The following is a 50031-nucleotide window of genomic DNA, read 5'->3' on the forward strand; positions in this document are numbered from 1 at the left end:
CGCGGGTGCGCCTTGAAGTACTTCGCCGAGGCGGCGGACAACTCGGGGCTCAGCGACTCGTGGCCGTCCGCGGAGACCTCGGCGTGGGTGTGCACGTCGATCGCGACCAGATCGGCGACGTTCATGACCGTCATGTCAGGCCCCCTGGGCCTCCGGGGCGGGGACCTTGGGGGCGGGTATTCCGTAGGTCTCCGGCTCGGCGCCGACGCCCGGCTGCCAGGAGGCGGCGATCGCCTCGGCCGTCCAGCCTCCGTCGGCGAACGCGACGGCCTTCTCCGCCGGATGCGACCACAGCGCGAGGCGGTCGCCGCCGATCCCGATCGCCTGGCCGGTGACACCGGCGGAGGCGTCCGAGGCGAGGAACACGACGAGGCCCGCCACGTCCCCGGCCGTGCCCAGCCCTTCGTCCTTGCGCAGCCACTCGGGGAACGGTGCTCCGGTCCGCTCCGCCTCCTCGATGATCGGCGCGAACACGGGGATGCTCTTGGTCATCTCCGTGGCCGCCACCGGGACGACCGCGTTCACGGTGATGTCCGCCCTGGCCAGCTCCATCGCCCAGGTCCTGGCCATCGCCACGATGCCGGCCTTGGCCGCCGCGTAGTTGGTCTGGCCGAAGTTCCCGCGCTGGCCCGCCGGCGAGGAGATCAGGATCAGCCGGCCGCCGGTTCCCTGTTCGCGCATCCGCACCGCCGCGGCCCGCGCACAGGTGAACGTGCCGCGCAGGTGCACGTCGATCACCGCGTCGAAGTCGTCGTCCGACATCTTCCACAGGACCCGGTCGCGCAGGATGCCCGCGTTGGTGACCATCACGTCCAACCGGCCGTACTCCTCGACCGCGGTGGCGACGAGCAGGTCGGCCACCTCGGCGGATCCGACCGGGGCGACGGCGCTCCGTGCCCTGCCGCCCTCAGCGGTGATGGCGCCGACGACCTGCGCGGCCGCTTCGCCGTCCACGTCGTTGACGACCACCGCCGCCCCGGCCGCGGCCAGCGCTCCGGCGTACGCGCGGCCGAGCCCGCGACCCGCGCCTGTGACGACGGCGACCTTGCCGGAAAGATCCATGGGACTCCCCTGAGTTGTACGGCGAATGGTGCGAATATAAGTCACTTTTGCGACGACCGTCAAAAATGTGTCCAGTGTCGCCCGGCCTGGTCGGCTCCGCGGACGCGGTCGGCGACGCCGAGCCGGGGGAGGCCCGGATCAGGCCAGGACGACCTGCTCCAGCCACCGGCCGACGCGCTCGGCCACCTCGTCGTCGAAGGTGCGCGCGTCGACGTTGTCGGCGTGGATCTCGATCACCGGGAACCCGGCCGCCTTCAGCGCGGCGGCGGTGAAGTAGCCGCCTCGCGGATCGTCGGACACCAGGTGCACCACGCCGTCGATGCCGTGCGAACGGGCCTCCTTCACGTACCACTCGCTGGACCACGGCGGGGTGTAGAGCTGGTCGGTGAAGGCGGCGAAGCGCGCCGCCAGCGCCCTCATGGGGTCGTCGCCGTAGCGGATGTAACCGTCGGCGGCGATGGCGAGGTACATCGACCAGACGAACACCGCACCGTGCTCCTCCTGGAAGCGCTGGTAGAAGCCCATGTCGTACCAGAGGCCGCGGCCGATCCACATCAGCCGGGCCCGCTCGCCCGGGCACGCGGCATGACCGGCGTCGACCCGGTCGCGCACCTCCCGGTAGAAGCGTTCGGCGATGTCCCGGGCCCACTCGGTGCCGCGGTGCCACTGGGGGAGCATGACACTGGGGATGCTGTCGACGACGCTGAGCGGGGCGGGGCGGGCGCGGGCGATGAGGGCGCGCGTCTTCCTGTTCCACTCCTCCTGCTCGTTGGCCAGTGCCATCACCTCCCGGAAGCGGGACTCGCGGAATCGCCTGCCGGTGGTGGTCTCCAGGAACCTCACGAGGTTCGCGAGCTCCGCGGTGAGCAGGTCCAGTCTCGCCGGGCCGACGGCCTGCTCCCATCTGTGCGGCATGAGCTCCCACCAGTTGGCGGGGACCTCGTTCTCGGCGGCGCTCTCCAGCGGATAGAAGGTGACCCCCGGCTCGTGACCCCAGATGTCGAAGATCTTGCGGGTGACGTCGCCGGAGGCGTCGCCGACGATGATGTCCGGCCTGGGCAGGCCGCCCCACGGGCCGGTCTCCGGTTCGGGGTCGAAGGCGGAGCCGAGGGTGACGGAGTTGTACTGCTCGGAGTAGTCGGGGTACCCGCGCTGCCGCACCAGCTCCAGGTAGTGCCCCGAGCGCTGCTTGGCGGTCACCAGGGACGCCCACCACTGGCTAACCGCGTACGGGATGTCCATCGTGCGGAAGATCTCGTGCGGGACGTCCGCGTTCAGCAGGGCGAACGGCTCGCCGGCGGCGGCCCGCCGGCGCACGTCGGCGAACCATTCGCGCTGGTGCCTGCCCGCCTCGGCCGCCGTGGCGAGGGATTTCACACCGCGCATGGATCTTCCTTCCGCGGGACGGCCAGGGCGGCCAGGTCGGCACGCCCGTATTCCTGGCGCTCCAGCGAGACGGCGGGGATGTCGATCGCCGCGCGCTGCGCGGGGAAGTCCCACGCCGGCGCCTCGTCGCCGGCTCGGGAATAGGCGACGAAGAGCTCGGCACGGCAGCGCCGCACGGCCGTCGCCGCGTGCGCGGCGCGCTCGCTCGCCGTGGCCCTGTGGGCGGTCGGACCGCCGTGGTGGTAGTGCTCGGCCAGGGCGTCGAGGCCGCCCGCGCCGACCGGCTCCCGGAGGAGGAGGTCGCCGAAGGAGTGGTCCTCGCCGACGATCACATGGCCCTCGGACTCGATGGCCTCGTACACGTGCGGCGTGTCGTGGTCGCTGCCGCTCAGGAAGACCCGCCGCCCGGTGTGCTCCCCGAGCCGTCCCGCCTCGGCCAGCAGCCGCTCGAGCAGCGCGATGTGCTCGTCCACGGGCAGGGCCGCGTTGGCCACCGCGAGGAACTGCCGTCCCGTCAGGCGGGCGGGCACCGCCCTGCGCAACTCGGCGACGGCGGCCAGCAGACGGCGCCGCTCGTCGTGCGCCGCCACCGCGCCGGCCAGGTCGAGGGGGCGGCCGGTCCAGGCTTCGAGCCTGGCGGCGAACTCGCCGATCCTGCGACGGTTGTAACGGGCGGTCGTGCGGTGCGGCAGGTGCAGGATGTCCACCAGGTACACCTCGGGCGGCCGCATGCCCGGCTCCACGCGACCCAGCTCGCGCAGCGCGTAGAACAGCCGCAATGACGCCTCGCAGTCGTGCGAGACCACCACGCGGTCCAGCTCGCCGAAGGACCCGGCGAGCAGCCGGGCGAGCACCGAGCGGGCCATCGGGTCCACCCCGCGGCCCAGGTACCGGTCTCCGAGCGCGGAGTCGGACGCGGGGTCGCCGGTGAGGCGGAACGCGCGGACCCCCGCGGCGGTCAGCAGTTCGACCGGCATGTCCGCCCCGACGTAGCCGACGACCGGCGTCCGGTCGCCGGCCCGGCCGGCGGCGGCGGACGGAGGCGCGCCGCGCCGGGCGTAGGCCTCCTCCAGCGCGGCCATCGCGGCGAGCACGTCAGATCACCCCTTCCGCGGCCAGCGCCTTGAGTTCGCCGTCGGAGTAGCCGAGCAGGCCGCCGTAGATCTCGGCGTTGTTCTCGCCGAGGGCGGGCGCCGGCCGGTCGAGCGCCGCCTCCGAGGCGGAGAAGCGAATGGGGACGCCGGCCCCGTACAGGTCCGCGCGGTGACCGTGGCGCGGATGCTCCAGCGGCACGACCTCCTCGCGTTCGAGCACGAGCGGGTCGCGCACGGCGACGCCGGGCTCACGCACCTCGGCGGCGGGCACGCCGTGCCGGGTGAGCAGGTCGAGGATCGCGGTGAGCGGGCGGTCCGCCGCCCACGCGGCCACCAGCTCGTGCAGCTCGCCGGCGTTGGCCACGCGCGCGTCCCGGGAGGCGAACCGCGGGTCCGCGGCGAGATCGTCGCGCCCCATCGCCGCGAACAGGCCGCGGGCGAACGCGTCGGTGGGGCCGCACAGCGCGAACCAGCCGTCGGCGGCGGGGAACGTGCCGAACGGCGCCAGCCTGGGCACGGTCATCCCCGTGCGCATGGGCAGGCCCAGCTTCTCGTAGGCGTCGAACGGCTCGCACGCGACCATCGAGGTGAGCGCTCCCAGCATGGACACGTCCACGTGCTGGCCCTGGCCGGTCGCGTCGGCGCGCAGAACCGCGGCGAGCGTGCCGATCACCGCGTACAGCGGCGCGACCAGGTCGCCCACCGGCAGCCCGAAGCGGACGGGCGGCTCGCCGGGCGCGCCCGCGGTCATCATCACCCCGCTGAGCGCCTGGACGATGGTGTCCATCGCCTTGCCCGAGCCGAGACCGCCCTGCGCGCCGAAACCGCTGATCGACGTGCACACGATGCGCGGGTTGATCGCGCTCGCCCAGTCGTGGCCGATGCCGAGCCGTTCCAGGACGCCGGCGCTGTAGTTGTCGATCATGATGTCGGCCGCCCTGACCAGACCGGCCAGGATCTCGCGAGCACCGGGATGCTTGAGATTGAGCGTGACGCTCCGCTTGTTGCGGCCGCGCAGGAGCATCGAGACGGACATGTCGTCGTCCCCGCGGCGGGCGAGCGTCAGCCCCTCGGCGCCGAGATAGGGGGCGTTGTTGCGGGAGCTGTCGCCGCCGGTCAGCGGATTCTCCACCTTGATCACGCGGGCGCCCAGACCGGCCAGCAGCAGGGTCGCGTACGGTCCGGACAGCGCGGTGGTCAGATCGATCACCGTACGGCCGGCGAGCGGGCGGTCAGCCACGCAGCACCACCTCCTCACCCTCCCAGCGGAACTCCGTCGCGAGGCCCGCCTGCCGCGTGATGCGCTCGATGTACGACACGACCCGCCGCCCTTCCTCGTCGTCGCCGAGCGGGACCGGCCGGCCCGCGCCGTCGATCCAGCAGGGCACGAGGCCGGCCGAGACCAGGCCGTCGCGATCGAACCGGCAGACCGCGATCGCTGTGTTCCGGCTCTCGGGATGGAAGGGGTAGTACGGCATGCCCGGATCGGGGGCGAAGCCGTACAACTCGACTCTGCGGCGCGCCCACGCGGCCCGTTCGCCTCCGTCGCCCGGCGCGGGCGTCAGCGCGCGGGTGACGGTCACGAAGTTGCCGAGCCCGTGGTAGATCGGCCTGCCGCGGTACATCTCGACGCCCCGCATGATGTGGGCGTGGTGGGCGAACACGGCGTGCGCGCCGGCGTCGACGACGGCGTGGGCGACGGGCCGCTCGTACATGGCCAGTGCGGCGGGCGTGTGCCCGACGCCCTTGTGCAGGGACACCAGCACGACGTCGACCTCGGCGGCCAGGGCCGCCACGTCCTCGGCCATCCGCGCGAGGCAGGCGGGATCGGCGAAGGTGTAGACGGCGGGCGGCCCGCCGGGGCTGGCGTGGTCGAGTTCGTAGTGCGTCAGCACCTTGATGTACGCGCAGCCGGGCTTGCGGCTGGTCGCCCAGGACTCGCGCGGGCCGACGCAGTTGTAGCCGAGCACGCCGATGCGCAGCCCGTCGCGCTCCACGACGGCGGGACGACGGGCCTCGTCGAGGGTCATGCCGGCGCCCGCGGTGGTCAGTCCGGCCTCGGTCGCGTACGTGATCGTGTCGGCCACCCCCTGGCCGCCGACGTCGTAGACGTGGTTGCCCGCGAGCGTCACCACGTGGAAACCGGCGCCGGAGATCGCGGAGAGCGCGGCGGGATCGGCGGGCGGGGCGGGGACATCGGTGCTGACCTGGGCGGTGGAGGTGCTGTGGGGCACCTCGACGTGGCCGATCACCACGCCGCCCCGGCCCAGCGTCGCCCGGGCCGGGGCGAAGAAGGACGCGGGGTCGGGCTCGTCGACGATGAGGTCGCCGACGGCCATCACCGTGAGGCTCACGAGGTGGTCTCCTCTTCCAGCGTGCGTTCGCCCGAGTGCCGCGCCGCGCGCCCGGAGAAGCGCGACAAGAAGGCCCGCAGGCGGGGCGAGACGGGTTCGTCGAAGAACTCCTCGGGAGCGCCGGTCTCGATCACCCGGCCCTCCTCCATGAAGACGCATCGATCGGCCACCTCGCGGGCGAAGCTCATCTCGTGCGTCACGATGATCATGGTCATGCCGCCATGGGCGAGGTCGTGCATGACGCTCAGCACCTCGCCCACCAACTCGGGATCCAGGGCACTGGTGGGCTCGTCGAACAGCATGATCCGCGGGTGGGTGGCCAGGGCCCTGGCGATGGCGACGCGCTGCTGCTGGCCCCCGGAGAGCATCCGGGGGTAGGCGTCCGCCTTGCCGGCGAGCCCCACGCGCGCGAGCAGTCTCAGCGCCTCCTCGCGCGCCTCCTGGGGGGCGCGGCGGTGGACCAGTACCTGGGCCTCGGTCACGTTGCGCAGCACATTCCAGTGCGGGAACAGGTTGAACTGCTGGAAGACCATGCCCATGCGGCCGCGCTGGGCGGCCACGCGCCGGTCCGGCAAGGGGCGCAGGTGGCCCCGCTGGATCTCGTAGCCGAGCAGCTCTCCGTCGAGGTACATGGCGCCGCCGTCGATGCCCTCCAGTTGGTGGACGCAGCGGACCAGGGTGGACTTGCCCGACCCGGACGGACCGATCACCGTGACGACCTCGCCCTCGTGCACGTCGAGGCTGAACCCGTCGAGCACCACGTGGCCGCCGAACCGCTTGCGCACGTCACTGACGCGCAGGACCGGTGTGTCGCTCACCGCTACCCCTTCCCGAAGTGGCGCTCCAGGCGCTGCTGGCCGAGCGACAGGACGGTGACCACCGCCAGGTACCACGCGCAGGCGACGATCAACAGCGGCACGATCTCGTACGTCCTGTTGTAGACCACCTGCACCGAGTACAGCAGGTCGGCCATCGCGATCACGCTGACCAGGGAGGTGCCCTTGAGCAGGCTGATGAACTGGCTGCCGGTGGGCGGGACGATCACTCGCATCGCCTGCGGGAGCACGACCTTGGCGAAGCCCTGCCCGGCCGTGAATCCCATCGCGCGGGCCGCGTCACGCTGGCCGCGGTCCACGGCGATGACGCCGGCCCTGACGATCTCGGCCATGTAGGCGGCCTCGTGCAGGGTGAGCCCGATGACGGCCGCGGTCAGCGAGCTGATCACGGAGTTGGTCGGCCACGAGACGAAGGTCGGGCCGAAAGGGACGCCCAGCGAGATCCGCGGCAGCAGGTAGCCGAGGTTGAACCAGAAGATCAGCTGGACCAGGGGCGGTATGCCGCGGAAGACCGCGACGTAGACGGTGCAGGCCCAGACCACCGGCGTGAAGCCGCTCAGCCTGCCCGCTGCGAGGAGCACGCCGAGCACGCTGCCCAGCACCATCCCGATGACGGTGAGCAGCAGCGACATGCCGAGGCCCCGCAGGATGTTCGGGTCGAACAGATACCTGCCGGCCACCGCCCACTCGAACCGCGGGTTGGTGAGCAGGAACCAGGCGAACTGCGCGACGAGCACGAGCAGCACGGCTCCGGCCACCCAGCGCAGGGGGCGGACGCGAGGACGGGCGGCGGCGACGTCCACGACCTGCTGCGCCACGCTCATCGCGTCGCCGCCGCGTTCAGCTTGGGCTCCTCCACCGCCACCTTCTGGAGCCCGTACTTGTCCATGATCTTCTTGTACTCGCCGTTCTTGAAGATCTCCTTGAACGCGTCGAACATGACCGGGCCGAGGCCGCTGGACTTGGGCACCAGCATCGCCAGCTGGTCGACGCCGGCGCCCTGCTCGTCGGACTGCGTGACGTACGTGAAGGCGTCCTTCTCCTTGCCGACCACGTCGAGGGCCGCGCTCTCGGTCATGCCCGCCGCGTCGGCGCGGCCGGACTTGGCGGCGAGGATGGTGCCGTTCGTGTCGGCGAAGCCGATGAAGTCGATACCCGGCCTGCCCTGCTTGGCGCACCATTCGGTCAGGCGCTTGGCCTGGTCCTCGGTGATGCTGCCGGCGGTGCCGGCGACGCGCTTGCCGCACAGGTCACCCGAGCTCTTGATGGAGGAAGACCCGGCCTTGGGGATCAGATAGGAGGTACGGGTGACCATCCACACGAGCGCGTCGAACTGCTTCTCGCGTTCGGCGGTGTCCTTGACCGGGCCGTTGAAGGCGTCGTACCGGGAGGCGAGCATGCCGGAGAGCGCCGCGGGCAGGCCGTTGACGATCGAGATCTCGGTGCGGACCCCCAGCACCTTGCCGAGGGCGTCCTGCAGCTCCTTGTCGATGCCCGTGACGGTCTTGCCGTCGTCGGCGACGATCCGGTAGGGCGGGTGGGAATCCCCGGCGAACCGGATGACGCCCGCTTCCTTCACGCCGTCGGGCAGGGCGTCGTACAGCGCCGTCGCGCCGGCCGGCCGCTGTGTCTCACCGCCGCCTCCGCCGCAGGCCGCGGCGCCGGCGAGGGTGAGAACCGCCGCACTCGCAAGGATGGTCCTGGGCAATCTCATGGTGGTCCTTCCCGCGACCAAGTCATGCTGCAGTTGTTCTTACGGTCGTGGGGATAAATGTCACACCTACGGGCGCACGGCTGTCAAGGGGTGGCTGTGCGGGGTGGAGACGCGCGGGGGCGGGCCGAAACGCCGCCCCGTCGCCGGGAGCGATCAGGTGAGCGAGAGGATGGAACTGGTCCGGTGGTGGGCGACCAGCTCGGCCAGTCCGGGCTCGAACTCCGCGACGATCTGCTTGACGCGGAATTCGGCGAGCGGCCCGAGGGTGTCGTAGATCTCCACGAAGAGGTCCCTGGCCGCGGCGCGCGGCCAGGCGGCGGGCAGCAGCTCCGTCGGCAGGTCAGGGTCGTGGTTGGGGAACCTCCGCCAGGTGTCCATGATCCCCGTGCGCGCCACCAGCGCCTCGGACGCGCCGACCACGCCCTTGCGGACGCGTTCCAGGAGAGGCGAGTGCTGCGCCACGAAGTCCTCGTAGGCGCGCCGGAGCCGATCGAAGTCCCATGCCTCCTGCGGGGCGCGCGTGCCCGAGGAGTCCAGGGCCTCGGCGTGGAAGATCGTCGACATGGGGATCTCCAGCTCGGCGAGCACCGCCGCCGCGCTGTCGGCGTTCGCCGTCGGCGAGACCCACAGTCCGTCGTAGAGCGGGGCGAAGCCGAGCCAGCGCAGCCTCGCGCGCAGCGCGTGGCGCAGGTCGCGCTGTTCCTCGGAGATGGAGAACGCCGCCATCACCCATCGTCCGTCCCACGCGCCCTGCTCGAGGCCGAAGGACATGATGCGCTGCCGCCCCTCCGACATCACCGCGGCGGCCCGATCCGTGAGCCGATAGTAGGTGCGCCGCCCCACCTTGGACGACTCCAGCAGGTCCCTCTTGGTCAGGCGGCTGAGCGCCGCCCGGGCGGCCACGGCGGAGACGCCGAACTCCTCGGCCAGCCGCACGAGGGCCGCGGACGGCAGTTGCTCGGGCCGGCTGATCCAGTAGTCCCCGAGAAGCGTCGTGATCACGTGCTGCGGGGGCGCGCCCACCTGGAAGCGCGGAAAATCGACGTCCTCTGCCTCGGATCTCTCGCGATCGTTCACAACGAAAGTATATTGACAACGTTTAGGCTTGCGTCCGTTGTAGGAATGTCATGCTTTTTCGGCGACTTCACGCGGCGCCGGAACGGATCTCCGCCGTCCTTCCGTCACGCGCCGGCCACGGCGCCCTTCGAGCCGCCGGCGCCGGGATCCGGCCGGCGTGCCGCGGTCACCGCTGTTCGCGCCGGCCGCCGGCGAGCAGGTCCAGCCGATCGCGGTCGGTCGTCTCGTCGAAACGCGTGTGACGGCGCGTCGCGGGCGACTCCAGGGCGGACACCTGCGCGAAGGTGTGGTGCGCCGCCAGCCCGGCCAGATGCGGATCGAACTCCGCGAGAATCTCGCGGAAGCGTCGCTCCGCGGGCTCCCCGAGCGAGTCGTAGATCCGCATGCACAGCCGCCTGGCCTCGTCGCGCGGCCAGTCCGCGGGGAGCAGTTCGGCGGGAAGGTCGGGGTCGAGCGTGGGGAACACCCGCCAGTCGGTCATGATCGCGGTACGCAGCCGCAGCGCCTCGGCGGGGCAGGGGCCGGAGGCCGCCAGCCGTTCGGCGACCGGCCGGTGGGCGTCGATGAAGCGCAGGTAGCGTTCGCGCAGCGCGGCGATGTCGAAGGCGTGGTCGAGCACCGGGTCGAGGTCGTCGTCGGCGACCTTGCGGGCCCGGAACACCACCGCGCCGCGCACGCCCAGCCTTCGCACGAGTTCGACGACGTCGCCCGTCTTGTCGTGCGGTGACACCCACACCGCGTCGAAGATCATGCCGAAGTGCAGCAGGCGCAGCCCGTCGCGCAGCGCCCGGCGGGTGTCCCGCTGGTCCTCGGGCACCGAGAACGTGACGACCGTCCATTGCCCGTCCCAGCACGGGGTGGTGGCGCCGAACGTCAGCAGCCGGCGCATGTGCGCCACGATCACGTCGTAGGCCCGGGGCGGCAGCCCGTACGCGGTGGTGCGGCCGTTGCGCGAGCTGTCCAGCAACCCTCGCGCGGCGACCCGCCGCAGGGCGGCGCGGGCGCTGGTCGCGCTGATGCCGAACTCCTCCAGCAGCCGGACCAGCGCCGCCGAGGGGATGTGCTCCTGCCGCCAGAACCAGTAGTCGCCCAGCAGCGTGGTCAGCAGCCGCTGCGGCTCGGCCCCTTGCCGGGCCCTGGGCAGGGAGCCGGGTTCCGGCGACGCGGTCACCCGGCGTGCCTCCATCGTCAGACTCCTCAGCCGGTGTAGGTGCCCCAGTCGGCCACGTCCGGGGACGGACGGGCTTACCGGATTCGACCTGCGTGAATTTTACGTCACCCGGCTCCGCGTCCGGGCCCTTCCCGGCGATCTCGGCCGCAATCCGCGTCAGGACGACGGCCACGGGGGATGTCGCCTCATTCCCCGGATCATCTGGATCGTCCGGAGCGGGGGACGTGGGGGCGGAGGAACCGGCCGGGCGTGTACCGGACGAACTCCGCGGTGCCCAGATTCGGGTCCTCCGCGGCCAGGCGCGCGGCCAGCCCGTTGAGCCGGTGGGCGTCGGCGTCCGTCCAGTGGCCGGTGGTGACCCGGTTCCTCAGAGTCTCCACCGCGACGACCAACTCGGCTGCGGTGTAGCGGCAGTGGCCGGGCCGGTCGACGAACGCCTGCCGCAGCATCGCGCGGTCGCCCGCGCGCCCCACCACGTCGGAGTAGGCGCGGGCCTGGGTGACGGTGGGGTAGTTGTCGCCGCGCTCGTGCATCGTCAGGACGGGGACGCCGAGCTCGCCGCGCGGGGTGAAGTAGTCCTCCATGTAGGCGACGGCGCGGGGTGCGGCGGAGACGCGCGGCGCCGCCGCCAGGGCCGCGAGGTCGTCGTCCAGGTCCAGCCCGGCGCTGCCGTAGAGGGCGCGCACCTGCTTCATCCGCCCGGATTCGTGCAGCTCCCGGCGGTAGTCGACGCCGGTGTTCCAGGAGAAGTTGCCACCGGCCCGCTGTTCCAGCGGATGGCGAGGCGAGAACACGGTCGGCATGAACGCCGCGTACTCCTGGGCCTGCTGCGCCGCCCAGTCGTGCGCCGCGGGTTCGGTGGTCCCGATCACCGACCAGGTGGAGACCTGGGCGAAGGACGCGGCCAGCGCGATGCGGGCCCGGCCGGCCGCGGTCCGCTGAGCGGCGTCCAGGACGGCGCGGGCGGCCGCGTTGCTCAGCGCCTCCTCCTCGGCCGAGGCCGGCCCGACGAGCTTCACCGCGTCGTCGCCGGGAGCGAGCAGCGTCTTGAACGCGAAAGCCGCGTCCAGCGACTGGTTGAGCATCGCCACCGGCCCGGCGACCGAGGCACAGTACGGCAGCGCGCCGTCGACCAGGTCGGGCCGGCGTTCGGCCAGGCCGGCCGCGATGGCGCCGCCCATCGAAGCGCCCCAGGCCAGGGTGGCCGAGGGTTTCCCCGCGACCTCGGCGAACTCGGCGAGCGTGTCGCCGGAGTCCCGCAGGGTCTCCTCGACGGCCCAGCCGTCTCCATAGGGCCGGGTGCCCGCCAGGGCGTACCCGTGGGTCAGCAGCCAGCCCTGCGCGGCGGGGTTGCCGCCGAGGTCGGCCGGCAGGTGCTGCGGGCCGGCGCCCTGGCCGTAGCCCGGGCTGAACGCCAGCACGGTGCCGTTCCAGTTCCGCGGGACCTCGATCGCGTAGGTGGCGCCGCTCGGGTGGACGCCCGAGACGCTGATGGGACCGGCCCGCCCGGAGGCCGCCGAGGCGCGCGGCAGGCCGCCGGCCGGCGGGAGGGCGAGCGCGAGGGCCGTCGCCATGAACACCGCTACGGCACGGGTCGGCCTTTCAGTCATGAAACGGGGATTGATGTCCGCCTCCATAGGGGGGAAGCCGCTGCGACGCGAGATGTACAACAGTTCAGTGAACGGTCATCTGGATTCCATCGTCAATTATGTTTGACAGTAATCGTACGGTCGTCACAGAACTGTTGACAATGAACGTGGACCTGCTTACTTTGGCTCGACCACCCGCATAGGAGGAGCCTCGATGGTGAGAAAGCCGGCTCTGGGCGTCGTCGCGGCGGGTGCCGCGATCGCACTCCTGTCCGCCTGCGGCCCCGGCCCCGGCGCCACCCGCGGCGCGTCCGCCGGCGGTGGCCGGACCGACGAGCTGGTCTTCGCCGCCATCCCCTCGGAGCAGAGCGACGACCTCGAGGCGTCGTTCGCCCCCATCGTCGCCGCGCTGCGGAAGGACCTCGGCGTCCCGGTGCGGTTCCAGGCCGTCACCAGCAACGCCGCCGTCGTCGAGGCGCAGGTCGCCAAGCGGGTGGACGTCGCCGTCTACGGGGCCTTCAGCTACTACCTGGCCCGCAGCCGGGCCGACGTCGAGCCCGTCGCCGTCCCGCTGTCCGCCCCGGGCGGCGACCCCGGCGCCTACGCCTACGGGGTGACCCGCGGCGACGACAAGAGCATCGCCTCGCTCAAGGACGTCGCCGGCAAGGACGTCTGCTTCACCGACCCCGGCTCCACCACCGGCTACCTGCAGCCCCTCGCCTCCCTGCGGGAGGCGGGCGTCGACGTGGACAAGGACGTCAAGACGGTCTTCACCCACGGGCACGACACGGCGGTCGCCTCGCTGCTGGCCGGCGACTGCGACATCGCCTTCGTCGGCGACGTCTTCATCGACCAGCTGCTGCCCGCCCGCGGCCAGCTCAAGCCGGGGCAGGTGAACAAGGTGTGGACCTCGCCGCTCATCCCCGGGCCGCCGATCGTCGTCGGAAGGTGGCTGCCGCAGGACGTCCGCGGCAAGATCACCAAGACGGTGACCGGCCTGACCGCCACCGGCGCCGCCTCCGCCGGGCTGTGCGAGGGCAAAGAGATCAAGGGCCCGAAGAACTGGGGCCGGTACGCCGGCGCCGCGGCCTGCACCCTCGGCGCCTCCACGGCCTGGACGTTCGTCAAGGCCACCGACGCCACCTACCAGCCGATCGCGCGCGTCTGCGAGATCACCGAATCCGAGGTCTGCACCTCCGGTGGCTGAGGACCCCGCCATGGCCGGCGACCCCGTGCTGCGGCTGTCGGAGGCCGGCAAGGGCTTCAACGGCGTCACCGTGCTGGACGGCGTCTCACTGGAGGTCCCGCAGGGGCAGTTCGTCGCCTTGGTCGGCCCCTCCGGAGCCGGCAAGTCCACGCTGCTGCGACTGGTCAACGGCATGCACGTGCCGGACAGCGGCACCGTGCGCACCCTGGGGGAGAACCCGGCCGCCTGCTCCCGGCGCCGGCTGCGCGCCCTGCGCGCCAGAGTGGGGTTCGTCTTCCAGCAGTTCGGCCTCGTCGGGCGGCTGTCGGCGCTGGAGAACGTGCTGATGGGGGCGCTGGCCACCCTGCGGCTGCCCAGATACGGGGTGATGAGCTACCCCCACGCGCTGCGGGTCCGCGCCGTGGAGCACCTGGACCGGGTCGGGATGGCCGACCGGCGGTTCCAGCGCTGCGACACGCTCTCGGGCGGGCAGCAGCAGCGGGTCGCGGTGGCCAGGACCCTGCTGCAGAGCCCCGAGCTGATCCTCGCCGATGAGCCCGTCGCCTCGCTCGATCCCGCGGCGAGCATGGTGGTGCTCGAGACCCTCGAACGGATCAGCGCCGAGGACGGCATCTCCGTGGTGTGCAGCCTGCACCAGATCGAGTTCGCGCTCGCCGTCGCCGACCGGGTCGTGGCGCTGCGCGGCGGCCGGCTGGTGCTGGACGAGCCGGCGGCCGGCCTGTCCGCCGAGCGGCTCCGGGGAATCTACGGCACGGCGGGCGCGCGCGATGATTAGCACCACTCCGACCTCGCGGGCCCCGGTCCACCCGGGTCCGCTGAGGCCGCCGTGGAGTGCCCGCGCTCTCATCGCGGTGGGGCTGCTCGTCGCGTCGGTGGCCGTCGTCTGGCTGACGTTCTGGTGGATCGGCCTGTCCCCGGCCTCGCTGGCCTCCGGACTTGACGACACCGGGCGGCTGCTGCGCCGGATGTGGCCGCCGGACCTGCCCGGCGCCGGCGTCGTCGCCTCGATGATCGCCGAGACGCTGCTCATCGCGGTCGCGGGCACCGGCCTGGCGGCGCTGGCCTCGGTGCCGCTGGCCTTCATCGCCGCGCGCACCCACCTCGGCCCCCGCCTGCTGCGATCGCCGGCCCGGGCGGTCGTCGTGCTGACCCGGGCCGTGCCGACGCTGGTCTTCGCGATCGTGTTCGTGCGGATCTTCGGCCTGGGCCCGCCGGCCGGCGCGCTCGCCGTCGCCGTGCACTCGATCGGCATGATCGCCAAGCTGCTGGCCGACGTCATCGAGGAGGCCGACCCCGTCCCCGCCGAGGCGGTCCGCGCGTGCGGGGCCGGCGAGGCGCAGGTGGCGGTCTCCAGCGTGCTGCCCCGCGTGTTCCCGGCCCTGACCGCCATCGTGCTGTACCGCCTCGACATCAACATCCGGGCGTCCGCCGTGCTCGGCGTCGTCGGGGCCGGCGGCATCGGCGTGGCGCTGCAGACCGCGCTGGGCAGCCTCAACTACCACCGGGCGGCGGGGATCATCTGCGTGATCGTCGCCCTGGTGCTGCTGCTGGAGCTGTTGTCGGTGACGGTCCGCCGCCGCACCAGGGCCGGCCGCTCCGCCGGCGACCCGGCGGGCACGGCCGCGCTGCCCGCCGGGCGCGCCCCGCACGACGTCGGCTGGGACCGCGGCCGGGTGCTGCGGGTGGCCGGCGCGGTCGCCGCCGGGGCGGTCTTCCTGGCGTCGTTGTGGTCCCTGACCCCCGACCCGGGCCGGCTGTCCGGCGCGTGGCCGAACCTGCGCGGCATGCTCACCGGCATGTGGCCGCCCGCGTTCTCCGGCGAACTGCTCATGGCGGTGCTGGAGAGCCTGCTCATGGCGTTGGGCGCAGCCGCGGCGGGCGCCGCCTGCGGGCTGCCGCTCGCCCTGCTCGCCGCCGTCGTCACCACCCCCTGGCGGCCGCTGTCCGCGGTGGTCCGGGTGCTGCTGGCGGTGGCGCGGGGCATCCCCGACCTGGTGTACGCGCTGCTGTTCGTGGCCGCGCTGGGGCTCGGCCCGTTCGCCGGCTTTCTGGCGCTGTGGATCTCCTCCACCGCGCTGGCGGCCAAGTTCTTCGCCGATTCCCTTGAGCATCTCGACCCGCTGCCGCACGAGGCGCTGACCTCGGTCGGCGCCCGGCGGTGGCAGGCCTTCGCCGCCGCGATCTGGCCGCAGTTCGTGCCGTCGTTCACCGGCAACGGCCTGTTCGTGGCCGACCTGGCGCTGCGCGAGTCGGTCGTGCTCGGCTTCGTCGGCGCGGGCGGCGTCGGCTACCTGATGCAGGAGTCGATCGCCACTTTGCGTTACGACACCACCGCCGCGATCGTCATCGCGATCGCCGTCGTCGTGTACGCCATAGAGACGCTCGCCCGGGTCGCACGCAGGCACCTGCTGTGAGCGGGCGGGCTCATGACGGGAAGGGACTTCGCCATGACCACCACCCCCGACGGCCTCGGGCGCGCCTCCGACTGGGACCCCGCCGCGCCGGAGACCTTCGACAGCTCGCACGAGACCTACGCCGATCTGCGGCGACGCTGCCCGGTGCCGTGGAGCGACGCCTTCGGCGGCTTCTGGGCCGCCACCCGCTACGCGGACGTGGTGCGAGTGGCCCGGGACAGCGAGACCTTCAGCACCGCGGTGCAGAACGTCGTCCCGCACGTGCCCCGCGCCCAGCGCCGGCCGCCGCTGCACTTCGACCCGCCCGAGCATGAGATCTATCGCGCTCCGATGGACCGGGTGCTGCGCCGCAGCGCGGTACGGCGTCTCGAACCGGCCTTCGCGGAGGCGGCGCGCGAGCTGCTGGGCCCGCTGCTGGCCCGCGGAGGCGGCGACTACTCGAAGGAGTTCGCGCTGCCGTACGCGGCGCAGTGCTTCGCGCTCTTCCTCGGCCTGCCGGTCGAGCAGGTGCTGGAGATCCGCCGGATCGGCGTCGAGTACAGCTTCGCCATCCAGGAGATGGACCGGGCCCGTGTCATGGCGGCCAGCGACGAGCTGTACGCGATCGCCCGGGCCATCGTCGAGGACCGCCGGGCCGACGCCCGCGACCCGGACGAGGACCTGGTGACCAGTCTGCTGCGGGCGTCCGGCGACCCGGAGCGGCCGATCCCGTACGACCTGGTCGTGGCCACCGTCCGGCAGACCATCGTGGCCGGCATCGGGGCGCCGCACGCCGTGCTGGGCAGCGCCGCCGTCCACCTGTCCCGCGACCCTGACCTGCAGGACCGGCTGCGCGCCGACCCCGGGCTGCTGCCGGCGGCGATCGAAGAGCTGTTGCGGCTGTACGCCCCGTACCGGGTGTTCGCCCGCACCGCGACCCGGGACGTCGAGCTCGGCGGCCGCGCGGTGCGCGCCGGTGAGGCGATCACCATGATCTTTCCCTCGGCGAACCGGGACGAGGCGGTGTTCGACGACGCCGACCGGCTCGACCTGGGGCGGCGGCCCAACCGGCACCTCGCGTTCGGCCGGGGCGCGCATCGATGCCCCGGCGCGGCGATGGCCCGGCTGGAGATGACGGCCGCGCTCGGCGGGCTGCTCGACGGCACCAGCCGCGTCGAACCGGACGGCGAGGTGGAGATGTTCAACTGGCTGGAGTTCGGGCCCAGGTCGGCGCCGCTGCGCCTCGTCCCCCGCCACTGAGCCCGGCTCGGGGACCGCCGGACGCGGGCGCCGGCGGGCGCGTCCACCCGGCACGACCGCCGCCTCCGGCCGGGCGCACGTCCCGGCCGCTCTCCGCGTGGTCGCACCGGGGATTGACATCGATGACAGAAACCTGAACGATCGTCTCAATTATAGGTGGCAATATGCCGCGCGACAGCCGCCGGGCGCGCCGCCTGCGCACTGCGCGCACCGATGACGACCGGAAGACCGAATCGAAGGGACCGTCGTTGTGACCCGTCGTGGAGCGGCCGTGTGCCTGGCCATCGCGTTGGCGACCGTCGTGGGGAGCGGAACCGCCGCCTCCGCCTCCGCCTCCGCCGGGCCTCCCGGCGGCACGCCGTGCCTGGCCGAGTCCCCGGCCCACCCCACCTGCGTCAGCGGCACCCTCGATGACGGCACGCCCTACGAGTTCGTCGTCCCGGCCCGCTGGAACGGCACCGTGGTGGTCGCCCTCGACTTCGCCGGCCTGGGCCGCGACGAGCCCCTGACCGCGCGATTGCTGGCCCGCGGCGTGGCCCGCGGCGGGACGAGCCGGGCGATAACCGGCTGGGACCTCCGGTCCGCCATCGACAACCAGGCCGAAGCGCTGACCCGCTTCGAGCAGGCCTACGGCCGGGCACGCGAGGCGATCGCCTCAGGGACATCGATGGGCGGTTTCGTCGCTGCCGGCGCCGCCCAGCACCACCCCGGCGCCTTCGACGGCGCCGTCCCGATGTGCGGCGGCCTCGGCGGGTCCGTCGGCCAGTGGAACCAGAAGCTCGACACGATCTTCGTGCTCGAGCGCCTGGTCGCCCCCGGGCTGCCGGTCATCGACATCCCGCAGGACGTCGAGTCGGCCAGGAAGGCATGGATCGACGCCCTGGCCGCGGCGCAGCGGACCCCCGAGGGGCGAGCCCGCATCGCGCTGGCCGCCGCGATCGGTCAGCTGCCGGCCTGGGGCCGCAACCCCGACGGGTCGGCGCCGCCGCCTCCGGACAGCGGGGACGCCGGCGCGCTGGAGCAGGGCGCCTACCTCGCGCTCGCCGGTGGGCCCCTGCCCTACGTCGGGCAGGCCATGGGCAGCCGGCGGCAGCTCATGGTGGTGGCCGGCGGAAACCCGTCCTGGAACACCGGCGTCGACTACGCGAAGCAACTGCGCCTGGCCGATCCCGCGCTCGGGCGCGCGGTCCGGGCACTGTACAAGGCGGCAGGCCTGGAACTCGCGGCCGACTTGCGGAACCTCGCGGCCGCGCCTCGCGTCGCCGCGGACCCGGCCGCCGTCGAGCGGTTCGCCCGTGGCCTCGTCCTGGACGGTGACCTGCGGATCCCCGTGCTGACCTTGTCCGGCACCGGCGACCAGATCTCCACCGTCGCCCAGCAGCAGTCCTACGAGGAGAAGGCGCGCCGGGCGGGAGCGGGCTCCCTGCTGCGCCAGACGTACACCGGCACCGTCGGCCACTGCGACTTCTCACCGGCGGAGCAGGAAGCGGCACTGGTGACGATGTTCGGCCGGCTGCGGAGCGGTCACTGGCCGGCGACGTCCGCCCCGGCGATGAACGCCCGTGCGGCGGCGCTGGCGGCCGACCCCGCGCCTCGGTACGTCTCGTTCACCCCGCCCCGGTTCAACCGCCCTTATCCTGGCTGACCCACAGGGGCCGCTGCCCGGGCCGAGCGGCCCGGGCAGCGGGGTCGGTTCAGCACCTGGAGCCCGTCCAGGTTCCGCCGGGCGTGTTCGGTCATGGAGGGCTAGGAGAAGCGTTCGACCATGACGGGGATCAGTCCCTGGTAGCGCAGGGTCGTGGTGAGCCGCCGGAGCAGGGGACCGATGGTCGCGTCGCGGGGGGTCGACAGGTAAGCGGTCAGGTCGAGGGCGCAGGCGCCGCCGGCGCCGACGCGGCGCAGTTCCCAGGTGAAGACGTCGCCGGCCACGCGTACGCCGGCCGTGCCGAGGACCCGGGCGCCGGGGTCGTCGGCGGGGGTCATCCCCCAGGCGGCCTGGAGGGCGGGAAGACGGCCGGGGGTGAGGTCGCCGGCGAACAGCACACGATGGAGGCGCTTGTCGTGGAAGCCCTCGGGAACCTGCGCGTCCTCGAACCGCAGAGGAGCCGAGCCGGGCACGGGCAGGCGGTCGGTGAACAGCGTGCGCAGAGCCGTCTCGCCGGGCAGTTCGCCGCCGCGGAACAGCCGGTAGGCGTCCTCGGCGTCGCGCCGGGGGACCGGTACGACGCGGAGACGCAGGGACGGGTTCGCCCGTAGGTCGCGGCTGAGGGCCGCCGAACTCCGCCAGACGCCGTCGGAGGGGGTCCAGCAGGCGGTGTCCAGGCCGATCGAGGTGTGGTCGCCGTCGAAGACGAACTCCTCGACGACGATGCCGTCCACCGGCGCCGGGCCCGTCACCTGGTCGCGGCGGCCCGGGACGAGCAGGTAGTAGTCCAGCGGCGGCCGGGCGCCGGAGGCATCGACGGCCGCCTCCCGGCCGGGGCCCGTCATGTCAGGCGCCACGCCGGTCCGGTTCGCGGCGGCCGGGACCTCGGCAGGGTGGGTGCCGGGCGCGCCGTCCGGCCGGTCGGTGTCGGTGGGCATGGCTCATTGTCGCCGGACGACGGTGCCGGCGCGCCGCCGGGCCGGGCGTTTCGCGATCGGAGAGGACGGCTGCGCGCCGGCCGGGCCGGGGTGATGCCTTTCGGGGGAGGGCGCCGAGGAATGCGGGATGCCGGACTTCATGGGTTTGGAGGTGAGAAATCCGGCTGTTCTTGCGGGCCGCTTCGATGGCGGGCCGGCGAGGTCGTGGGCGGGCTGAGAAGGACCGGTGCGGGGCCGGTTCAACAATGTGCGCCGATGGCGTTGCAGTGCCGGTGTCTTCTTCTCGGGGCGGCTTGCGCCTCGGGACGGGCCGGTGGGAGCACAGGTGGGTCGGAGGTCCTCGTGTCACGACGTTTCCGGCATTCCACCTGGTCGACGGCGAGGCCGGCCAGGGATCATCGTCACCGAAAACGGGAAAGCCGACGAAGTCCTTGATAGCGAACAGAATCCCGTCTAATAGGTATTCGAGAATGGCGAGACCCTGGACGTCGGGTTTCTTTTCTTTATTGTGTTCGTCTGTTTTTCCTATCAGTGCGCCGCTGCGGCGTCGATGGTCCGGTGAACGGGTATTCCCTGGTCGCAGTGCTGCCATGGTGGCACGAAAAGTGCGATTCATCGGAATTCAAGCGATATGGGGGAACCGAGTGATTCCTCGGGAAACAAATCCTTTCATAGGTAAGTGTGCGTTCACTCTGGCGTTCGCGACGGCGATCGCCGGAGGAGTCGTCGCACTGTCGCTCCCGGCCGCGGCCCAGGCCGGTACGGAAGTGCGGAGCGTCCCGGGGCACCGGGAGCACCACGTCGCTCATGCTCCCGCCGCCGGGCCCGCCGCCGTCGCCAAGAAGATCCGCGCCCGCGACGGCGGCGAGGACGGCAAGAAGAAGTGCTGCAAGCACTGTCCCCCCGGTCCTCCCGGACGTCCGGGACGGTCGGAGGGCATCAGCACGGCCCTGGCCTCGCCGACCGGCGTCGTCGGCATCCCGGCGCCTCTGGAGTACATCGGGCTGGCCCAGGGCAACGGCGTCGCACTCGTGCGCGATCCCACGTCCATCGGCCCGGCGAACGCACGCTGGCACGATCTCTCCACGATCGCGAACTACCCCAGTCACGTGACGGACATCAGTCTGGCCGCGGTGCCGACGACGAACGTGCTGCACGTGACCGTGCGCAGTGCGACGGGGTTCGTCCGCCGGACGACGTGCACGCTCTCCGTGAACGTCGCCTGGCCGGGCAACTGCACGGCCTTCACCGACGTCACGCCGCCGCTGTAGGCCTGTCAGGTTCGTCGGAAGACGGGTGCCGCGCCCGGGACCTCCCGGGTGCGGCACCGCCATGACGGCTGGACATGGAGCGTCGTGGGCGCCGGCGAGGGACGGTCACCCGCCGGCGGTCCGCGAGATGTCAGGCGTTGATCACCATGCCCGGGGGCACCAGCAGGAAGACCTTGTGCGCGATGCGGTCCATGTCGCCGCGCCGCCCGAAGACCAGCCCGGCCGCGAAGTCGACCAGCGGCTTGGCGTCGGCGTCCGACATGCCGGTGAGGTCCATGACCACCGGCATGCCCTTCCGGAAGAAGTGCCCCACGTACAGGACCTCGTTGTAGTCCTGTGGACGCAACGTCCTCACGTACGACATGTCCGGTCGAGGGGCCGCGAAGGCCCTCGATCTCTCGTGCTGGTCGGGACCGCCGGTCCCCGCGTCTGCCACGTCGCCGACGCTAACACCCGAAGACCGCCCTTAGCGATCACATGGGTCAAAACCCCTCCACAGGGGGCGGGTGACTATGAACGGCGTCACTCCTCCGCACTAGCCCACGCCTGGAGGATGCGCGCCTCCTTGTCCGGCGCGATGCCATGCCGCCGCCAGGACGCGAAGCGGGCCTCCAGCGCGGCGTGGTCGCGGTCCTTGAGCCAGTCCCAGGTGTCGCGGACGGTCTCGGTCACCGGACGGCACCGCAACCCCGCGGCCTCGGCCTTGCCGCTCGACACGCTCCACACCGCCCGGTCGTCGGACTCCGCGGGCATCCACAGCGGCAGCTCGCTCCACGGCTGCACGTCCTGGTCGATGAGGAAGCGGTCGGCCACCCACACCAGCTCGGCCTGCGATCCGGTCACCTCGGCGCAGTCGGCCAGCCACCGGCCGAACGTGGTGTTCCCGGCGGGGCCCGTGACGAGGAACCGGTCGCCCACCCCCTTGGCCACCTGGTCGAGTGTGAACGTCGCGACGTCACGGGCGTCGATGAGCTGCATGGGCACCTCAGGGTCGCCCGGCGCGAGCACCCGGCCGCCGCGGGCGATGCGGCGCAGCCACGACGGCAGCCGGCCGACGTTCTCCCACGGGCCGAGGATCACCCCCGGCTGCAGGATCAGCGCGCCGCCGGTGAAGTAGCGTTCGACCGCCCGCTCGCACCCGGCTTTCAGCAGCCCGTAGTGGCCGTCGTCCGGACCGGCGTCCGGCGAGCATTCCCACAGAGGCGCCGACTCGTCGATCAGCTCCCCCTGCCAGTCGGAGATCGCCGAGACGCTGGAGATGAAAGCGTAGGCGCCCGCGTGGCCGGACAGGGCCTTGGCCGACTCGGCGACCACTTTGGGCGTGTACCCGCACACGTCCACGACCGCGTCCCACTCACGGCCCGCCGCGAGCGCCTCCAGATCATCGCGGGACTCCCTGTCGCCCCGGACGGCCGTCACGCCGGGCAGGTCCTCGCCCGAGCGACCCCTGTTGAACGTCGTGACGTCGTGACCCTGGCGCAGCGCCTCTTCCACGATGGCACGGCCGAGGAACGCCGAGCCACCGATCACAAGAATCCTCATGACGACCACTCTGACCCCGGACGGCCGCCGCACCGCCCGTTTTCACGATCAGCGGATCTTCCCCCTGGCCCCGGAGGGCGCCGTTCACCGAGAGCGCACCACCGTCGGCATCCACCGTCGGCGTGCCGTCGTCGCCGGGGGGATCCGCCTGACGACGCGCGGGCGCCGTCCGCCGTCGCAGGGTCCTTCCCGCGCCGCGGTGCCGGCGGCCTCAGCGCGAGCCGGCCGTCACCGGGGTGAAGCCCTGCCGGTCGAGGACGTGCACGCGGGCCGCGCCGATGTCGAAGTACAGGCCGACGAGCTGCAGCCGCCCGGAGTCCTCCAAGCGGGCGACCGACGGGTGGGTGCGCAGGTTGTCCAGCTGCTGGACGACGTTCACCCGGCACAGCCGGTCGAGCGGGTCGGCGTCTTCGGCGTCGGGGGCGGGGTCGGACAGGATGTGACGGGCGAGCGTGTGGTCGCCGTGCCGCAGCCAGTTCGTCAGGCCCGGCAGGCCCGCGATGTTCTCGCCCGCGCTGAGCAGCGCGGCCATCGCCCCGCACCCCGAGTGCCCGCACACCGTGATCGTCGAGACGTTCAGCGCCGCGGTCGCGTACTCGATGGCCGCCACCACCGAATCGTCGGGCGGGGCCGCGCCGTGCCTCGGCACCAGGTTGCCGATGTTGCGCACCGTGAACAGGTCGCCGGGCCCGCTCGCGGTGATCAGGTTGGGCACCACGCGGGAGTCGGCGCAGGTGATGAACAGGTGGGAGGGCTCCTGCGCGCGGGCCATGCGGTTCAGGAAGGGGCGCACCAGGGGAGCCGTCCGCCGCTGGAAGTCGGCGGTGCCGGCCAGCAGGTCGGGTACGGCGCCCTCCGAGTCCGTCTCGCCGTGGCCCGAGCGGGAGGGCGCCCACATCTTGCCGTGCAGCACCGGTATCCGCGACAGCGGACCGCCCCTCCGGTACGCCCGGGGCAGCCACCAGCGGTCCGGCGCGCGCGGCGGCGTCTTGGACGCCGACACGCGCGTCCCGCTCGCCGCCGTCGTGTACCACTGGTCGTGGATCTCGTCGATGGCGATGGTGCCGCCGGCGCGCTCGTACTCCAGGCGCCAGCCGTGCAGGGCCTCGAAGGCGGCGTTGTCCATGAAGTCGACGTTCAGGTCGAGGTCGACCGCCGCGCCCGCCGGGATGGCCCGCAGGCAGGACGTCAGGGACGGGACGCTCACGAACGTCAGCGACCCGGTCACCACCACGTGCCAGCGGTCGTCCGGCTCCAGCCGCACCTGGATCGACACCCGGGTCAGGCGCCGCAGGGCGAACAGCGCGGCCAGGCCGAGACCGATCAGCACCCCCTCGGCCAGGCCGATCACCACGACGGCGCCCATGGTGAGCACGTAGATCGGCAGCTCGCCGTGCCCGTGCAGGCCGCGCACGGTGCCCAGGTTGACCATGCGGACGCCGATGAAGACCAGCAGGGCCGCCAGCGCCTCGAGCGGGATGAGGGTGACGCTCCAGCCGAAGCACACCGCGAACAGCAGCACCCACCCGCCGTGCAGGGTCGCCGACCACCGGCTGCGCGCTCCGGCGCGCACGTTCGTGGTGGTGCGGACGATCACTCCGGCGACCGGCAGGCCGCCGAGCGCGCCCGACACCAGGTTCGCCAGGCCCTGCCCGGTCAGCTCGCGGTCGAGGTCGGCGCGCGGGCCGTCGTGCATGCGGTCGGCCGCCACCGAGCACAGGAGCGACTCGACCCCGGCGAGCAGGGCGACCAGCAGCACGGCGCCGGCGATGCCGTGCCAGTCGCCCGCCGGCAGCACCGGCGTCGCCCAGTCGGCGAAGCCCCGGGAAAGGTCGGCGCGCGCGACGTCCCAGCCCAGCACGCCGGCCGTCAGGGCGGCGATGGACAGCGCCGCCAGCGGGGCCGGGACCACGTTCGCGCGCGGCAGGCGCGGCCACAGCATGAGGATCGCGATGGTGAGCACGCCGACCGCCACCGCGTGGCTGTGGTTGTCGGCGATCTGCTTGGGCAACTCGAGCAGGTTCTCCACGGCCGACCTCTGCGGCTGCCCGCCGAGCACCACGTGGAGCTGCGAGAGGGCGATCACCACGCCCACCCCGGCCAGCATGCCGTGGACCACCGCGGGGGAGACCGCGAGCGCCGTGCGCGCCACCTTGAACGCGCCCAGCACGATCTGCAGCGCGCCCGCCATCAGGGTGATCATGCAGGTGGCGCGCCAGCCGTACCGGTGCACCAGCTCGGTCACCACCAGGGCGAGACCGGCCGCCGGCCCGCTGACCTGGACGACCGACCCGCCGAGCGGCCCGGCCACCAGGCCGCCGACGACGGCCGCGACCAGGCCCGCGACGAGCGGCGCACCGCTGGTGACGGCGATGCCGAGCGAGAGCGGCACGGCGACCAGGAAGACCACCAGCGAGGCCGGGAGGTCATGCCGGAGCACTGATCGAATACGCTGAGTCTTACCGCCGCCACGTTCCGTATCCCCGGTCATGATGTGACCCTACGACGCGGCGGCCCTGCGCCTGAGGCTTTGGCCGCCGCGTGTCACATCTTCCGGGGGAACTCTGGGTGATCAGCGGTAATAGTCGGGATAGTCGGTGTCGGCGGGGCGGCGGTGACCGCCGCGGGACGGCGTCGCGTTCGACGACTGGACGGTCGGATCGTCGGGGTTGTTCACCCCGTTGCCGTACAGCTCGCCGTACGACGGCCAGCTGCCACCGGTGTTCTGCCGGGGCGGCGCCCACGACGAGGAGGTGGCGCCGGAGGCGCGGTCGGGTTCGTGACCGCCTCCGCCGTAGCCCTGCCCCTGGCCGCCGGCCCCCGGGAGCGTGTCCTCGCTCCTGGACGGGCGCGCGGCCTGGGCGTCGTAGCCCTGCGGGCCGCGGGCGGAGCCGGCGGGCATGCCCGCCGGGGGAGTCGGCCCGTTGACGGTGTCGGAGTCGTCGATCACCGCCCAGCCCGGCCGCACCTCGTAGGAGGAGGTGCCGGGCGCCGACGGCGCCGGCGCGTACCCGTCGTAGGCGGGCAGCTGGTAGTCGGACGCCTTCCACGTCTCGTTGGACGACCCCGACGGCGGAGTGGGCTCGTCCAGGATGTCGTAGGAGCCGGTGGCGGGGTAGGCGGGGCGGGCCGGCCACGACTGCGCGGCGGGCGACTGCGCCGCCGCGGGCGGGGAAGCGGGGAACTCGCCGGTCGGGGAGTTCGCCGAGCCGGAGCCCGCCGAGCCCGCCGCCCCGAAGGAGCCGCCCGGGAACGAGCCCGTGCCCCGCGGGCCGCCCGCGGCGGGCGGCGTCTCATGCGAGCCGGTCGAGGAGCGGCCCGCGTCGAACGCGCCGCGAGGCGCGCGGGAGCCCTCCAGCGGGCCGGCAGGACGCGGACCGGACGAGGCCGGCCCTGCCTGGCGGGAGCCCGAGGAGGCGGGGCCGCCGGGCAGCGGGCCGCGAGAGGTGGCCGCGCCGGACACCGCGCCACCGGACGGCGCCCTGCCGGCGAGCGGGCTGCCCGAGGTCAGGGGATCACGGGACGAGAGCGGGTCGCGGGACGTCAGCGGGTCGCGGGAGGCGGCGCCGCCGGAGAGCGGACCGCTGGACAGCGGATCGTTCGCGAGCGCCCCGGTGGGGTGCGCGCCGGCGAGCGGGCCGGTGGCCAGCGGGTCGACGCGCGCCGGCTCAGGACGGCCGGAGGCGGCGCGCCCCGTGTCGGCGGGCCTGCCCGCACTTGTGCGCCTGCGCGGGTCGGCCGGCCGCCCGGGAGCGGCGGACCGGCCCGGATCGCCCGCGCCGGGCTCGGGACGCCGGCGGGGCTTCGCCCGGCCGGCGTCGGTGATGCCCAGCGGGTCCGCCGGGTCGGGGCGGGAACCGCGGCGGTTGCGCGAGGGCGCCTGCGAGGCGCCGATCGCCCCGAGCACGTCCGCGGCGGACGCGGCGGCGGGCGGCGGGGACGCCGGGGAGGACTGTCCGGGGACCGGAGCCGAGAAGGTGACCGTGCGGTCGGTGCTCCCCGCGGCCGCGGGGGAGGACGGCGCGCCGTTGCGGGCGGGCTCCACAAGCCCCGACAAGCCGGGCGACCTGGTGGGAAGGGGCGCCTGGACGGTGGCGGCGTTCGGGTCGGCCTCGTCCTTCTCCTTAGGCGCGGGAGGCTTGACGGCGGAGGAGCCCGGCGAGGCCAGGTCGGGGCGGCTCGCCCCGACACGGGCGGCGATCGTGCCGCCGAAGGCGCCGTCGTCCGCGCGGACGCGGGTCCAGTAGTCGTCGTCGTAGTCGTCGGCGTCGCCCCACTCGTCGACACCGCGCCGGCCGCGGGCGGCATGCTGCTTGCCACGCGGAGCCGGGCGCCCGCCGGGCCGTCCGGCCGGCCGGGCACCGGGCTTGCCGCCCCCGGGCCGCAGGCGCGCGGTGGCGCGCTCGGGCTCCTGGAAGGCGTCGAAGCCCTCAGGGAAGCTTTCGAAGAACGTTTCCTCGGCGGGGCGGCCGGGACGCTTGGCGGATGGGTCCTCCGCCTGCTTGGCCAGCTTCTCCAGGCGCTCGGGAGGGAGGTTGCTCTCGCGGCGGTTCATGGACCGCATGCCAAGTGCAACGACCACCAGCACGAGCAGCACGACGGCGACCAGGCCGAAAATGACCGCGATCATTGCACCACCTTCATGGCCATCGCCTTCCAGTGGCGCTGAGGAGACCGCGCGGCCATCGACGCGATCTGCCCTCGTTGACCACCTGCGCTCGAGGATTGCATCTGATTCTGTCCGACCACTATGAGCGTTGTCACACCCTACGAGAAGATCCGGTATCCATTACTACCTGCGGTGCTCAGCATGTCACTCGATGTGGGCCGCCGAGAGCCGTCCCCGCGCGATGGTGTGCTGGGCGATCTCTTCCAGCGTCGTGTGCAGCTCGGCGCCGTTCTTGAGTACGAGCTCGGCGTCCAGTGCGTACACGCTGAAACGGTAGGTGTCGTCAGGACGGCACGGGGGAGCGTAACCCACCTTGCCGGCCGAGGTGACCCCTTGCAGAGCGCCCCTGGGCACACTGCTCTGCGCGAGCTCGGTGGTGAGCGGGTTGATGTTGAACAGCACCCAGTGCACCTCCGCCGCTCCTTGCGCGTTGTTGGCGTCGACCACCAGGGCGATCGACTTGGTCTGCTTCGACGGCACGCCCGACCAGCGCAGCGGCGGATTGCCCGACTGCCCGGTGCAGGAGTACTCGGAGGGAAGGGGAGCCTCGTCGCGGAACCGCGGGCTCGAGACGCTGAGCCCGTCCAGTGAGTTGTCGGTGGGCGAGCCGCCGCCCACGATGCCGCAGCCCGTCGATGCCGCGGTCACCACCATCGCCGCGGCGACGGCGATGCGTCGGCGTCCCATGCGCCCAACCCGCACGGTGTTCATCGGCAGCCCCATGGTCGCTGATGCTACGCGGGTTCTGAGAGTGGCCTGACCCCATCGCCGGAATGGGCAGCGCCGGGAGGCCGTGGGATCGGCCACAATCGAAGCATGGATGCGGCGGCGCCCGAGACGCGCTTGAGCTTCGCGCTGCTCGGCCCGCTGGAGGTCGTTCACGACGGCGCGCCGCTCGCGATCGGCGGCCGCAGGCTGCGCGCGCTTCTCGCGTCGTTGCTGCTCAGCCCCGGTCGCACCGTGCCTGTCGACATGCTCGTCTCCGCGGTGTGGGAAGCCGACCCGCCGAGCGGCGTCGGCAACGCTCTGCAGGCGCTCGTCTCGCGTCTGCGTGCCGTGTTGGGACGCGATCTGGTGGCCGCCGAGGCGTCAGGTTACCGGTTGGTTATATCTCCGGATCAGGTGGACGTCCACCGGTTCGCCCGCCTTGCCGCCGAAGGTCGCGCCGCCCTGACCCGCGGGGACGCCGCCGGGGCCGCGCGCACCCTGAGGGAGGCCCTGGCGCTGTGGCGCGGCCCCGCGGTCGCCGACCTGGCGGGCGCCCAGGCGGCCGAGTCCGAGATCGCCCGTCTTGAGGCGTTGCGCCTGGCCGCCGCCGAGGACCGCGTCGAAGCCGACCTGCTGCTCGGCCGGCACGCCGACGTCCTGGCCGAGCTTCCCGCGCTGATCGCGGCGCACCCGTTGCGAGAACGGCCGCGCAGCCTGCTGATGCGTTCCCTGTACGCGGCGGGGCGGCGGGTCGAGGCCCTCGCCGCCTACCAGTCGGCCCGCGAGACCTTCGCCGACCGGCTCGGCGCCGACCCCTCGCCGGCGCTCGCCGACCTGCACCTGTCCATGCTCCGCGGCGAGCGCTCGCCCGCCCAGATGGTCGAACCCGACGCCCCCGCCGGCACGGCGAAGCCCGTCGCGTCCGCCGAAGCCCGAACCCCGGCCGGGGCCGGGGCGAGGCGGGGCAACCTGCGGGCCCGGCTGACGAGTTTCGTCGGCCGCGGCAAAGAGCTGCGACGCGTCGCCGAGCTGCTGGCCGACCACCGGCTCGTCACCATGCTCGGCCCCGGCGGCGCGGGGAAGACCCGCCTCGCCGTCGAGGCGGGAGAGACGCTCGCCGGCCGGATGCCCGCCGGCGTGTGGCTGGCCGAGCTCGGCTCGGTGCGCGATCCGGACGACGTGCCCCGGACGGTGCTCGCAGCGCTCGGCCTGCGCGACACCGGCCGCACCTCCGTGCTGCCGCATGGCCCCGCGCCCCTCGAGGCGGCGGATCCGACCGCGACGCTGGTGGCCGGTCTCGGCCCGGGACACCGGCTGATCATCCTGGACAACTGCGAGCACCTGGTCGACGCCGCCGCACGGCTGGCCGACCGCGTCCTCGCCGAGTGCCCCCAGGTACGCATCCTCGCCACCAGCCGCGAGCCCCTCGGCATCACCGGCGAGCTGCACTGGCACGTCCAGCCGCTCGACGACGAGCACGCGCGCAGCCTGTTCGCCGACCGTGCCGCCACCGCCCGCCCCGGCTACGTGCCGGACGGCGACGAGCGGGCGGTCGCGCGCATCTGCCGCGAACTGGACGGCATGCCGCTGGCCATCGAGCTGGCCGCCGCCCGGCTGCGCACCCTGTCCGCCGGGCAGATCGCCGACCGCCTCGACGACAGGTTCCGCCTGCTCACCGGCGGCAGCCGCACGGCGCTGCCGCGTCACCAGACTCTGCGCGCGGTCGTCGAATGGAGCTGGGACCTGCTGGACGAACGCGAACGGGTGCTCGCCCGGCGCTTCGCCGCGTTCGCCGGCGGCGCCGCCCTCGAGGCGGTCGAGACGGCGTGCTCGGACAACCTGCTGCCTCGCACGGAGGTGCTCGAGACGCTGGGCAGGCTGGTCGACAAGTCGCTCGTCGTCTATGAGGACCAGCGCTACCGGATGCTCGAGACCATCCGGGTGTACGCCGGCGAGCGGCTGGCCGAGTGCGGGGAGGAGCACATCGTCCGGCTCGCGCACGCGCGGTTCTTCACCGGCCTGGCCGAGACCGCCGAGCCGCGGCTGCGCCGGGCCGAGCAGGTCGAGTGGCTGGCCGCCCTGTCCGCCGAGAACGACAACCTCACGGCCGCGCTGCGCTGGGCGATCGGCGCGGACGACCGTGACCTCGCGCTGAGGCTCGTCGGCGCGCTCGGCTGGTACTGGTTCCTCATGGGGCGCCGCAGCGAGGGGGCGCGGCGGGCCGCCGAGGTGATGGCCCTGGTGGAGGACGCCGGCGACGCCGGCCCGCGCGAGCGCGCGGTGGCGCTGGCGGTCCAGGGCATCCTCATGGCCGGCGGCACCACCCAGTTGCTCGAGTCGAAGGACGTGCTCGAAAGGGCCCTGCGCCTCGCCAGGTCATCGGTGGCGCGCCCCTGGCCGGCGATCGTCTCGCTCGCCGGGCCGGTGCTGGGGCTGTTCGTCGACGACGCGCCCTCCCCAGGGCGGTTCCTGGCCGACATGTTCGACGACCCCGACCCGTGGGTGGTCGCCTCCGCCCATCTGCTGCGTGCGCACCACGGCTACAAGACCGGGCAGATCGCCGAAGGCGAGGCGGACGTCCGGGCGGCGCTGGAGGGCTTCCGCCGCGTGGGCGACCGGTGGGGCGTCAGCACGGCCATGGCCTCCCTCGCCGAGGCCAGCGCGCTGCGCGGCGACGACGCCGCCACCATCGCCACGATCAGCGAGGCGCTCACGCTGGTGGACGAGATCGGCGCCGTGGAGGACACCCCGTACATGCGCACCCGTCTGGCGCTGGCCCTGCACGCCTCCGGTGACCGGGGCGGCGCCCAGATGGTGCTGAACCGGGCACTGGACACCTGCCGCATCTCGGGCGACCGCATGGGGGAGGCCGGCGTGCAGAGCGTGCGCGGCGACTTCGCCCGAGAAGAGGGAGACCTGCGGCTCGCCAGGGTCTACTACGAGCAGGCGCTCGCCCTCGCCTCCGAAGAGATCGTGCCCGCGTCGTTCCGCGCCCTGCTGTACTCGTCGCTCGGGCTGCTCGCCGAGCAGTGGGACGACCTTGCGGGCGCCCGCGAGGCGCTCGCCGAGGCGCTGAGGCTCGCCCGGCAGACCCGCGACGGCGGCACGCTCGGCCTGGTGCTCATCGCCGTCGCCGGCCTGGCCGTCCGCGACGGCGACGCCGCGAGCGCCGCGGTGCTGCTCGGGGCCGCGGCGGGTGTGCGGGGCGTCGGCGACGTGGTCGGCTACGACCACGTGCGCATCACCGACGCCGCCGTCGCCGCGCTCGGACCCGAGGAGTACCGGCGCCGCCACGAAGACGGCGGCGCCGTGCCCCTCGCCCATCTCTTCGGCATCGCCGGACGGCACACCAGCCTGCCCTCTCCGCGCCCTCCCGCCGCCCTCACCCGCCTCCCCACCGCCGACTGACCCACCCCCCGCCCCACCGCCCCCGCAGGCCCGGCGCCGGGGTGGCCCTTTGGGGGTTTCAGCCGCGGGCGCGGAAGGCGCGCAGGGACAGCGGCGCGAAGACCAGGGCGATGCCCAGCCCCCAGACCAGCGAGATCGTCGCGTGGCCGGCCACCGGACCCCCGCTGAGCAGGCCGCGGACCGCGTCGGCCAGATGCGTGACCGGGTTGACCTCGACCCACCGCTGCAGCCACTCGGGCAGCGTGTCGGTCGGAACGAACGCGTTGGAGGTGAAGGTCAGCGGCATCATCACCGAGAACGCGATGATCTGCACCTTCTCGGGGTCGGCGGCCTTCAGGCCGATGAGGACCGACAACCAGGACATCGCCAGGGCGAACGCGAGCAGCAGCGCCAGCGCGCTCACCACCCCCGCGGCCCCGGTGTGGACGCGGAACCCGAGCACGGTGCCGAGACCGAGGAACAGGGCGAAGGCCCAGACCTGCTTGAGCGTGTCGGCGACGATGCGACCGGCCAGCGGCGCGGTGCGGGCGATCGGCAGGCTGCGGAGCCGGTCGAACACGCCCTTGCTGATGTCGGTGCTCAGCCCGATGGCGGTGGTCAGCGTGGCGAACAGCATGTTCTGCACCACCAGCCCCGGGAGGGAGAACTGCAGGTACTCGCCGGTGGACCCGGAGATGGCCCCGCCGAAGACGTAGGTGAACAGCAGCAGGAACATGATGGGCTGGACCGAAAGGTCGAGCAGTTCCATCGGGTTGTGCTTGATCTGCACCAGGCTGCGCCAGGCGAGCGTCATGGTGTGCCGGAGCGCGGCGGCGGGGCCGACGCGGCCAGGGATGGCGGGCATGGGCACGGCCTCGGTCAGCGTGGTCACGCGGACACCCCTTCCTTCTCCTTGGTCTCCGCCGCGGAGGGCTCGTCCTCGACGGCGCGATGGCCGGTCAGGGCCAGGAACACCTCATCGAGGCTGGACTTGCGCAGGCTCAGCTCGGAGGCGACCACCCCCAGGTCGTCGAGGCGGCGGACGATCGCCGGAACCACCTTTGGATCTTTGACGTTCACGGTCGCCAGGCCGCCGGTCACCTCGGGACGGACGCCGATCACGTCGGTGATCACGTCGGCCACCAGGTGGAGGTGCTCGCCGAGCAGCGGGCGCACCTGGAGGACCTGGGCGCCGGTGGTGGCCTTGAGCTCGTCGGAGGTGCCCGCCGCGATGACGCGGCCGTGGTCGAACACCACGATGTCGTCGGCCAGTTCGTCGGCCTCCTGGAGGTACTGCGTGGTGAGCAGCACGGTGACGCCCTCGGCCATGAGGCCGCGCACGACATCCCACAGTTCGGTGCGGCTGCGCGGGTCGAGACCGGTGGTCGGCTCGTCCAGGAACAGCACCTGCGGCCGCCCCACGAGACTGGCCGCCAGGTCGAGCCGGCGCCGCATGCCCCCGGAGTAGGTCTTGGCGGCGCGGCCGCCGGCGTCGGTCAGGTCGAACCGCGAAAGCAGCTCGGCGGCCCGCTGACGTGCCCCCGCACGCGACATGCCGAGCAGGCGGCCGATCATCATCAGGTTCTCCACACCGGTCAGCGTCTCGTCGACGGCGGCGTACTGACCCGTGAGGCCGATCAGGGAACGGACCTTGTGCGCCTCGCGGACGACGTCGTGACCCCCGACCGTCGCCCGCCCCGCGTCGGCTCTGAGCAGGGTCGCGAGGATGCGCACGGCCGTCGTCTTGCCCGCGCCGTTGGGACCGAGGACCCCGAGCAGCCGCCCTTCGGGGACCACCAGATCGACCCCGTCCAGCGCTCGGGTCTTGCCGTAGTGCTTCACCAGGCCTTCCGCCTGGACCGCATATCGCATCGCTTCGCTCCTTGGAGAAGGGGGAAAGGCGGTCACTCTCGGCTCGCGGGTCCGGGTGACTGGCCACAAGTCTGCTGCACGGCGCTGACATTTCTCTGAGGCCCGGTCGCCGCCCGCCGTCAGCGGCTGACAGATCGCTGACATGGCGCCCGGATCAGGCGCTCACCCACGGTCGCGGGGAACCCGCGCGGGCGCCGCGCCCGCGGCCTCCACCGTGGGGGTGATCTCGTTAGGCTGGGGGCGTGACTGCTCCCCTGCGTGATCCCGCCCACCGCGTGTCGCGCCGCGCGATCACGCTGTGGCTGCTGGAAGCGATCGTCGGGTACGCCATCCTCGTCGGGGGCACCGCATTGGGGGCGTCCCTGATCTCCGGCTCCGACTGGTCGTGGGTGCCGATCTGGATCCGTGAGCACATCTGGTGGCTGCCCGTGGCGCTCGGCGTCGTAGAGCTTCCGTTCGTGGTGATCGAGCCGTTGTGGCGGTTCGCCGTGCACCGCTGGGAGTTCGCCGACGACGTCGTCTACGCCCGTTCCGGGTGGTTCAGCCGGCAGTGGGTGTTCGTGCCGGTGAGCCGCATCCAGACGGTGGACAAAGAGCAGGGCTGGTTCGAGCGCCTTCTCGGCCTGGCGACGGTGGAGATCCGCACGGCGTCCTACGCCGGGTCGTCGTCCATCAAGGGCCTCGACTTCGCCGTGGCCGCCCGGCTCGCCGAGGACCTCGCCCACCGCGCCCACCAGCTGAGGGACGACGCCACATGACCGAGGACAGCACTCCCGGCGACGACGCCCGAGACCGCCTCCCTCCTCAGGCCCCCACGAAGCGCGACCGCCCCCCGGAAGCCCCCCTCGCCCCGGCACCCCCCTCCACTCCGGGGCACCCCTCCGCTCCGGGACACCCTTCCGGTTCGGGACACCCTTCCGGTTCGGGGCAGCCGTCCGATCCGGAGCAGCCTTCCGGTCCGGGACACTCCTCCGCTCCGGAGCAGCCGTCCGAGGCGGGGGCAGTGTCTGCGCCGACTTCTGGGACGGAGGCGGTGCCCGCACCTTCTGAGGCGGGGCGTGGTCCTGGACCTGGGCCGGACGTGAGACCTGGGCCGGAGGAAGGGCCTGGACCTGGGCCTGGGCCTGGGCGTGGGATGGGCGGGGGCGCGGGGTGGGACGTGCCGTCGCGGCTGAGCCCGCTGATCCTGCTGATCGATCCGGTTCGCCTGCTCCCGTCGCTGTTCCTGCCCCTCGCCGGAGTGCTGTTCGTCGGAGGCTTCTCCTCGTCGTCGTTCATCTGGGCCGCACTCGGCATCGTCGGCTCCGTCGGATACGCCGCTGTGCGCTGGGCCACCTTCACCTTCCAGATCGCCGGCGACCGGTTGGAGCTCACCCGGTCACTGGTGAGCCGTTCGGTCAGGACGATCCCCCTCGACCGGGTCCGGGGCGTCGACGTCACCACGCCGCTCATGCACCGCCTGCTCGGGCTCGCGGTCGTCCGCATCGACACCGGCGCGGGCGGGAGCGACAAGCAGGAGGGCGAGCTGAACGGGCTCCCGCTCGCCGATGCCGTACGCCTGCGCGAGGTGCTCCTGCGGCGGAGCCGGGCCGTGAGGCGAGGCGGCGCCACGGCCGAGGCGTCCACGGGCATCGCCGGAACCGGGGGAACCTGGGGAGGGACGGCGCGGCCGGACGCCGATCCGGCTTCCGTGCGGGCGTACCGGTCCGGCGCGGAGGCCGAGCACGTCTACGCGCAGGTCCCCTGGCGCTGGCTGCTGTACGGCCCGTTGTCCGGAGCGTTCCTGTTCACTCCTTTCGTCCTTCTGGGCGGCGCGATCGGCCTGGTGTTCCAGTGGGGCGGTGAGTTCGGCCTGAGCGAGCGCTCCGCGATCAGTGTGGGGGAGTGGCTGTGGCACCACCCGATCCTGCTGGTCCTCGTCGCCGCCGCGCTGGTGCTCATGATGCCGGTGGCGGGCGCGGTCATGTACACCGTCCTCAACTGGCACTTCACGTTGCGCCGGCGCGGGTCCTCGCTGGTGGCCGAGCGCGGGCTGATCACGCGGCGCAGCGTGGCGCTCGAGCACGACAGGATCAGGGGCTACGAGATCGCCGACGGCGTCCTCGAGCGGCCGGCGAAGGTCGCGCGGCTCTGGGCGATCGTCACCGGCCTCGGCGACTCGCGGACACGAGGCCAGCTGCTGCCCGTCGCGCCGCGTGACTTCGCCGTGCGTACAGCGGCCGAGGCGATCGGCCCGTTCGAGGCCCCGCTGCGCCCGCATCCTCCGAAGGCGCTGCAAAGGCGGCACTTCCGCGCCGTGGCCCCCGGCGTCGCCGTCGCCGTAGCCGCCTTCCTGCTCGGCTGGTCCGTGGTCTGCGTCCTCGGGCTCATCGTCGCCGCGCTCGGCGTCCCGCTCGCGTTCGATCGATACCGCTCGCTCGGCCACGCGTACGACGGTGCCCGGCTCTCCATGCGGTCGGGGTCGCTACCCCGCTCGCAGGCGGTGGTGGAGCGCCGGGCCGTGGTCGGCTGGACCCTGCGGCAGACCTGGTTCCAACGGCGCGCCGGCGTCCTGACGGTCATCGCCGGTGTCGGAGCCGGCAGCGGCGGCTATTCCGCGATCGACACAGGTGAGGAGCAAGGCGTCCGGTTCGCCGCCGAGGTCACCCCCGACTGGATCGCGCGGTTCACCACCGAGACCTGATGCCGGGGCCGATCGTCGCCGCGAGACCTGCCTGCCGGGAACCGGCGGGCGTTGGGTGAGGTGCCTTGTGCGCCGGGTGGTGGCGGGTGGGCGATGAGTCGTCCGCGCTTCGGGTGCGGCGCCGGCCGTGACGTTGAAGCGGGGGTGTCGCGCATGCGAGGGCGGACTTCAGGGGGTGCGCCGGTCGTCCTGCGGCAGGCTCGCCGGCTGCCAGGCCGGTGAACGTGCCGCAGGACGGGTGTCGCCGCGCGGGGCTGATCAGTCTTGGCGCCGGGCGCCGAACATGATCTCGTCCCAGGTCGGCACGGAGGCCCGGCGTCCACGGGACCCCTTGCGCGCGGGCCGAGGCTTGGGCGCCTGCGGGGGAACGGCGGGCTCGGCGGCCTTCGGCTCCTTCTCAGGCTGCTCGGCCTTCTCGGGCTCGGCGGCCGCCGCGGGCCGGTCGGGCATGTCGCCGCTGGTGCGCGCGGCTGGGACGGCGACCGCGGCTTCCTCGGCCTCGGCCTTCCTGGCGGCCGCGGCCTTCTTCGGGGAAGGGGCGGGCCGCGCGACGGGAGCGGCCGAGGGCGCGGGCCGTGCCACAGGGGCCGCGGGCCGCGCGGCGGGGGCGGGCCGTGCCACCGGCGCCGCCGAGGGCGCAGGACGCGCCGCCGGGGCTGCCGAGGGCGCGGGACGCGCGACGGGAGCGGCCGAGGGCGCGGGCCGTGCCACCGGAGGCGCGGGCCGTGCCACCGGAGGCGCGGGCCGTGCCACTGGAGGCGCGGGCCGGGCGACAGGAGGTGCCGGGGTGTCGTGACGCGCGGCCTCGGGCTGAGGCGGCTCGTCGCCGGCGGGAGCCTGCCCGGTGGTGGAACCCTCCGAAGCCGTCGCCTCCGTGACCTCTGTCTCCTCCGGCGCGTTCGGCGTTGTCGCGGTGCCCTGGGCGGCAGGCGCGGCGGGTTCCGGGCTCGGTTCGTCGACCGGGGCGGCGGGTGAGGCCGCAGCGGGTTCCGCGATGGTCGCGGGCTCCGCGGTGGCCGTCGTGCCCGCGGCGGCCGGCTCACGGAGAGAGGGCTCGGCCGGCTCGGTGGCCGCCGGGGCATGGACGTCGCCCGATGCCGTCCGCTGGGGGCCGTCGGACGCGGCGAGCGGCGCGAGGTACGGCTCGACCGGTTCGTCCGCGCGCGGCCCGGAAGGCTGGGCGTGACGGGCGGCGGGTTCGGAGGCGCGCTCCGCCGAACCCTCGAACGTCTGCCGAGCGCCCGGCTCGGCGTCCTGCGGGTGTTGCTCGGACGGGGCCTGCGCATGCTCGGGCCGGTCCTGGAAGTGCTGCTCCTGGGCGGGACGCGCGTGCTGGTCCGACGCGGGCGCAGGGGCATTGTGGCCGGTCGCCGCGGCGGCGTACCGACCGCCCGCGGACGAGTCCTCGCCCCTCGCCGGGGCGGGGTCGCGGACGGCGGCCGGCTCGGCGGGGCGCGGCGGGGCGGGCTCATGGAGGTAGGCCGCGGGCTCGGCGGGACGTGGCACGTCATGCGAGCCCTGGCCACCGGTTTCCGCTCGCAGGCCGGAGTGGCCACGGTCGGCGACCTCTCGCGGGGCGGAATGGCCGTGGTCGGCGTTCTCACGCGAGGTGAGGTGGTCGTGGCCGGCGTTCTCACGCGGGGTGAAGTGACCGGGGCCGGTGGCTTCCTGAGGGCCGGGGTGAACCTCGGCGGCCTCGCGGAGGCCGGAGTGACCGGGGTCGGCGGGCTCGTGGTGGCCGGGCCGGGCCGCCTGCCGTGCGGCCTCGCGCTGGTCGGTGTGGACCGGCTGGTGAGCTTCGCGCGGCTGCGGGTGCGCCGGCCGCGAGAGGTCGCGCTGGTCGCCGTAGGAGGGCTGAGGAGCCTCGCGCTGGTCGGCGTGCGCGGACTGGGAAAGGTCGCGGAAGTCCCGGAGATCGGCGCGGGCAGGCTGGGCGGGCTCGGCGTGCGCGGGCAATTCCGCGTAGCCGTGGTCCGGGTGGCTCCGCGCGGACTCGGGGTGGCTCCTCGGGGGCTCGGCGTGGCCTCGCGCGGGCTCGGGGTGGTTCCGCGGGGGTTCGGCGTGGCCGCGCGAGTGGTCCGGGAGGCCGCGGGAGTCGTGGCGCGCGGTGCCGGGCAGGGGAGCGGAGGCCTCGACCGTAATGGCCGGGACCGGCGCGAGCTTGGCGGCGAGCCTCGGCACGAAAGGCGTCACCGTGGCTTCGTCGGACGGCTCGACGTATTCGGCGGCCGACAGCCGCAACGCCTCGTCGTCGTAGGGGGTGACATGGCGGCGCCGCAGGTCGAACAGCCATTCGGCGCTGCGGGTGTGACCGTTCCACACGAAGCCCAGCCTGATGCGCCACAGGCCGTCGTCGCGCTTGCAGGAGTCCCAGTCGATCTCGTCGGCGGGCACGCCGCGGCGGCTCAGCCGCTCGGTCACCAGCTCGCCGAGGGTCGGTCCAGGGGTGGACTCTCCGGGCAGCCGCACGGCGACACGCTGGGCCTGCTGCGCGGTGTACTCGCGTTCTTGTAGAACCGGTCCCTCGAACCAGCGGACACGCTCCACCGGAATACCCGCGGTGGCGGCGATTTCCTCCGCGGTCTCCCCCGCACGGATGCGGGCTTGGATCTCCTTGGGGCGCAACGGACTCTCCACTTCGATCTCGTACTGGCCGAGACGGGAGAAGTTGCCGCGGACCGCCGCCCGGAGCCGTTCGTCGACGGGAAGCGTGAACCGCGTACCCCTGCCGGCCGTAGCCAGCACGAGGTATGTTCCGTCCTCGCTCACCGCGACGAGTCGGAGCTCCTGCATGCGAGTCCCTTCGTCGTCGTGCTCAATCTTCCCCCGGACCCTTGAGTCTCTCGCGTGAGCCGGTTGCCTGCCAGCACCGTACCCGGCATGTCCGAACATCGCCTTCCTCAAAGACGGGGGAAGCGATGAGAGGCGGTTCAAATGTCGCATTCACCCTATCCACCGGCTGCTCGATATGCAGCAAACGGGGTTAGGCGTCCTCCCCAGATTCTGGCGAATCACGCGCCTCGATACCCGCCACTTCACGCAACGGACATCGGAACGGCCTCAAATCGGTTGTAGAGGCGCACGTCAAGGTCGTGTTCCGCCCCTGGAGGGCGGCCCTGGCGCCTGGGAGGCCGGACGAGGACGGCGGCCGGCTGACGGTCCGCGTCGAGGACGCTGGGCGCGGCCGATCGGCGGTTGACCGGCCAAAACCGGAGGGAATGGTTGTTTCTCCGCAGCGCGGATAGAAGCGATGCGGCGGTGTTCCGATCTCCCGGGCAGGCGCCGTGAGGCGTCCAGCGTGACGCGCGGTCTCGCGGCGCCGGTGCCGCGAGGCCGGGCGATGCACGACCGCCGATGGAGGTCCGGCGGTGACAAGGCCGCCGGTGGACGCGGGTCGACGGATGGGCGGGCGAGTAGACCGATGGGCGACAAGGAAACGCTGGACCTCAGCGCTCCGCAGATCGTGGGCGGCGCGCTGGCGGCGGCGACGGCGGCCGTGGGGGCGTCCTTCCTCGGGGTTCATGGGACGGTCATCGGGGCGGCGCTCGCGAGCGCCGGCACCACGGTCGGCAACGCCATCTACACCCACTACATCCACCGCACCAAGGACCGGCTCAAGGAGGCGCACGAGCTGATCGTCGGACAGCGGGAACGCGACGAGATCGCCGAGCAGACCCAGGAGACGGTGATCGCGCGGGCCGGAGAGGAAGGGCTGGCCACGGCGGTGCACGCCACCGTCCGCGAGCACGGCCCCGCCGACCTGCCCACCGGCGCCGGCGACCCGGTGCCGCTGACCGGGCGGGCCGAGGACCTGCCGCCGTTGCGCAGGGAGGCCGGGCGCAGGCCGCTCTGGGTCACCATGATCGTCGCGGCGGTGGCCACCTTCGCGTTGAGCATGGGCGGGATCCTGGCCTTCGAGCTGGTCAGCGGCAGGCCGCTGAGCGCCACCGTGCACGGCACGCAAGGGTCGGGCACGAGCTTCGGCGGAACGGTGTCGGACCAGAGGGAGCCCTCCCCGGCGCCGTCCGCCACCGGCGGGTCCGGGACCGGTCCGGCGAACGGGCCCTCGGCGAAGCCCACCACGGACGAGTCCGGTCAGACCGGACAGCGCTCCGAGGAGCCGTCGATCGAGCCGTCGGCCGCCGCGTCGCCGGAGAGCACGGGCGGCACCGGCGAGGCGCCGACCGCCGACCCGGACACCGCCGACCCGGACACCGGCGGCCAGGGCCGCCAGGGCGGTTCGGACGGCGGGGCCGGCAGCGGGTCGGGAAACGGGGCGGGCGGCGGAACGGGCGGTCCGGTGTCACGGACGGCACGGGGCTGATGTCCCGGGGACGGGATGCTCGGTGGGCCGGACGCCTCCGGGCGGAGGGGGGCGGCGGTCAGCCCAGGACGGTGGTCAGGTAGTCGTTGGCGAACAGGCGGCCGGGGTCCAGTTCGTCGCGGAGGGCGGCGAAGTCGGCGAAGCGCGGGTAGACCGTCGCGAGATAGGCCGCGTCCTGGGTGTGCAGCTTCCCCCAGTGCGGGCGCCCGCCCAGCCGGGTCATGATCGATTCGACGCCCTCGAAGTACGCGGGGTTGGGCGTCGGCCGGTAGACATGGCAGGCGACGTAGGCGGACTCCCTGCCGTACGCCGTGGACAGCCAGGCGTCGCTGGCCGGGGTGACCCGCACCTCGATGGGGAAGGTGATCAGCCAGCCGCTGAGCTCGACGAGGTCGCGGGTCTCACGCAGGGCCTGGCCGAGGCGCTCGCGCGGGATGGCGTACTCCATCTCCAGGAACCGCACGTTCCGCACGCTGGTGAAGACCTTGTAGGCCTTGTCGGTGTGGCAGGAAGGGGAGAGCGCGCCGGCGGAGATGCCGTTCAGCGCCGGTATGGCGCCCGGGAAGCGTCCGCCGACCGCGCACAGGGCATGGAACAGCGTGTTCTCCAGGAAGACGCTGTCGAGCCAGTGACGGAAGGCGCCGGGCGGCGCGGCGGGGCCGGGCGATCGGTTGTTGCGCTTGGTCAGGCAGGTGTCGGTGTGCGGGAGCCAGAAGAAGTCCAGATGCTCGTTCTCGCGGGTGACCTGGTCCAGGGAGTCGAGCATCTCGCTGAGGCGCATCGGCCGCCGGTCGCTGCGCAGCAGGAACGACGGCTCGACCCGGAAGGTCACGGCGGTGAGGATGCCGAGCGCGCCGAGGCCGACGCGGGCCGCGTCGAACAGGTCGCCGCCGGAGACCGTGGTGATCGATCCGTCGGCGAGCACCATCTCCAGCTCGACGACCTGGTCGGCGAGGCCGCCGACGTCGCGGCCGGTGCCGTGGGTGCCGGTCTGGATGGCGCCCGCCACCGTCTGCTCGGTGATGTCCCCCATGTTGGCGAGCGCGAGCCCGCGGCGGTCGAGCTCCTCGTTCAGCACCCGCAGGGGTGTGCCGGCCGCGACCCGCACCCGGCCGTCTCCGGCCTCCTGGACGCCGGTCAGCGCGTCCGGCCGCAGCAGGATGCCGTCGGTGAGCGCCACCCCGGTGAAGGAGTGCCCGGTGCCGGTCATGCGGATCCGCAGGCCGCGCGCGGAGGCGTCTCGCACGGCTCGGGCCACCTCGGCGGCGGAGGCGGGGGTGCGGATCTCGGCGGGGGTGGCGGACTGGTTACCGGCCCAGTTGCGGAAGACGGCCTTCATGCACGAGCACGATAATCATGGGGCAGGCCGAAGACCAGATATGCGAGCACCTCTCATGTGCGGCCGTCAGGCGGCGGGGGAGGGGGCCTCGGAGTGGCCGGTCTCGGGCGTGCGCAGCCAGGTGTTCCCGCCGATGCCGATCACCACGGCCAGCAGGGCGCTCGCGATCGAGAACGCGTAGGCGTTGGACGCTCCGAAGGAGTCGGTCAGCCGTCCCCCCGCCCACGCGCCGATCGCCACGCCGAAGCCCACCGCCGTGGAGATCCACGACATGCCCTCCGTGAGCAGGTGCCCCGGCACCAGCCGCTCGATCAGCGCGTACCCGGTGATGATCGTCGGCGAGATGGCCAGGCCCGCGAAGAACAGGCCGATGGCCATGACCTTGACGTCCCCGATGAGCAGGATCGGCGTCAGGCCGGCGGCGAACACCGCGAGGCCGCGCATGAACCGCTGACGCAGCGAGATGCGCCAGTGCCGGAACCCGTACCAGAGGCCGGAGACCATGCTCCCGCCCGCGAACGCTCCGAGCAGCAGGCCCGAGGCCGCCTTCACGCCGCGGTCCTCGGCGAACGCGACGGTGATCAGGTCGACCGAGCCGAACACCGCGCCCATCGCGAGGAACACGCACGACAGCAGCGCGACCCCCGGGATCATGATGGGGGTGCCGGACTGCGCGATGTCCGGTCGCACGGGCGGCTCGGTGGCGCGCTGCAGCGAGAAGGCCACCGTGCCCACGACGGTGGCCACCAGCGCCAAGATCAGCCCGGCGTACAGGTTCACCATCGTGGTCAGGCCGGTGACCAGCGCCGGCCCGGCCACGAATATCACCTCGTCGGCCACCGACTCGAACGAGAACGCCGTGTGCAGCCGGGACGAGCGGCCGAGGATGTGCGACCAGCGCGCCCGGACCATCGAGCCGAGGGAGGTGGCGGCTCCGCCGACGACCACGGCGCTGACGAAGAGCGTCCACATGGGCGCGCCGAAGGCCGTGCACAGCATGAGCGTCACCAGCGCGGCACCGTGCAGGAGCACCAGCGGCATGAGTACCCTGGCCTGGCCGAAGCGGTCGACCAGCCGTCCGGACAGCGGGGCGGCGACCGCGAAGGCGATGGCGACCGTCGCCGAGATCGCCCCGGCGGTCGCGTACGAGCCGGTGAGGGCCGAGATGAGCAGAACGATGCCGATGCCGAGCATCGACATGGGCATCCGCCCGACGAAGCCCGCGACCACGAAGCCTTTGGTGCCGGGCGCGCTGAACAGCTCTCGATACGGCCCGACCACGATCTCGCCCCTTTCGCACGCCCCCGGCGCACGTCCTACGGTGTCTTCCCACCCTCGCGCACAGTCGAGCGGCGCATCAAGTGATTTCCCGGCAACGTACACGAATACGGACTCTTGGGGCTAACGTGGGTCAAGTGTCCCCTCCCTCTCGGCTCGTGCCGGCGCGCGCCGTCATGGCCGGGCTGGCCCTGCTGACCGTCCTCGGCGTCGTGGCCGGCGGAGCATTCCTGATCACCCGGGACACGGCCGGCGCCGTGCCCGCGGCGGCCCGCACGCCCCTGGCCGGTGTCAGCGACCTGACGGCGCCGGTGCCGCCCTTCCCGGTCCTCACCCCCGGGCCGATCGTGGCCGGGTCGCCGTACCCGTCCTCGTCCTCGCCGGCCACCGCGCCGGCGTCCGCGACATCTGCCCCGTCCGCCTCGTCGGAATCGTCGACGCCCGGTTCCACGCCCGGCGCCCCGACCGCGCCCGGCCCGAGGGCCACGCCGAACCCGACGGCCGCGCCGAACGCGCCCGACGCCACGGCCGTCCCGGACACGACGGCCGTCCCGGACACGACGGCTTCGCCGGACGCGACCACTCCCGGCTCGGCGACGCCCCAGCGGGTGACCTCCACACCGCCCCGGCTGATCGCCGTCGCGCGCGAGCCGCTCACCGAGGCGGCGCTGCGCAGGGTCTCCGCGCTGAAGTACGTCACCAAGGTGTCGCTGGCCGACGCGGGAGCGGTGCGCTTCTCCACGGCCACGCTCAACCTGCTCGCCGTCGACCCGGCGGAGTTCCGCCCCTGGGCGCCGAAGGCCGTGGCCGCGGAGCCCGAGGTGTGGAACGCGCTGGCGCGCGGAGAGTTCGTCGCCGAGTCCAAGACGGCCGGCCGCTACATGCTCCGGCTCGGCGGCGAGTACGAGGCGGGCGCCGGGGCGCGGCTGCGGGTCGCCGCGTCGGCGCCGCTCGGCCTGCCCGGCGTGGACGGCGTGGTCGGCAAGGAGGTGGGCCGCGCGCTCGGCCTGGTCCCCGGCGTGGCGCTCCTCGTGCACACCCCGGCGGGCAAGGCGGCGGCCGTGGGCGGGTGGATGAAGCGGCACCTCGGAGCGGGCGCCCAGGTGGTCATGGTCGGCGCCCGCCGCGCGGCAGATCCGCCGCCCGTGCCGGTGGCCTCGCCGAGCGCGGCCCCCCCGACCGTGCTCGCGCGGCCCGGCACCTCCCTGGTCGGCAGGCCGGGCAACTACCTGGACCTGTACAGGATCTCGGCGCGGGTGTGCCCGGGCCTGTCCTGGACCGTGCTCGCCGCGATCGGGCAGGTCGAGAGCGGCCACGGCCGCAACAACGGCCCCTCCTCGGCGGGCGCGCTCGGCCCGATGCAGTTCATGCCGGCCACGTGGAAGGCGTACGGCGTCGACGGCGACGGGGACGGCAGGTCGGACATCTGGAGCCCGTACGACGCGGTGCCCTCCGCGGCCCGCTATCTGTGCGCCAACGGGGCGGGCCAGGGCGGGACGAAGCTCCGCTCGGCCGTCTTCCGCTACAACCACTCGTGGGACTACGTGAACAAGGTCCTCGGCATCGCCGGCGCCTACGCCCGCACGTACGCCTGAGCCCGCGGCCGGCGGCCCGCGGGACGCCGTACGGCGGCCTCGCCGCACCCCCTCTCGCCGGCGGCGCGGCGCCGGCGCGCGGCGCGCGGCCGCGGGGGAGAGGGACGCCGGGTCAAGGGCGGGGACGGGGGGCGGGGCAGCACAGGGCGGGGCAGGGCTCGGGCTCGGGTTCGTCCAGCAGCTCGCCGACCATGGAGACGAACCGCGGGTGGGTGCCCGCCGTCGCGGCCCGGGTGAGGTGCATGCCGAGGTCGCGGGCGACGCCGGCGGCCTCGGTGTCGAGGTCGTAGACGACCTCCATGTGGTCGGAGACGAACCCGATGGGCACCAGCACCGCGGCCCGCGTGCCGGCCGCGTGCAGGGCGGTGAGGTGGTCGCACACGTCGGGCTCCAGCCACGGCACCTGGGGCGGGCCGCTGCGGCTCTGCCACACCAGGTCCCACGGCCGGTCGCCCGCGACCAGCCCGGCGGCGGTGCGCAGCTGCGCCTCATAGGCCCCGCCGGACGGGCCGGCCGAGGCGGCCATGGAGGTGGGGATGCTGTGGGCGGTGAACACCAGCCGGGCGCCGTCGCGGTGCTCCTCGGGGAGCCGGGCCAGGGCCTCGCGGGTGTGGTCGGTCATCGCCGCGATGAAGCCGGGGTGGTCGTAGTAGTGGCGCAGCCGGACGATCTCGGGCGCGCCGGGGACTTCGGCGCGGGCTCGGGCGATGTCGTCCAGGTATTGACGGCAGCTCGAATAGGAGCTGTAGGCCGCGGTGATGAAGGCGGCCGCGCGGGTGACGCCGTCGGCGGCCATCTCTCTCATCGTGTCGCGCAGGAACGGCTGCCAGTTGCGGTTGCCCCAGTAGATCGGCAGGTCCACCTCGGGCCGCAGCGCCTCGATCAGGTCGCGGCACTGCTGGTTGATCGGGCTGACGCCGCCGAGCCCCTGGTAGTGGGCCTCCACTTCAAGGAGCCGCTCGCGGGGCACGCCGCGCCCCCTGACGACGTTCTCGAGGAACGGCATGACGTCTTCGGGCTTTTCGGGCCCGCCGAAGGAGACGATCAGCAACGCGTCGTAACGAGCCATGGATCCATCCAACCCCATCGGCAGGGGTGTGATGTCAGCGGAAGGGCTCACCCGTCGCGCGGACCGCGTGACGGCGGCGCCGCCGCCCGGTGGGCCGGGAGGGACGCGCCGCGGCGAGCCCGGTGGGGGAGGACGTGGCGGGTGAAGCCCGCGGGGAGGATTTGCCGTCAGCGAAACGGCGGCCGGGAGGAGTCCGCTGTCAGGAGAACGGCAGCTGGAGGGGGACACGGTGCTAGGGGCGCGGGAGCGCGGAGGGGTAGGTTCAGCGAAGTGAGCCTCTTCAAGGACATACGCGAATTTGTCGCCATTCCCAGACTGTTGTCGCTGCGGCTGTCTCCGGACGGCTCCCGGTTGGTGTCGGTCGTCCAGTCGCTCGATCCCGACGGGAAGTCCTACGGCACCTCCATCTGGGAGGTCCCGGCCGAGCCCGGCGGCGAGGCCGTCCGGCTGACCCGCTCGGCCAAGGGGGAGACCGGAGCCGAGTTCACCCCGGACGGCGACCTGCTGTTCGTGTCGCGGCGACCCGACCCGACCGTGAAGGACCAGCCCGAGGACGAGGTGCCCGCGCTGTGGCTGCTGCCCGCCAAGGGCGGCGAGGCGCGCAGGGTGGCCGAGCGGCCCGGAGGCATCGGCGCCGTCAGGACCGGCGGCGCCACCGTCGTCTACAGCGCGGACGTGCTCCCGGGGGAGGCGTCCTCGGAAGCCGAGCGCCGCAAGGCCAGGAAGGACGCCGGCATCAGCGCGATCCTCCACGAGGGGTACCCGATCCGCTTCTGGGACCACGATCTCGGCCCCGGGCGGACGCGGCTGTTCGCGGCCGGCCTTCCCGCCCTCGCCGAGCCGCGCGACCTGACCCCCGATCCGGGCGGCGCGCTGCTGGAGGCCTCCTTCGCGGTCACCCCCGACGGCTCCACCGTCGTCACCACCTGGGCCGTGCCGCTGCCCACCGGCGGAGTCCGGTTCGAGCTCGTGGCGATCGACGTCGCCACCGCGGAGCGGCGCGTCCTTGTGTCCGACCCAGAGTCCGACGTGTCGGGGCTGGTCACGGTCTCCCCGGACGGCCGCCGCGTCGCCTGCCGGCTGATGCGCCGCGGCACCCAGGACCGTCCGGTCGAGTACACGTTGTGGATCGGCCGCCTGGACGCGGAAGCGGGCGGCGCGGACGGCGGCCAGGCGAGCACCGCGGACCTGCTGGCCTCCGACGTCGCGTGGGCGCCCGACTCCGGCTCGCTCTACGCCACCGCCGACGACCACGGCAGGCGTCCGATCTTCAAGGTGGGCCTCACCGGCGAGTACGAGCGCCTCACCCCGCCGGACGGCGCGTACCAGGCGCTGTGCCCCTCGCCCGACGGGCGCGGCCTGTACGCGCTGCGCAGTTCCCCCGACGCCCCGCCCGTCCCTGTGCGCATCGACCTTGCGAGCGGCGAGATCGTCGAGCTGCCGTCCCCGGCCCCGAAGATCGAGATCCCCGGGACGCTCACCGAGGTGTCCGCGGTCGCCGACGACGGCGTGGAGATCAGAGGCTGGCTCGCGCTGCCCGCCGGAGCGTCGGCGGACAATCCCGCGCCGCTGCTGCTGTGGGTCCACGGGGGCCCCGTGGCGAGCTGGAACGACTGGATGTGGCGCTGGAACCCCTGGATCATGGCCGAGCACGGGTACGCGGTCCTGATGCCCGACCCGTGCCTGTCCACCGGCTACGGCCAGGAGATGATCGAGCGCGGCTGGGGCGACTGGGGCCCGCGCACCCACGCCGACCTGATGGCGGTCACCGACGCGTGCGTCGCCCGCCCGGACATCGACGGCGGGCGCACCGGCATGATGGGCGGGTCCTTCGGCGGCTACATGGCCAACTGGATCGCCGGGCACACCGACCGGTTCCGCGCCATCGTCACCCACGCCTCCCTGTGGAACCTGGAGCAGTTCGCCGGCACCACCGACGACGCCGAGTACTGGGAGCGGGAGTTCGGCCCGGTGGGAACCGATCTGTACCGCACGCTGTCGCCGCATCATTGGCTCGGCGAGATCACCACCCCGATGCTGGTCATCCACGGCGACAAGGACTACCGCGTGCCGATCGGCGAGGCGCTGCGGCTGTGGTGGGACCTGCGCAGGTCGTCGGTTCCGTCGAAGTTCCTGTACTTCCCCGACGAGAACCACTGGATCCTCAAGCCGGGCAACGCCGTCGCCTGGTACGAGACCGTGCTGGCCTTCCTCGGGCAGCACGTCCTCGGAGAGGACTGGAAGCGGCCGGAGTCGGTGGCATGACCGCCTTCCTGCGGCTGGCGGTGGACATCGCCCGCGAGGCGGGGGACATGCTCCTCGCCAAGCGCCCGGCGCGCCCGGAGGCGATCGAGACCAAGTCCAGCAGGACCGACGTGGTCACCGCCCTGGACCGCGCCTCGGAGGAGCTGATCAGGCAGCGCGTCAGGCGGGCGAGACCCGAGGACGCGTTCCTCGGCGAGGAGGAGGGCGAGACCGCCGGCGCCGAGACCGGAGAGGGGCGCGTCCGCTGGATCGTCGACCCCATCGACGGCACGGTCAACTTCATGTACGGCCTGCCGGACTGGGCGGTGAGCATCGCCGTGGAGGTCGACGGCGAGGTGGTCGCCGGCGTGGTCAACGTGCCGCCGCGCGGCGAACTGTACGCGGCGGCCAAGGGCGGCGGCGCCGAGCTGCTCCGCGAGGGCGTCCCGGCCGAACCGCTGCGGTGCAACACGGGCGTGCCGCTGCCCGAGGCGCTGATCGCCACCGGGTTCGGCTACCTGCCTGAGCGGCGGGCCGTCCAGGCCGAGGTGCTCACGCACGTGCTGCCGGTGGTCCGCGACATCCGCAGGGGCGGGTCGTGCGCGGTGGACCTGTGCTCGGTGGCGGCGGGACGGGTGGACGGCTACTTCGAGCGCGGCCCGCAGATCTGGGACTTCGCGGCGGGCGGCCTGATCGCCGTCGAGGCCGGGGCGATGATCGGCGGCCTCCACGGGCGGCCGGAGAGCCGCAGGCTCACGCTGTGCGCGGCGCCCGGCCTGTTCGAGGACCTGCGCGACCTTCTCACCCCCCTGAACCCGGAACGCGACTGAAAGAGCAAGGGCCCGCCCGCGGATGCGGGCGGGCCCTGACGCCGTGGCAAGGAGGCCGGTCAGCGCTGGATCGACACGCCGTTGTCGACGGCGATGCGGCGCAGATCCTCTATCTCCGCGGTGAGCGTGTCGGCGAGGAAGTCGTCGCCGCTCGTGCGCGCCTCCTGGAGACCTTTATAGGCCTGGTCGAGCCGGTGTGTGATCGTGCTGGTGAACTCGCCCATCTCACCTTCTTTCTCGAGGGGCGAAGGAGCAGTGCGGCCACGTACCGCCTGGGGAGATGCACAAGGTCTTCCCCGGCCGTGTGAGTGGGTCTTGCGGGTCTACCCACCGTCCTGTCGCGCTTAAACCAGCTATGCCCTATGTCCGTGGTGTGCTTTATGTCACGCGTCCGCCGCACTGTGGACGCGTGCTTACCATGCGCTTAAGCCGAATGTGGCAAGAATGAGCCTGCGAGAGGTAGAGCCGGGGCGCACGAGCGCCGGGCCGCCCGCAGGGGTTCGATCGCGCTAGGTCGGGACTACAGGAGGTGCCAGGGCCGTGCGAGTGCTTGTGGTGGAGGACGAGCGCGTGCTCGCGGACGCGATCGCGACGGGGCTGCGCCGCGAGGCGATGGCCGTCGACGTGGCCTACGACGGCGCCGGCGCGCTCGAGCGCACCGGCTACATCGACTACGACGTGATCGTGCTGGACCGCGACCTGCCGAAGATCCACGGCGACGAGGTGTGCAGGCGGCTGGTGGCCGGCCGCTCGGCCTCGCGCATCCTGATGCTCACCGCGTCGGGCGAGGTGGACGACAAGGTCGAGGGCCTGGAGCTCGGCGCCGACGACTACCTGGCCAAGCCGTTCGCCTTCATGGAGCTCGTGGCGCGCGTGCGCGCGCTCGGCCGCCGCTCGGCCCCGGCGCTGCCGCCGGTGCTCGAGCGCTCGGGCATCCGCCTGGACCCCGGCAAGCGCCTGGTGGCCAGGGACGGCAACGAGATCGCGCTCACCAAGAAGGAGTTCGCCGTCCTTGAGGAGCTGATGCGCGCCGAGGGCGCCGTCGTCAGCCAGGAGGACCTTCTGGACAAGGCGTGGGACGAGAACATCGACCCCTTCACCAACGTGGTGCGGGTCACCATGATGACCCTGCGCAAGAAGCTCGGTGAGCCGGCGGTGATCGAGACCGTGCCGGGAGTGGGTTACAAGCTGTGAGCGACGAACGCGACGCGATGCCGGCTCCCGACGGCGGCCGCCCGACCTTCGCCGCGCCCCAGCCGGTCATCGTCCCGCCCGGCTCCCCGCTGCCCGCCGGGACGCACGACGCCGACGCCGTGCCGGGGCCGGCGACGCTCTCGGTCCGCGCGGGCGCGCAGAGCCCGCCCATGGCGGCGGGCGGGCAGCGGCAGGCCGGCGCGGGCCCGGTGGGCGGGCAGCGTCCCGCCGCTTCCAGATCGCCCGAGGGCGGGCAGCGCGCGGCGGGAGCCCAGCCGCAGGCGGCCGGCGCCGGGGGCG

Annotated in this window: 38 protein-coding genes and 1 pseudogene; 15 read left to right on the forward strand and 24 right to left on the reverse strand. The window is 73.2% G+C overall.

The window, feature by feature from the left end; translation table 11 throughout:
• Nucleotides 1-135: 135 nt before the first annotated feature.
• From ACFO60_RS37005 to ACFO60_RS37055, 11 genes are all read right to left on the reverse strand, one after another.
• Nucleotides 136-1062 carry an SDR family oxidoreductase gene (locus tag ACFO60_RS37005; RefSeq protein ID WP_380850790.1) on the reverse strand — a complete coding sequence of 309 codons (927 nt, stop codon included), beginning with the start codon at nucleotides 1060-1062 and terminating at the stop codon, nucleotides 136-138.
• A 138-nt stretch (nucleotides 1063-1200) separates the two neighbouring features.
• Nucleotides 1201-2448 carry a 2-hydroxyacyl-CoA dehydratase gene (locus ACFO60_RS37010; protein ID WP_380850793.1) on the reverse strand — a complete coding sequence of 416 codons (1248 nt, stop codon included), beginning with the start codon at nucleotides 2446-2448 and terminating at the stop codon, nucleotides 1201-1203.
• On the reverse strand, nucleotides 2436-3542 hold the full coding sequence (locus ACFO60_RS37015; RefSeq protein WP_380850796.1) for a 2-hydroxyacyl-CoA dehydratase: 1107 nt from the start codon (nucleotides 3540-3542) through the stop codon (nucleotides 2436-2438). The genes ACFO60_RS37010 and ACFO60_RS37015 overlap by 13 nt, the downstream gene beginning before the upstream one ends.
• 1 nt (nucleotide 3543) lies before the next feature.
• Nucleotides 3544-4782, reverse strand: a complete 1239-nt coding sequence (locus tag ACFO60_RS37020) for a CaiB/BaiF CoA transferase family protein (protein WP_380850799.1) — start codon at nucleotides 4780-4782, stop codon at nucleotides 3544-3546.
• The gene (locus tag ACFO60_RS37025; protein WP_380850802.1) at nucleotides 4775-5896 is read right to left on the reverse strand and encodes a CapA family protein; all 1122 of its coding nucleotides are present in this window, start codon (nucleotides 5894-5896) and stop codon (nucleotides 4775-4777) included. Before ACFO60_RS37025 ends, ACFO60_RS37020 begins: the two co-directional genes overlap by 8 nt.
• Entirely contained in the window at nucleotides 5893-6714 is an 822-nt protein-coding gene (locus ACFO60_RS37030) for an amino acid ABC transporter ATP-binding protein (protein ID WP_380850805.1), read from the reverse strand. The genes ACFO60_RS37025 and ACFO60_RS37030 overlap by 4 nt, the downstream gene beginning before the upstream one ends.
• Before the next feature lie 2 nt (nucleotides 6715-6716).
• Entirely contained in the window at nucleotides 6717-7556 is an 840-nt protein-coding gene (locus tag ACFO60_RS37035; RefSeq protein WP_380850808.1) for an amino acid ABC transporter permease, read from the reverse strand.
• Nucleotides 7553-8446 (reverse strand): transporter substrate-binding domain-containing protein, encoded by an 894-nt coding sequence (locus ACFO60_RS37040; RefSeq protein WP_380850811.1) that lies wholly within the window; start codon nucleotides 8444-8446, stop codon nucleotides 7553-7555. Before ACFO60_RS37040 ends, ACFO60_RS37035 begins: the two co-directional genes overlap by 4 nt.
• A gap of 153 nt (nucleotides 8447-8599) precedes the next feature.
• Complete coding sequence (locus ACFO60_RS37045; protein WP_380850813.1) at nucleotides 8600-9523, reverse strand: PaaX family transcriptional regulator; 924 nt, start codon at nucleotides 9521-9523, stop codon at nucleotides 8600-8602.
• Nucleotides 9524-9689: 166 nt separating this feature from the next.
• Nucleotides 9690-10709: a PaaX family transcriptional regulator gene (locus ACFO60_RS37050; RefSeq protein ID WP_380850816.1), complete on the reverse strand. Its 1020-nt coding sequence runs from the start codon at nucleotides 10707-10709 to the stop codon at nucleotides 9690-9692.
• A gap of 182 nt (nucleotides 10710-10891) precedes the next feature.
• The gene (locus tag ACFO60_RS37055; RefSeq protein ID WP_380850819.1) at nucleotides 10892-12304 is read right to left on the reverse strand and encodes an alpha/beta hydrolase; all 1413 of its coding nucleotides are present in this window, start codon (nucleotides 12302-12304) and stop codon (nucleotides 10892-10894) included.
• 193 nt (nucleotides 12305-12497) lie between these two features.
• On the opposite strand from ACFO60_RS37055, the gene ACFO60_RS37060 reads away from it, so the two are divergent.
• The 5 genes from ACFO60_RS37060 (at nucleotide 12498) to ACFO60_RS37080 (ending at nucleotide 18788) form a co-directional block, all read left to right on the forward strand.
• The gene (locus tag ACFO60_RS37060; RefSeq protein WP_380850822.1) at nucleotides 12498-13490 is read left to right on the forward strand and encodes a phosphate/phosphite/phosphonate ABC transporter substrate-binding protein; all 993 of its coding nucleotides are present in this window, start codon (nucleotides 12498-12500) and stop codon (nucleotides 13488-13490) included.
• A complete protein-coding gene (locus ACFO60_RS37065) occupies nucleotides 13483-14265 on the forward strand; it encodes a phosphonate ABC transporter ATP-binding protein (RefSeq protein WP_380850825.1) in 783 nt (260 codons plus the stop codon). The genes ACFO60_RS37060 and ACFO60_RS37065 overlap by 8 nt, the downstream gene beginning before the upstream one ends.
• A complete protein-coding gene (gene phnE, locus ACFO60_RS37070) occupies nucleotides 14258-15904 on the forward strand; it encodes a phosphonate ABC transporter, permease protein PhnE (RefSeq protein WP_380850828.1) in 1647 nt (548 codons plus the stop codon). Before ACFO60_RS37065 ends, phnE begins: the two co-directional genes overlap by 8 nt.
• Before the next feature lie 33 nt (nucleotides 15905-15937).
• Entirely contained in the window at nucleotides 15938-17143 is a 1206-nt protein-coding gene (locus ACFO60_RS37075) for a cytochrome P450 (protein WP_380850831.1), read from the forward strand.
• A 250-nt stretch (nucleotides 17144-17393) separates the two neighbouring features.
• Entirely contained in the window at nucleotides 17394-18788 is a 1395-nt protein-coding gene (locus ACFO60_RS37080) for an alpha/beta hydrolase family protein (RefSeq protein WP_380850834.1), read from the forward strand.
• Nucleotides 18789-18889: 101 nt separating this feature from the next.
• On the opposite strand, the gene ACFO60_RS37085 is transcribed toward ACFO60_RS37080, so the two are convergent.
• Entirely contained in the window at nucleotides 18890-19726 is an 837-nt protein-coding gene (locus ACFO60_RS37085; RefSeq protein WP_380850837.1) for a hypothetical protein, read from the reverse strand.
• Nucleotides 19727-20493: 767 nt separating this feature from the next.
• Between ACFO60_RS37085 and ACFO60_RS37090 the strand changes: the two genes are divergently transcribed.
• A complete protein-coding gene (locus ACFO60_RS37090; protein ID WP_380850840.1) occupies nucleotides 20494-20997 on the forward strand; it encodes a hypothetical protein in 504 nt (167 codons plus the stop codon).
• Nucleotides 20998-21127: 130 nt separating this feature from the next.
• Here ACFO60_RS37090 and ACFO60_RS37095 read toward each other — a convergent pair whose 3' ends face one another.
• The 5 genes from ACFO60_RS37095 to ACFO60_RS37115 all read right to left on the reverse strand — a co-directional run bounded on the left by ACFO60_RS37095 (nucleotide 21128) and on the right by ACFO60_RS37115 (nucleotide 27931).
• Nucleotides 21128-21433 (reverse strand): cell division protein SepF, encoded by a 306-nt coding sequence (locus ACFO60_RS37095; protein WP_380850843.1) that lies wholly within the window; start codon nucleotides 21431-21433, stop codon nucleotides 21128-21130.
• Between the two features lie 86 nt (nucleotides 21434-21519).
• Entirely contained in the window at nucleotides 21520-22539 is a 1020-nt protein-coding gene (locus tag ACFO60_RS37100; RefSeq protein ID WP_380850846.1) for an NAD-dependent epimerase/dehydratase family protein, read from the reverse strand.
• A gap of 211 nt (nucleotides 22540-22750) precedes the next feature.
• Nucleotides 22751-24979 carry a SulP family inorganic anion transporter gene (locus ACFO60_RS37105; protein WP_380850849.1) on the reverse strand — a complete coding sequence of 743 codons (2229 nt, stop codon included), beginning with the start codon at nucleotides 24977-24979 and terminating at the stop codon, nucleotides 22751-22753.
• A gap of 132 nt (nucleotides 24980-25111) precedes the next feature.
• Nucleotides 25112-27169: a hypothetical protein gene (locus ACFO60_RS37110; RefSeq protein ID WP_380850852.1), complete on the reverse strand. Its 2058-nt coding sequence runs from the start codon at nucleotides 27167-27169 to the stop codon at nucleotides 25112-25114.
• 183 nt (nucleotides 27170-27352) lie between these two features.
• Nucleotides 27353-27931, reverse strand: coding sequence for a YbhB/YbcL family Raf kinase inhibitor-like protein (locus ACFO60_RS37115; protein WP_380850855.1), 579 nt, complete (start codon nucleotides 27929-27931; stop codon nucleotides 27353-27355).
• Nucleotides 27932-28024: 93 nt separating this feature from the next.
• On the opposite strand from ACFO60_RS37115, the gene ACFO60_RS37120 reads away from it, so the two are divergent.
• Nucleotides 28025-31324 carry a BTAD domain-containing putative transcriptional regulator gene (locus ACFO60_RS37120; protein WP_380850858.1) on the forward strand — a complete coding sequence of 1100 codons (3300 nt, stop codon included), beginning with the start codon at nucleotides 28025-28027 and terminating at the stop codon, nucleotides 31322-31324.
• 58 nt (nucleotides 31325-31382) lie between these two features.
• Here the strand turns inward: ACFO60_RS37120 and ACFO60_RS37125 are convergent, their stop codons facing one another.
• Together ACFO60_RS37125 and ACFO60_RS37130 are read right to left on the reverse strand one after the other, a co-directional pair.
• Nucleotides 31383-32195 carry an ABC transporter permease gene (locus ACFO60_RS37125; RefSeq protein ID WP_380850861.1) on the reverse strand — a complete coding sequence of 271 codons (813 nt, stop codon included), beginning with the start codon at nucleotides 32193-32195 and terminating at the stop codon, nucleotides 31383-31385.
• The gene (locus ACFO60_RS37130) at nucleotides 32192-33175 is read right to left on the reverse strand and encodes an ATP-binding cassette domain-containing protein (RefSeq protein WP_380850864.1); all 984 of its coding nucleotides are present in this window, start codon (nucleotides 33173-33175) and stop codon (nucleotides 32192-32194) included. The genes ACFO60_RS37125 and ACFO60_RS37130 overlap by 4 nt, the downstream gene beginning before the upstream one ends.
• A 242-nt stretch (nucleotides 33176-33417) precedes the next feature.
• On the opposite strand from ACFO60_RS37130, the gene ACFO60_RS37135 reads away from it, so the two are divergent.
• Entirely contained in the window at nucleotides 33418-33933 is a 516-nt protein-coding gene (locus ACFO60_RS37135; protein ID WP_380850867.1) for a PH domain-containing protein, read from the forward strand.
• A gap of 401 nt (nucleotides 33934-34334) precedes the next feature.
• Nucleotides 34335-35858 carry a PH domain-containing protein gene (locus tag ACFO60_RS37140; RefSeq protein ID WP_380850870.1) on the forward strand — a complete coding sequence of 508 codons (1524 nt, stop codon included), beginning with the start codon at nucleotides 34335-34337 and terminating at the stop codon, nucleotides 35856-35858.
• A 258-nt stretch (nucleotides 35859-36116) separates the two neighbouring features.
• Here ACFO60_RS37140 and sepH read toward each other — a convergent pair whose 3' ends face one another.
• Nucleotides 36117-38651, reverse strand: a complete 2535-nt coding sequence (sepH, locus tag ACFO60_RS37145; protein WP_380850873.1) for a septation protein SepH — start codon at nucleotides 38649-38651, stop codon at nucleotides 36117-36119.
• A 628-nt stretch (nucleotides 38652-39279) separates the two neighbouring features.
• Here sepH and ACFO60_RS37150 point away from each other — a divergent pair.
• On the forward strand, nucleotides 39280-40182 hold the full coding sequence (locus ACFO60_RS37150) for a hypothetical protein (protein WP_380850876.1): 903 nt from the start codon (nucleotides 39280-39282) through the stop codon (nucleotides 40180-40182).
• A 58-nt stretch (nucleotides 40183-40240) separates the two neighbouring features.
• On the opposite strand, the gene ACFO60_RS37155 is transcribed toward ACFO60_RS37150, so the two are convergent.
• Nucleotides 40241-41521, reverse strand: a complete 1281-nt coding sequence (locus tag ACFO60_RS37155) for a D-arabinono-1,4-lactone oxidase (RefSeq protein WP_380850879.1) — start codon at nucleotides 41519-41521, stop codon at nucleotides 40241-40243.
• A gap of 66 nt (nucleotides 41522-41587) precedes the next feature.
• Nucleotides 41588-42802 carry an MFS transporter gene (locus tag ACFO60_RS37160; protein ID WP_380850882.1) on the reverse strand — a complete coding sequence of 405 codons (1215 nt, stop codon included), beginning with the start codon at nucleotides 42800-42802 and terminating at the stop codon, nucleotides 41588-41590.
• Nucleotides 42803-42936: 134 nt separating this feature from the next.
• Here ACFO60_RS37160 and ACFO60_RS37165 point away from each other — a divergent pair, with 134 nt between their 5' ends.
• Complete coding sequence (locus ACFO60_RS37165; protein WP_380850885.1) at nucleotides 42937-44394, forward strand: lytic transglycosylase domain-containing protein; 1458 nt, start codon at nucleotides 42937-42939, stop codon at nucleotides 44392-44394.
• Nucleotides 44395-44506: 112 nt separating this feature from the next.
• Here ACFO60_RS37165 and ACFO60_RS37170 read toward each other — a convergent pair whose 3' ends face one another.
• Nucleotides 44507-45463 carry a ferrochelatase gene (locus tag ACFO60_RS37170; protein ID WP_380850888.1) on the reverse strand — a complete coding sequence of 319 codons (957 nt, stop codon included), beginning with the start codon at nucleotides 45461-45463 and terminating at the stop codon, nucleotides 44507-44509.
• A 270-nt stretch (nucleotides 45464-45733) separates the two neighbouring features.
• Here ACFO60_RS37170 and ACFO60_RS37175 point away from each other — a divergent pair, with 270 nt between their 5' ends.
• Nucleotides 45734-47728 carry a S9 family peptidase gene (locus ACFO60_RS37175; RefSeq protein WP_380850891.1) on the forward strand — a complete coding sequence of 665 codons (1995 nt, stop codon included), beginning with the start codon at nucleotides 45734-45736 and terminating at the stop codon, nucleotides 47726-47728.
• The gene (locus ACFO60_RS37180; RefSeq protein WP_380850894.1) at nucleotides 47725-48537 is read left to right on the forward strand and encodes an inositol monophosphatase family protein; all 813 of its coding nucleotides are present in this window, start codon (nucleotides 47725-47727) and stop codon (nucleotides 48535-48537) included. Before ACFO60_RS37175 ends, ACFO60_RS37180 begins: the two co-directional genes overlap by 4 nt.
• A 59-nt stretch (nucleotides 48538-48596) precedes the next feature.
• On the opposite strand, the gene ACFO60_RS37185 is transcribed toward ACFO60_RS37180, so the two are convergent.
• Nucleotides 48597-48761 carry a hypothetical protein gene (locus ACFO60_RS37185; RefSeq protein ID WP_380850897.1) on the reverse strand — a complete coding sequence of 55 codons (165 nt, stop codon included), beginning with the start codon at nucleotides 48759-48761 and terminating at the stop codon, nucleotides 48597-48599.
• A gap of 316 nt (nucleotides 48762-49077) precedes the next feature.
• Here ACFO60_RS37185 and ACFO60_RS37190 point away from each other — a divergent pair, with 316 nt between their 5' ends.
• Both ACFO60_RS37190 and ACFO60_RS37195 read left to right on the forward strand, forming a co-directional pair.
• Nucleotides 49078-49731 (forward strand): response regulator transcription factor, encoded by a 654-nt coding sequence (locus ACFO60_RS37190; protein WP_380850900.1) that lies wholly within the window; start codon nucleotides 49078-49080, stop codon nucleotides 49729-49731.
• Nucleotides 49728-50031: pseudogene (locus tag ACFO60_RS37195) on the forward strand (hypothetical protein); the annotation flags it as partial. The gene ACFO60_RS37190 and the pseudogene ACFO60_RS37195, both read left to right, overlap by 4 nt.

The organism is Sphaerisporangium dianthi (assembly GCF_042654065.1).
Lineage (GTDB): Bacteria > Actinomycetota > Actinomycetes > Streptosporangiales > Streptosporangiaceae > Sphaerisporangium > Sphaerisporangium dianthi.

What these genes read in the sequence shown, in the direction of transcription:
- ACFO60_RS37120 (WP_380850858.1), top strand. Translation starts at nt 28,025, where the DNA reads ATGGATGCGGCGGCGCCCGAGACGCGCTTGAGCTTCGCGCTGCTCGGC.
- ACFO60_RS37185 (WP_380850897.1), bottom strand. Translation starts at nt 48,761, where the DNA reads ATGGGCGAGTTCACCAGCACGATCACACACCGGCTCGACCAGGCCTAT.
- ACFO60_RS37085 (WP_380850837.1), bottom strand. Translation starts at nt 19,726, where the DNA reads ATGCCCACCGACACCGACCGGCCGGACGGCGCGCCCGGCACCCACCCT.
- ACFO60_RS37005 (WP_380850790.1), bottom strand. Translation starts at nt 1,062, where the DNA reads ATGGATCTTTCCGGCAAGGTCGCCGTCGTCACAGGCGCGGGTCGCGGG.
- ACFO60_RS37150 (WP_380850876.1), top strand. Translation starts at nt 39,280, where the DNA reads ATGGGCGACAAGGAAACGCTGGACCTCAGCGCTCCGCAGATCGTGGGC.
- ACFO60_RS37035 (WP_380850808.1), bottom strand. Translation starts at nt 7,556, where the DNA reads ATGAGCGTGGCGCAGCAGGTCGTGGACGTCGCCGCCGCCCGTCCTCGC.
- phnE (WP_380850828.1), top strand. Translation starts at nt 14,258, where the DNA reads ATGATTAGCACCACTCCGACCTCGCGGGCCCCGGTCCACCCGGGTCCG.
- ACFO60_RS37100 (WP_380850846.1), bottom strand. Translation starts at nt 22,539, where the DNA reads ATGAGGATTCTTGTGATCGGTGGCTCGGCGTTCCTCGGCCGTGCCATC.
- ACFO60_RS37055 (WP_380850819.1), bottom strand. Translation starts at nt 12,304, where the DNA reads ATGACTGAAAGGCCGACCCGTGCCGTAGCGGTGTTCATGGCGACGGCC.
- ACFO60_RS37050 (WP_380850816.1), bottom strand. Translation starts at nt 10,709, where the DNA reads ATGGAGGCACGCCGGGTGACCGCGTCGCCGGAACCCGGCTCCCTGCCC.
- ACFO60_RS37010 (WP_380850793.1), bottom strand. Translation starts at nt 2,448, where the DNA reads ATGCGCGGTGTGAAATCCCTCGCCACGGCGGCCGAGGCGGGCAGGCAC.
- sepH (WP_380850873.1), bottom strand. Translation starts at nt 38,651, where the DNA reads ATGCAGGAGCTCCGACTCGTCGCGGTGAGCGAGGACGGAACATACCTC.
- ACFO60_RS37180 (WP_380850894.1), top strand. Translation starts at nt 47,725, where the DNA reads ATGACCGCCTTCCTGCGGCTGGCGGTGGACATCGCCCGCGAGGCGGGG.
- ACFO60_RS37075 (WP_380850831.1), top strand. Translation starts at nt 15,938, where the DNA reads ATGACCACCACCCCCGACGGCCTCGGGCGCGCCTCCGACTGGGACCCC.
- ACFO60_RS37060 (WP_380850822.1), top strand. Translation starts at nt 12,498, where the DNA reads ATGGTGAGAAAGCCGGCTCTGGGCGTCGTCGCGGCGGGTGCCGCGATC.
- ACFO60_RS37130 (WP_380850864.1), bottom strand. Translation starts at nt 33,175, where the DNA reads ATGCGATATGCGGTCCAGGCGGAAGGCCTGGTGAAGCACTACGGCAAG.
- ACFO60_RS37115 (WP_380850855.1), bottom strand. Translation starts at nt 27,931, where the DNA reads ATGGGGCTGCCGATGAACACCGTGCGGGTTGGGCGCATGGGACGCCGA.
- ACFO60_RS37170 (WP_380850888.1), bottom strand. Translation starts at nt 45,463, where the DNA reads ATGGCTCGTTACGACGCGTTGCTGATCGTCTCCTTCGGCGGGCCCGAA.
- ACFO60_RS37040 (WP_380850811.1), bottom strand. Translation starts at nt 8,446, where the DNA reads ATGAGATTGCCCAGGACCATCCTTGCGAGTGCGGCGGTTCTCACCCTC.
- ACFO60_RS37110 (WP_380850852.1), bottom strand. Translation starts at nt 27,169, where the DNA reads ATGATCGCGGTCATTTTCGGCCTGGTCGCCGTCGTGCTGCTCGTGCTG.
- ACFO60_RS37155 (WP_380850879.1), bottom strand. Translation starts at nt 41,521, where the DNA reads ATGAAGGCCGTCTTCCGCAACTGGGCCGGTAACCAGTCCGCCACCCCC.